We start from the raw sequence: 56,081 nt of genomic DNA on the forward strand, positions 1-56,081 counted from the left end.
CGGCCGCCACGAGGGGCGTGCGATGACTTTTTGCGTCCGTTCCGTGACCGCGTGGTTACCCGACGGGTAACCCTTGGCCTCAGGGCCACACCTCCGGGCGCGTAGGCCCCACGCCTGGAAAGCGCGTAGGCCCTGTGCCTGGAGCACGTCGGCCCTATGCCTAGAGCGCGTCGGCTCCGCGGTCGCGCAGCGCCTGGCCGTACTGCTGGAGGACCCACAACTCGTTCTGCACCGCGGTCAGTTGCTGAGGGTCACCGCCCGCGCCCAGCCGGGCGAGGCTGCCCTGGACGTCACGGATGCGGCGGTCGACGGCGCGCAGCCGGACCTGGACGAGCTGCACGCCCGCGTACACCTCGTCGACGGTCTTGCGCAGGATCGCCTCGACGGCCAGCTCGGTGACCATGCGGCGCACCGTGTCGTCGGGGGCCGCGTCGAGCACGCGCGCGAGGTAGGCCTGCGGCTCGGCGATGCCCGCCTCGGCGCCGCCCGCCTCCTCCACGCAGCGGCGCACGGCGGCGTAGGGCGGGGCGGTGAACTCGTCCACTCCGTACGCGTCGAAGGCCGGGGAGACCAACTCCGGGCGCTGCAAGGCCAGTTTGAGCAGCTCGCGCTCGGTGCGGTGGGCGGGGCTGCGCAGCATGAGCGCGGGGCCGCTGGGCGGCGGCGGGCCTTGCGCGTACGTCTGCTGGGGCCTGCCCTGCGGCTGCGCGGGGCCCCTGCCGCCGCGGTCGCGGGCCCAACGGGCCAGCTGCGCCACGCGCTTGACCACGAACTGGGTGTCGAGGATGCCGAGCATGCCCGCGAGCTGGACGGCCACCTCGTGCTGCGCGCCGCTGTTCTTGATGCGGGCCACGACGGGCGCCGCCTCGTCCAGGGCGGCGGCGCGCCCTGCGGGGGTCTCCAGGTCGTACCGCGAGACGATCTGGCGCAGCGCGAACTCGAAGAGCGGTGTGCGGGGCTGGACCAGGTCGGCGACCGCCTCGTCGCCCTTGGCCAGGCGCAGCTCGCAGGGGTCCATGCCCTCGGGGGCGATGGCGATGTACGTCTCGGCGGCGAATTTCTGGTCGTCCTCGAAGGCGCGCAGGGCGGCCTTCTGGCCCGCCGCGTCACCGTCGAAGGTGAAGATCACCCGCGCCGAGCCGTTGTCCATCAGGAGGCGGCGCAGGATCTTGATGTGGTCGCCGCCGAAGGCCGTGCCGCAGGTCGCGATGGCGGTGGTGACGCCGGCGAGGTGGCAGGCCATGACGTCGGTGTAGCCCTCGACGACGACCGCGCGGGAGGTCTTGGCGATCTCCTTCTTGGCCAGATCGACGCCGTACAGCACCTGGCCCTTCTTGTAGATCGGGGTCTCGGGGGTGTTCAGGTACTTCGGGCCGTTGTCGTCGTCGCGCAGCTTGCGGGCGCCGAAGCCTACGACCTCGCCGCCGATGTCGCGGATCGGCCACATCAGGCGGCCGCGGAAGCGGTCGATGGGCCCGCGGCGGCCCTCCTGGGAGAGGCCGGAGAGGGTCAGCTCCTTGTCGGTGAAACCCTTGCCTCGCAGATAGCGGGTGAGGTGGTCCCAGCCCGCGGGGCTGTAGCCCACGCCGAAGTGCGCGGCGGCGGCCTGGTCGAAGCCGCGCTCGGCGAGGAACTTGCGGCCGATCTCGGCCTCGGGGCTCTCCAGCTGGTCCACGTAGAACTGGGCGGCGGCCTGGTGGGCCTCGACCAGGCGGATGCGCTCGCCGCGCTGGTGGCTGGGGTTGTACCCGCCCTCTTCGTACCGAAGGGTGATGCCGGCCTTGGCGGCGAGGCGCTCGACCGTCTCCGAGAAGGTGAGGTGGTCGATCTTCATCACGAAGGCGATCGTGTCGCCGCCTTCCTGGCAGCCGAAGCAGTGGAAGAGACCCTTGCTCGGGCTGACCTGGAAGGACGGGGACTTCTCGTCGTGGAAGGGGCACAGGCCCTTGAGGTTTCCACCCCCGGCGCTGCGCAGCTGGAGGTAGTCGGAGACCACGGCGTCGATCGGGACCGCGTCCCGAACCGCCTTCACGTCCTCGTCATTGATCCTGCCTGCCACGTACGAATACTACGGCTCGCCTGTGACACTCCCGCCCGGACCACCGCCCGGACCACTGGCCGGGCTCTCACGCCAGCAGCGACTCCAGGGGGACGGACGGGTCCGCGAGGCGCTCGACGTCCGGCCGCGCGCCCGTGCGGATCAGCTCCTGCACGGTCTCCGTGACGTCCCACACATTCACGTTCATGCCCGCGAGGACGCGCCCCTCGCTCAGCCAGAACGCGATGAACTCCCGCTTGCCCACGTCACCGCGGGCCACCACCTGGTCGTACGAGCCCGGGGGCGCCCAGCCCGAGTACTCCAGGCCCACGTCGTACTGGTCGGAGAAGAAGTAGGGCACGCGGTCGTAGCGGACGTCGTGGCCGAGCATGGCGCGGGCCGCCGCCGGGCCGCCGTTCAGGGCGTTGGCCCAGTGTTCGACGCGCAGCCTGGTGTCGAAGAGCGGGTGGTGGAGGGCGGCCACGTCACCCGCGGCGAAGATGTCGGGGTCCGAGGTCCTCAGGGAGGTGTCGACGACGATGCCGCCGCCGTGCGCCCGCTCGACCAGGTCGAGGCCCGCCGCCTCGGCGAGCGCCGTGCGCGGGGCCGCGCCGATCGCGGCGAGCACGTCGTGCGCGGGGTGTTCCTCACCGTCGTCGGTGTGGACCGCGAGAACCATGCCGTCCTGGCCGATGATCTCCGTGAGGGACGCCCCGAAGTGGAACCGCACCCCGTGCTCGGCGTGCAGGTCGGCGAACATCTGACCGACCTCGGGGCCGAGGACGGCGTGCAGCGGCGTCGGCTCGCGCTCGACGACGGTGACCTCCGCGCCGTACTCCCTGGCGGCCGCGGCGATCTCCAGGCCGATCCAGCCCGCGCCCGCGATCACCAGGTGGCCGTTGTCCCTGCCGAGTGCCGTCAGGACCTGCCGGAGGCGGTCGGCGTGGGCGAGGCGGCGCAGGTGGTGCACGCCCGCGAGGCCGGTGCCCGGGACGTCGAGGCGGCGCGGTTCGGCGCCGGTGGCGAGCAGCAGCTTGTCGTAGTGGACGACCGCGCCGTCGCCGAGGCGCACGCTCTTGGCCTCGCGGTCGATGGCGACCACGGGCTGGCCGAGGTGCAGTTCCACGTCGGCCTGCGCGTACCACCCCGGTTCGTGGACGAAGACGCTGTCGCGCTCCTCCTTGCCCAGGAGGTAGCCCTTGGACAGGGGCGGGCGCTCGTAGGGGTGGTCACGCTCGTCACCCACGAGGATCACCCGGCCGGTGAAGCCCTCGGAACGGAGGGTCTCGGCCGCCTTGGCGCCGGCGAGACCTCCTCCCACAATGACGAACGTCTGATGCGCGTCGACCACTTGATGCCTCCTTGCCGGGGGACCGGGGGTGGCCCCCGGAAGAACACAGGCTTGCCGCCACAGGGAGCGTCCCGCACGGAGCGTGAGGGGGGAAGGGGGCGTGGCTCCATCCGGCCACTTTCCGTCACGCCCTGTGGTCACTCCATGGTCACGTACCGCTGTCTCCCTATCGTCTCGCTGTCAGTCGTGTGTGCAGCGCGCGGGCGGCCGCGTCCGTGAGGGACGCGATCTGGTCGATCACCACGCGCTGGGCCGCGCGGTCGTCGTCCGCCGTGTCGTACAGGGCGCGGAACTGCGGGTCGAGGCCGTCGGGGGCGCGCGTCATGAGCGCCTCGGCGAGTTCGGCGACCACGATGCGCTGGTCCGCGCGGAGCCGCTCCTGCGCGGGGCGCTGCATCACGTAGCGGTCGGCGACGGCCTTGAGCACCGCGCACTCGTGCCGTGCCTCGCGGGGCACGACGAGTTCGGCGGCGTACCGCGTGAGGGGCCCCTTGCCGTGCCGCACGCGCGTGGCGGTCTCCGCGGCGAGACAGAAGCGGCCGATGAGCTGGCTGGTGGCGTCCTTCAACCGGGCCTGGGTGACGGCCGATCCGTCGTATCCGTGCGGCCACCACTCCTGGTCGAGGAGGCGGTCGAGGGCTTGGGCCAGCTCTTCGGGGTCGGTGTCCTCGGGTACGTAGCGTCCGAGGGCCACGGCGTAGATGTCCTGCCGCTCGGGCTCGGCGTGCAGTGCGTTCGGATCGATGTGACCGGCGTGCAGGCCGTCCTCGAAGTCGTGGACCGAGTAGGCGACATCGTCCGACCAGTCCATGACCTGCGCCTCGAAGCAGGTGCGGTGCCCGGGGGCCTCCTTGCGGACCCAGTCGAACACCGGCCGGTCGTCCTCGTAGACCCCGAACTTGGAGGAGTGCGGGTCGGTGGGGTGGGCGCCGCGCTGCCAGGGGTACTTGGTGGCGGCGTCCAGGGCGGCGCGGGTGAGGTTGAGGCCGACGCTGACCAGGTCGCCGGTGGCCTCGGAGCGCACGAAGCGCTTGGGCTCGATGCGGGTGAGCAGGCGCAGCGACTGGGCGTTGCCCTCGAAGCCGCCGCAGTCCGCCGCCACTTCGTTCAACGCCTGCTCGCCGTTGTGCCCGAAGGGCGGGTGGCCGAGGTCGTGGGAGAGGCAGGCGGTCTCCACCAAATCGGGGTCGCAGCCGAGGGCCGCGCCCAGCTCGCGGCCCACCTGGGCGCACTCCAGGGAGTGCGTCAGCCGGGTGCGGGCGCTGGCGTCCCAGGCCTGGCTGCGCGTGCCGGGCGTGACGACCTGGGTCTTTCCGGCGAGGCGGCGCAGCGCAGCGGAGTGCAGCACGCGCGCGCGGTCGCGCTGGAAGGCCGTACGCCCCGGCCTCTTGTCGGGCTCGGCGGCCCATCGCTCGACGGCGGCTTCGTCGTAGCCCTCGTAGGCCTCGTATCGCGCGTGCGGTGCTGTGCCGTTCGGTGCTGTGCCTTCCATGCACCGACAGTAGACGCAAGCAGTGACAAAGAGGGTTCTGGCCCCTCGTCAGACCGCGGTCAAGCGGCGCTGTTCGGCCACCGGCGGGGCGGTGCGGGCCTGGTCGTAGCGGTGCAGGACGAGGCGGGCGAGCGCCGGGTGGGCGCCGAGCGGGGCCGCGGCGATCCAGGGCGCGGCGACGGCGCTCTGGGTGGCGAAGCGGCCCGGGGCCGTGAAGTACGCGGCGACGGCGACGCGGCTCCTGCCCTCGGCGGCCAGGGCTTCGAGCGCTTCGGGCACGGTGCGGGCGCAGGCCGGGGTGGGGGCGGCGTAGGCGGGGACGACGGGGACGCCGAGGCGGTCGGCGAGCAGGGCGGCTGCGGCCTCGGTGCCGACGGCCGACTCCGGGTCGCGGGAGCCGGCGGCGGCGAGGACGACCGCGTGCCGACGACGGGCGGCCGCGCCCAGGTGCCGCACGGGCCAGCCCGCCTGGACGAGCCGGGTGTGCAGGGCCTCGGCGAGCAGCGGGTGCGGGCCGAGCGGGGCGGCCACGCGGGTCTCCAGGTGGGGCGCGGCGGCGGCGGCCGCGGGGATGTCGCGCTTGACGTGCTGGCCGCGGCTCAGGAGCAGCGGGACGAGCACGGCGCCGCCGCCTCGCTGCGCGGCGAGGGCGTCGGTGAGCAGTGGCTGGTTCAGCTCGATGTGTCCGAGCCGGACGGCGAGTCCGGGCCGCTGCTCGCGGATCCGGTCGGCGAGTGCCGTGACGGTGGCGAGGGCACGGGGGTCGCGGCTGCCGTGGGGGACGAGGACGAGCGTGGGGCGCGTGTGGGGGGTGGGGCTGGAGTCGGGGCGGCGGTTGCCGTGGAGTGGTACGAGGCTGGGCCGGCTGACGAGCTGACTGGTGATGTGGTCCGGCGTCATGAACTGAGGATGGCCGGGGCAGGTTGCGGGGGCGTTGCGTGGCCGTGACGACTGTTTTCGGCGGGCTCACGGCGGTGGGCGGGGGTCGGTCAGGGCCGTGGTCCCGGGGCCGGGTGTAAGGGATGGGGTCAGGGGAGTTTCAGGGTCGCTTCCGGGTTGTGGGGCCTGCTCGGTGCCGGTGGGGTCACTTACGGTGGTGGCAGTGATCGGATCGGGGGAGATCCGGTGGGGCGCGGGGGTGGGACGCATGGACCGGATGGATGCGGGCCGGACGGATACGGGCCGGACGGATTTCACGGGGTGGGCGGGGCTGCGGGGCCTGGCGGCGGCGTGCCGGGAGCGCCTGGTGGCGTTTCGGGAGCGCCTGGCGCGGTCGCGCCGCCCGCGACGGCCGGCATGGCTGCGGCTTCCGCGTACGCGAAAGGGGCGGCGCAGGGCCGTCCAGGGCGCGATGACGCTCTGCGTGCTCGCACTGCTGCCCGCGACCTGGCTCTTCGTGACGACGGACGGCAAGACCGGTTCGCTCGCGGACGCTCCGCGCGCCCGGGTCGCGATGGTCTTCGGCGCCGGGCTGTGGGAGGGCGAGCCCTCGCCCTATCTCGCGCACCGGCTGGACGCGGCGGCCGAGCTGTACCGGGCGGGCCGGATAGAGGTCGTGCTCGTGACGGGGGACAACAGCCGCGAGGACTATGACGAACCGGACGCGATGCGCGCCTATCTGAAGAAACACGGGGTGCCGGACCGCCGGATCGTGAGCGACTACGCCGGGTTCGACACCTGGGACTCCTGCGTCCGCGCCAAGAAGATCTTCGGCGTGGACCGGGCGGTGCTGATCAGCCAGGGCTTCCACATACGCAGGGCGGTCGCGCTGTGCGACGCGGCGGGCGTCTCGTCGTACGGCGTCGGGGTGGACGCCGTTCACGACGCGACCTGGTACTACGGCGGCGCCCGGGAGGTGTTCGCGGCGGGCAAGGCGGCACTGGACGCGGTGTTCCGGCCCGACCCGCGGTTCCTCGGGGCGCGGGAGCGGGGCGTGGAGCAGGCGCTGGCGTCGCGACGGTAGGCCCTGGGTGGCCTGCGGGCGGCGGTACGCGGTCCTGGGTCCTTCGGCGCCCACGCCCGGACGGCGGCTTCCGTCCCGCACCTCACAGTGCGGCGCGGCCGTGGCTGAGATCGGCTTACCGCGTGCGTAACGCGAGCGCGTCGGGGCACGTAACAAGAACGGCGGACGCTGGGCGGCATGCACTCCACGGCGACACCCGCGACACCGGCGACCACCGCGACCCCCGCGGCCACGGCGGTGACGGCGACCCACTGCCCGTACTGCGCGTTGCAGTGCGGGATGGGGCTGACGGCGGGCACCGGTGGTGGTGTGGAGGTCGTGGAGCGCGCGTCGTTCCCCGTGAACAGGGGCGCCCTGTGCGGAAAGGGACGCACGGCGCCCGCTCTGCTCTCCTCCCGGGTCCGCCTGACCGAGCCCCTCGTCCGATCCCACGCCACGGGCAAGCTCGTGCCAGCCTCCTGGGAGGAGGCCCTCGACCGGATCGCCGGGGAGCTGTCCCGTGTGCGCGAGGAACATGGCGCGGACGCGTGCGGGGTGTTCGGCGGCGGCGGGCTGACCAACGAGAAGGCGTACGCGCTGGGCAAGTTCGCGCGGGTGGTGCTCGGTACGTCGCAGATCGACTACAACGGACGGTTCTGCATGTCGTCGGCGGCGGCCGCCGGGCAGCGGGCGTTCGGGCTCGACCGGGGGCTGCCGTTCCCGCTGGAGGACATCCCGCGCACCGGTTGCGTGATCCTCGTCGGGTCGAACCTCGCCGAGACGATGCCGCCCGCCCTGCGGTACCTCACGGAGCTGCGGGAGAACGGCGGCACGCTGATCGTCGTGGACCCGCGCCGTACACGCACCGCCGAGCAGGCCGACCTGCATCTGGCGCCGCGCCCCGGCACGGACCTCGCCCTGGCGCTCGGGCTGCTGCACCTGGTCGTGGCGGAGGGCCGGACGGACGAGGCGTTCATCGAGGAGCGGACCAGCGGATGGGAGGGGGCGCGGGCGGCGGCGATGGCGCACTGGCCCGAGCACGTCGAGCGGATCACCGGCGTGCCCGTGCCCCAACTGCGCGACGCGGTGCGCATGTTCTGCGACGCCGAGGCCTCGATGGTGCTCACCGCGCGTGGGCCCGAGCAGCAGTCCAAGGGCACGGACACCGTCGGGGCGTGGATCAATCTGTGTCTCGCCACGGGCCGGGCCGGGCGGCCGCTGTCCGGGTACGGCTGTCTGACCGGGCAGGGCAACGGCCAGGGCGGGCGTGAGCACGGGCAGAAGGCGGACCAGTTGCCCGGGTATCGCAAGCTGACGGACCCGGCGGCGCGGGCACATGTGGCGGAGGTCTGGGGCGTGGACCCCGATTCGCTGCCGGGGCCCGGCAGGTCGGCGTACGAACTGCTCGACGCGCTCGGCGGGGACGTCAAGACGCTGCTCCTGATGGGGTCCAACCCGGTCGTGTCGGCGCCGCGGGCCGCGCATGTGGAGGAGCGGCTGCGGTCGCTGGACTTCCTCGCGGTGGCGGACGTGGTGCTGTCGGAGACGGCCGAGCTGGCGGACGTGGTGCTGCCGGTGACGCAGTGGGCCGAGGAGACGGGGACGGTGACGAACCTGGAGGGGCGGGTGCTGCTGCGCCGCCGGGCGGTGTCCGCGCCCGGCGGGGTCCGAAGCGACCTGGACGTGCTGCACGGGCTCGCGGCGCGGCTCGGCCATGGGAAGGGTTTTCCCGTCGATCCGGAGCAGGTCTTCGAGGAGTTGCGGCGGGCGAGCGCGGGCGGGCCCGCGGACTACTCGGGCATCTCGTACGAGCGGCTGAGGGAGGGGGACGGCGAGGGGGTGTTCTGGCCGTGCCCCGACCCGGCGCCGGGCAGCGGGCAGGTTCCGGGCGGCGCCGGTGTGGTTCCGCATCCCGGGACGCCCCGGCTGTTTCTGGAGGGGTTCGCGACGGAGGACGGGCGGGCGCGGTTCGTGCCGGTGGTGCACCGGGCCGCCGCCGAGGAGACGGACGCGGAGTATCCCGTGCTGCTCACCACGGGGCGGGTCCTCGCGCAGTACCAGTCGGGGGCGCAGACGCGGCGGGTCGATGAGCTGAACTCCGCGGCGCCGGGGCCTTTCGTGGAGCTGCATCCGCGGCTGGCCGCGGGGCTCGGGATAGCCGACGGCGAGGCGGTCGCCGTGGTCTCACGGCGTGGCCGGGCGGTGGCCCCGGCGCGGGTCACGTCGTCGATCCGCTCGGACACGGTGTTCATGCCGTTCCACTGGCCGGGCGAGGGTCGCGCCAACTCCCTGACGCATCCGGCGCTGGATCCCGTGTCGCGGATGCCGGAGTTCAAGGTGTGCGCGGTGCGGCTGGAACGCGCGGAACGGAGTTAGGTGGGGATCAGCAGGTGCGTCCGTACCAGGCGTTACCAGCCGAGGCACCAGGCGTTACCGGCCGAGGCGGTGGCTCGTCCAGGCGCCGTCCTCGATCAGCGTCCCCGACGCGCGCAGGCGCGCGGCCATGCGGGGTGCCGCCAGGTAGACCCAGGCGCGCGTGGCCGTCCCGTCGGCGGCGCGAGTCACCTCGCGTGTCACCCGTTCGTAGAGGTTGCGGGGGTCGCCCGGCGCGTACTCCTCCAGGAGGTCGAGGGCGGTGAGCAGTCCGTCGTGGGCGGAGGGGGCCGCGGTCACCAGCTCGCCGCGTACCGGTCCGGCTTCCGGGGCCTCGACGGCGTAGGGGTAGCCGGGGCCCTCGTACAGGACGGTTCCCGGCAGCAGGGCCGGTTCCTCCGCCGTCACCCGGCCGCAGAGGTAGGCGGCGTGGTTCGGCTCACCCGGGCGCAGGGTGCCGTAGACGAAGAAGGGCAGTCGCGGCGCGTCCCGCTCGGTCACTCGGCGGTCTCCCGCTCCACCCACTCCAGGTAGGCCGCGCTCCCCCGCGCCACCGGGGTCGCGATGATCTCCGGGGTGTCGTAGTCGTGGGCGTCGGTGAGCCATGCCTCCAGGGCGGCGTAGCGCGCGGCGGTCGTTTTGAGCAGCACCTGCCACTCCTGTGCGGTCTCGATGTCGCCTTCCCAGCGGTATACGGAGGTGACGGGACCGGTGATCTGCGCGCAGGCCGCGAGCCTCGCCCCGACCGCCCCGCGCGCGAGGTCACGCGCCTTGTGTTCCGCGTCGGTCGTCGTCAGCACGGTCAGCACGGTCAGTACGGCCGCCGCCGTCGATTCATCGTCCATACACCGATTGTGCCCAGCCGTGGCCAGAGGCGAGTGCCCTGGACCAAGGTCCCGAACTGTCTGGTTTCACCGGTCGTAGTCGTAGTTGTTACATAACCTCCCGTTTTCTGTGATGGACGGTTCCTACGGTCGTCAGCGGTGGCCGGTCTCTGCCGAATCCCCAGCGCAGTCCCCTGGGCCGGCCACCACCAGACCACCGGCCGCCGCACCAGTCAGTCACTCACGCCATGAATCCGAAACTCCGCCGCCCGCTCCCGCTGGGCGCCGCTTCCCTCGTCGCCCTCGCGGTGTCCGTACTCGCCGGGTGCGCCGGTCCGGTCGGCCTCGGGCCCGGTGAGGCCGTCCCGCCCGTCTCCGCGCAGCCGCACCCGGAGGCGGTCTGGCCCGCCTGGTCGGGTACGTCGTCGAGGGCGCCCGGTGCCGACGCCGCCACGCGGCAGCCGCCTCCACGGGCGCTGAAGGGGCTGCCGAAGGTCGGTTCGGGAGGGCTCGCCTCGCTGAGCGTCCACGCGGTGCTGCGGGCCGATCCACGTACGAAGCCGCTGGCCGACCGGGGGCTGATCGACCGGCCGGGGCGGGCGGGGCTGCGGCCGCCCCGGTACATGGACCTGACCGGCGACAAGAAGCCCGAGATGCTGGTGGCCGCGGACACGGAGAGCGGGCGGAACGTGCTGGCCGTCTACACCGAGCGCGGCGGCAGGGTCTACCCGGCGCTGTTCACCTCCGGCAGGCGGATGAGCGTCGAGACGATCGGCTCCGACCTGCTGGTCCGCACTCCGTGTTCGGACGGCGGCGAGCAGGCCGTGCGCTTCCACTGGGACGGCGCGCGGATGTCCACCATCAGCGACGTCAAGAAGTACAACAAAGACCACAGGGACCACAAGGACTACAAGGAGTCGGGGGGCGCCCCGGAGCCCGCGGAACCGAACCCGCACCCCTCCGAGTCGGCACCGACGGGAGGGCCCTGATGCCGCGCCGGAAGGCCGCCGCGCTCAACGGCCTCGGGTTCCGGCGGAAGTTCGCCGCACTCACCGCCCTCGGGCTCCGCTGGAAGATCGCCGCGCTCCTCGCGGGCGGCTGTGCGGTGGTCGCCGTCGCCATCGGGCTGCTCATCCACCACGCCCGGCTCGACCAGGTCGCCGGTAACGCCCGGTCGAACGCCACCGCGCAGCTCGTCCGCGTACGCCAGTTGTACGAGCTGACGGGGGAGGTCGACAGGAGCGACATGGACGCGGCGCTCGACGCCCCGGACCTGCCCGAGCCGTTGCGGCGGGCCGCGCTGGCCGGGCAGCGGACCACCTACCTCGACATGGCGGCGGACGACCCGTGCGTCTGGGCGGCGAGGCCGGTCGGCGGCCGCAAGCCCCACGTCCTGTCCGTCCGCGCGTCGCTGCGCGAACAGGCCGGTGAGGTGGCCGAGTTCGACCGGCGGCTGATGATCTCGGGAGCCGTGGTCGTCGGCCTGGCCGCGCTCGGCGGCGCGGGGCTGTCCAGCAGGCTCAGCCGTGAACTGCGCACCGCCGCGGCCATCGCGCGCCGCATCAGCCGGGGCGACCTCGACGCCCGCATCGACCACCCCCGGCCGCCGGGCGCGCGCCACGGCAAGGACGAGGTGGCCGAACTGGCCGCCGCCGTCGACACGATGGCCGCGTCCCTCCAGCGGCGCCTGGAGGCCGAGCAGCGCTTCACCGCCGATGTCGCGCACGAGCTGCGCACCCCGCTGACCGGGCTGCACACGGCGGCCGAGCTGCTTCCTGCCTGCCGCCCCGCCGAGCTGGTGCGCGACCGCGTGCACGCGCTGCGCACCCTCACGGAGGACCTGCTGGAGGTGGCGCGCCTTGACGCGGAGGTGGAGCAGCCGGACCTGGACGTGCATCCGCTGGGGCGGCTCGTCGAGACGATCGCCGAGCGCGCGGGCGGCTCGGCGGCCGGCTTCACGGCGCGGGGGACGCACGCCGCGTACGACACGTTCGTACGCACGGACGCGCGTCGGCTGGAACGGATCCTGACGAATCTCGTCGCCAACGCCCGCAGGCACGGCGGCGATCCCGTCGAGGTGCGGGTCGAGGGCGCCGAGGTCACGGTCCGCGACCACGGACCGGGCTTCCCCGAACACCTCCTGAAGGACGGCCCGCGGCGCTTCCAGACCGGCGCGTGCGAACGCGGCCAGGGCACCGGCCTCGGCCTGACCATCGCGTTCGGCCAGGCCCAGGTGATCGGCGCGAGCGTGAACCTGGCCAACGCGGCGGACGGCGGCGCGGTGGCGGTGGTCGGCCTGCCGCGCGCCTGACGAGTTACGCAGGCACCGACATTACGGAGCCATCAACGTTACGTAGGCATCAACTTCCGTACGGGCGAACGGACTTCGCACCGCGCAGCGCCCAGCCCCACCACGCCAGCTGGTCGAGCATGCCCTTGGCGGCGGCGTCGGCGGCCGAGGGGTCGCGGTGGTTGCCCTCGACGTCGAAGAGGGCGCCCGCGTTGTGGAAGGAGACGGTGTCGCGGATGGTCACGGTGTGCAGCTCCGCGAAGACCGGGCGCAGGTGCTCGACGGCGCGCAGGCCGCCGGAGAGACCGCCGTACGAGACGAAGGCGACGGGCTTGGCCTCCCATTCGTCCTTGTGCCAGTCGATGAGGGCCTTCAGGGAGGCCGGGTAGGAGTGGTTGTACTCGGGGGTGAGGACGATGAACGCGTCGGCCGCGGCCAACTTGGGCGTGACCTTGGCGAGTTCGGCGGAGGCGGCGGCGGACGGGGAGAAGGAGAGGGAGGTCGGCAGCTCGGACTCGGCCAGGTCGACGACGTCGACGACGAAGTCGGAGCGCTCGCGGACATGGGCGAGCAGCCACTCGGCGACGATCGGCCCGAAGCGGCCCTCGCGGTTGCTGCCGACGATGACGGCGACGCGCAGCGGCGTGTCACCGCCGTCGAGGGCGGGGGCGGCGGAGGCGGACTGGGGAGAGGTGGTTTCAGTCATGGGGAAAGCCTCGTAGTTAAACCTTGGTTGAGGTCAAGCGCGAACTCTCACTAATCTGACGGCATGACCGCGCATCTCGCACCGGACGCCAAGGAAGCCACCGTCGGGGAACTCTCCGCGCGCAGCGGGGTCTCCCCCTCGGCCCTGCGCTTCTACGAGCGCGAGGGACTCATCACGTCCCGCCGCACCGCCGGCAATCAGCGCCGCTTCAGCCGCGACACCCTGCGCAGGGTCGCCTTCATCCGCACCTCGCAGCGGCTCGGCATCCCGCTTGCCACCATCCGCGAGGTGCTCGGCCTGCTTCCCGAGGACCGTACGCCGACCCGCGAGGACTGGGCGCGGATCTCCGAGTGCTGGCGGGCCGACCTCGACGCCCGGCTCCGCACGCTGCGGCGGCTGCGCGACAACCTCACCGACTGCATCGGCTGCGGCTGCCTCTCGCTCGCCACGTGCGCGCTGGCCAACCCGTCGGACGAGCTGGGCGAGCGCGGACCCGGGGCGCGCCGCCTGGTGGAGGAAAAGGACCCGTCCGCCGCGAAGAGCTGCCCGGAGACGCCGGCGGACGCAGGGGGAGCCGTCTCGTAGCGTGGCCGCATGACAACCACGGAGCTGGTGCAGCGAATCGAGATCGACGGACAGCCGGCCACCGCGGGAAGCCTGCTCTGGCCGGCCCTCGTCACCACGGGGCACTTCACCGCGATGCAGGTCAGGGGCGGCAAGGTGCGCGGCATCGACCACCATCTGGCCCGGCTCGACGCGGCCACGCGCGAGCTGTTCGGGCGGGAGCTGGACGGGGAGCGGGTGCGCGGCGCGGTCCGGCACATCCTGCGTGACGACATCGACGACGCGTCCGTACGCGTATATGTCCACGCGCCAGACGGGGAGCCGTCCCTCATGGTCACCGTGCGGGAGCCCGTCGAGCTGCCCGACGGCATGGTGGCGCGCGCGCAAGCGCTGATGTCCGTGCCGTACCAGCGGCCCTTCGCCCACATCAAGCATCTGGGCGGCTTCGGCCAGGCCCGCCACGGCGAGCTGGCGCGGTCCGCCGGCTTCGACGACGCGCTGCTCACCGGCCCCGGCGGGAAGATCAGCGAGGGCGCCGTCACGAACATCGCCTTCTTCGACGGCACGCGGGTCGTGTGGCCCGACGCGCCTCATCTGGCCGGGGTCACGATGCAGCTGATCGAGGCGCGGCTGCCGGCCGCCGGGCTGCCCACCTCGCACGCCCCCGTCACCCTCGCGGACCTGCCGTCGTACGCGGCGGCCTTCGTCACCAACGCGTGGGGGGTCAGCCCGGTGCGCCGCGTCGACGACGTGACGTACGACGTCGACGAGAAGCTGATGGCGACCGTGGCCGGGGTCTACGAGGCCGCGCCCTGGGACACGATCTGACCATGTGCTCCGGGACCTGATCCGAGCGCGCCGCGCGGCGGAGTCACCCATTCACAGCTGCCGCGCCCGCTCTTCGGAGTCTTCTCGCCGAAAAGCCGGTGACCTGCTGGAACGCTCACTCCACCGGAGCCGGAAGCCGCTCGTTCGGCGGCTTTCTGATGACTCATCAGGAGGCGTGCGCCGCCGAGTGCCACTTACCTCGGTACAGCGGGGTCCGACCGACGCAGCGGCACTTGGGGGTGCCGCGGGCCGTGTCCCGCGAAGGCCTCGGAGGAACAAGCACCATGCGCAACGCCCGCCTGCTGTCCGGTACCGCGCTCGCCGTAGCGGCGGCGGGCGTCCTGGCCGCCCCCGCCCCCGCCTCCGCCGCCCCCGCCTCCGCCGCGCCCGCCGGAGGCCTGGAGGTCCAGCCGTCGACCGTCACTCCCGGCTCCACCGTCACCGTGCGCACCACCGCCTGCGGCTCCGGAGGGACCGCGACCGGTGACGCGAGCGCGGTCGGGGCCGGGACGTTCACCCTGGCGCCGGGCGCGCGGCCCGAGGACGTGGCCGGGCGGTTCGAGGTGCCGCCCTCCGCGCAGCCCGGCACCTACGAGATCGTCGCGAAGTGCTCCGGTTCCGGCGGCGCGGCGGTGCGGAACAAGCAGGTCGCGGGCGATCTGGTGGTGACCATCACCTCCACGGCGGCCGCCGCGGAACAGCCGCGCCCGCATCCGCGGGGACATGTGAAGACGGGGGTCGGCGGCGCACTCGGCCCCGACCCCGTGCAGACCGCGGCGGGAGTGGCGGCCCTGGCCGTCGCCGCCGCGGGCGGTACCTGGCTCCTGCATCGCCGGGCGAGAGGCGACAGGATCTGACGGACACCCTCCGCTGTCCACCGGTACCGCCGCCCCCGCCCCCTCCCGGCCCGTGTCCCCTCGTGGGCCGGGAGGGGGACGAGGGACCCCCGGCCCGACCGACCCCGAGGGGGACGCCGTATGCGCGAGACAGGCTCCAAGAGGACCGGCAACGCCGTCATAGCGACCGTCACCGCCGTGGCGCTCTGCACCGGTGCCTGGCTGCTGAGCAGCGGCACCGCCTCGCATCCGCCTCCGCAGCCCTCCTCCGCGCAGGCCGCGCCGACCCGGCCCCAGGGCCCGCGCCCCGACCCCGGCACCGCACCGCTGCCGCCGTCGCCGCCCGACCGGGTGCGGATCCCGGCGATCGGGGTCGACGCGCCCCTGATGGGGCTCGGCCTGACCCGGCAGGGGAGCCTTGACGTGCCGCCGTCCGAGCGGAAGAACCTCGCGGGCTGGTACGAGGCCGGCACCACGCCCGGCGAGCGGGGCACCGCGATCGTGGCGGGCCACGTCGACAACAAGGAGGGCCCCGCCGTCTTCTACGAGCTGGGCGCGTTGCGCAAGGGCCGCACGATCGAGGTCGAGCGCAGGGACGGCAGCGTGGCCGTCTTCACGGTCGACGCGAACGAGGTGTACGACGCGAAGGACTTCCCCGACGAGAAGGTGTACGGCGCCGCTTCCCGCCCCGAGCTGCGGGTGATCACCTGCGGCGGGAAGTACTCGGAACGGACCGGCTACCAGGGCAATGTGGTGGTCTTCGCGCATCTGACGGCGGTGCGCTGAGCCGCGCCGCACTGAGCCGCGGCGCGCAAGAGGTCAGGCCACCCACTGCTCGTACGCCATCTTGGTCACGAGCCCGAAGACGGTGACCAGGAGCACGACCCGGACGAAACCGCTGCCCCTCTTCAGCGCCGTGCGCGCGCCGAACATCCCGCCGGTGAGATTGAAGGCGGCCATCAGTCCGGCCAGTTGCCACATGACCGCGCCCTGCCAGGCGAACATCGCGAGGGCGCCGGCGTTGGTGCAGCAGTTGACGATCTTGGCGGTGGCCGAGGCGGCGACCAGGTCGAGGTGGAGCACGGCGGTCAGGGCGAGCACGAGGAAGGTGCCCGTGCCGGGGCCGATGAGACCGTCGTAGAAGCCGATGCCGAGTCCCGCGAACCCGATCGCGGCGAGGATCCGCTTCGGCGAGGCGGGCTCGGCGGGGGGCGCGGTACCGAAGGCTGGCCGCAGGATCACGAAGGCGCCGACGGCGACGAGCACCACCATGATCACGGGCCTCAGTACGTCGGTGCTCATCCCCGCCGCGAAGAAGGCGCCGCCCATCGACCCCGCGAGCGCGGCGAGGCCGACCCGGACGGCGGTGGGCACGTCGACGGGGGTCTTCCGTACGTACGTCACCGCGGCGCCGGTCGTCCCGACGATCGCCACGGCCTTGTTGGTGCCGAGGGCGTGCGCGGCCGGGGTGCCGCCCGGCAGGCCGAGCAGCAGGGCGGGGAGCAGCAGCAGTCCGCCGCCGCCGACCACGGCGTCGATCCAGCCGGCCGCGAGGGCGGCGAGGCAGAGGACGACGACCGTGGTCAGGGGTATGTCAGGCATGATCGCGACCCTATGCCGCTCAGGATGCCGGTCAGCGGGCGGCCCGGGGCTCGGGGGCGGTGGCCGGTGCGCGGTCGGGGGCCGGGGGTGCGGCCGGTTCCACGGTGAGGGTCAGGGCGGTGGCGATGAGCGCGCTCGCTCCGGTGAGGCCCGCGGCGAGCGCGCGGCGGGCCCGGGGGGTGGGGCCCCGGGCGGGGGCGGGGGGTTTGCGGTGGCGTCCCATGGACCGGCGTACTCCTACAGGTCGGGGCTTTCGAAGGGCGTTCAGAAGGCGAAGTCCTCGGCGTGGACGCGCTCCTCGGGGACGCCCGCGCGGACCAGGGCGGCTCTCGCGGCGGCGGACATGCCGGGCGGGCCGCACAGATAGACGTCGTGCTCGGCGAGGCCGGGGACGAGGCTCCGCAGGGCCTGCGGGGCGAGGGGGTCGAAGGCGGCGCCGGACGCGCCGAGCAGGTAGTGCAGTCCGGCTCCCCTGCGGGCGGCGATCGCTTCCAGTTCCGTTCTCAGGACGAGGTGCTCCGCGCTGGTGGCGCGGTAGAGGAGGGTGAGGTCGCCGGGGCCGCCGGGCAGCGTCTCGAAGAGGGCCCGCATCGGAGTGATGCCGACGCCGCCCGCGAGGAGCAGCACCTTGCGCCGGGTGCGCCGGTGGGCGGTGAGCGCGCCGAACGGCCCGGTGGCGAGGACCCGCGTGCCGGGCCGCAGGCGCCGCATCCGACGCGTGTGGTCTCCGGCGGCCTTGACGGTGATGCGCATGGTGTCGTCGCGTACCGGAGCGGAGAGGGAGAAGGGCAGCGCGGTGCGCCAGAGCCTGCGCCGCAGGAACCGCCAGCGGAAGAACTGGCCGGGTTCGGCGCGCAGCTGATCGAGCCCGGTGCCCCGCATGACGACGGAGACGACGCCGGGCCCTTCGTCCCTGACCTCGATGACGCGCAGGCTGTGCCGCAGTGCCTGCCGTACGGGGACGACGAGGCGGTACCAGCACAGGAGCACGGCGACGGCCGCGTGCGCCATGGCCCACAGCCAGCCGGTGAGGGCGCTTGCGGCCACGTCGGGCCCGGCGAGCTGGTGCGCGAAGGCGAGGGCGGCGCCGAGGTAGGTGAGCAGATGGACGGCACGCCAGGTCTCGTGGGCGAGGCGGCGGCGCACCGCGCGGACGGAGGTGACGCCCGCGGCGACGAGCAGCGCGGTGCCCGCGGTGGCCGCTGCGAGGCCCGGGTAGCCGAGCAGGTCGAGGGCGGCGTGCGGGAGGCCGGTGCCGGTGTGCGCGGCGTATCCGCAGAGGGCGAGCAGGGCGTGGGCGCCGCAGAGGCTCAGCACGTACCGCCCGCCGAGGGAGTGCAGCCGCGCGAGCCGGTCGGCGCCGACCCCGTGCTCGACGGCCGGTACGCGGGCCATCAGGAACAGCATGACGAGCACCCCGTACCCGGCGAGCAGCCCCGTGAGGTGGGCCCCGCCGGCGAAGACGCCCGCGACTGTCGAGTCCGACCGGACCTGCGCCCCCCACATCCCGCCCACGGCGAGCGCCCCGGTGAGGATTCCGGAGCGGAGGGCGGGGGGTGAGACACGCGGGGGCGCGTACGCCCTCGGAGGCATCGGGGGCCGCGGAGGCATCGCGGGCCTCGGGGACAGCGCGGGGCGGGTGTCGGGCCGGGGGTCGGCCGCCTGTGTGGTCACGGCGGCACACTAGGCGCGGCGGGTGCGGGGAAATCCCTGGTCAGCGCCGTACCGCAGATCTTTAAGGCGGCCTTGAGGATCGGCTGAGCGGGGGTTAACCGAGGGCGGGGGCGAGGTCCCTACGACAACATTTCGACGCGGGGCAAACCGGCGGGTGGGTGGGAGAGCGATCCGCCGCGGAGCAGGCGGAAAACCCTCACAGCACCCCCCAGCGGAAGCTGAGCGCACCGTTCCCCCAGAGAAACAACCCGGCCCCGACAGGGAAACACCCGCCCCGCAGGCTGCGGAACATGACATCCACGGCAGTGGTGATCGGCGCGGGCCTGGCCGGCGTCCACGTAACACAGCGCCTGGCCGCAGAGGCCATCGACACCGTACTCATCGGCGAGGAGGAGCACGCCCCGTACAACCGCGTCCTCCTCGCGGAGGTCCTCGCGGGCCGCTACGGCGCGGACGTGATCACCCTGCCCGTGCCCGAAGCCACCACCCTGCGCACCCGCGCGGTCCGCGTCGACCGCGCGGAGCGCCTGGTGCACTGCGAGGACGGCACCGTCGTCCCGTACGGCACCCTGATCCTCGCGACCGGCTCCAACCCGGTCCTGCCGCCCCTGCGCGGCCTGTTCGCGCCGGGCGCCCGTGAGCTGCCCCGGGGCGTGCACGCCTTCCGGACGATGGACGACTGCCTGGCCCTGTCCGGGGCCGTGGCCCCCGGCACCCGCGTCGTCGTCATCGGCGGCGGCCTCCTCGGCGTCTCGGCGGCCCGCGCCCTGGCCCGGCGCGGCGCGCAGGTCGTCCTCACCCAGCAGGCCGAGCGGCTCATGGAGCGCCAGCTGGATCCCGCCTCCTCGGAGCTGGTGCGCCGCCACCTCACCGGCCTCGGCGTCGAGGTGCACACGGAGTGCCGGGTGCGCGGCGTCGGCGTCACGGACGGCACCGTACGCCACGTGGAGCTGGCCGACGGCTTCGATCTCGAGACCGAGCTGACCGTCCTGGCCTGCGGCGTCCGCCCCCGTACGGGTCTGGCGCTGGCCGCCGGACTCGACGTGCGCAAGGGGATCGTCGTGGACGACCGGCTGTGCACGTCCGATCCGCACATCAGGGCCGTCGGCGACTGCGCGGAGCACGCGGGCCGCGTCTACGGCCTGGCGACCCCGGCCCTCGAACAGGCCGACGCGCTCGCCGACGCCCTCATCGGCAGGAAAGGCGCCCCCTACACCGGCAGCCGCATGCTCACCCGCCTGACCCTGCCGGGCCCCGGCCCCCTGGACCTCGCCGCGTTCGGCGACCCCGAGCCGCACCCCGACGACGACGTCATCCAGCTCGCGGACGCCACCCGCGGCACCTACCGCAAGGTCGTCGTCCGCGGCGACCGCCTGGTCGGCGGTGTCCTGCTCGGCGACCTCGCCTCGGTGGGCGCGCTGGCCCGCGCCTGGGAGGCCGACGCCCCGCTGCCCGACGACGACAGCCCGCTGCTCCACCTGCTCACCCAACCCCAGGCTCTCGACTTCGTTCGAGCAGGGGAAACCCCCATCGGAGGCCGCTGAGATGCCGAAGCCGAACCCCGCACAGACCCCGGACCGCCGCCCCACGATCGTGCTCGTCGGCCACGGCATGGTCGGCCAGCGCTTCCTGGAGGCCGCCGTCGAGCGCGGGCTCGCGGCGAGCCACCGCATCGTGGTGCTCTGCGAGGAGCCGCGCCCCGCCTACGACCGGGTCCAGCTGACCTCGTACTTCTCGGGTCGCACGCCCGACGAACTCTCGCTCACCGACCGGGCGTTCCTCGACGAGCACGGCATCGAGCTGTACGTCGACGAGCCCGCCGAGAGCTTCGATCGCGAGGCGAGGACCGTCACGGCCCGCTCGGGGCGCGTCCTCACCTACGACACGCTCGTGCTCGCCACCGGCTCCTACCCCTTCGTGCCGCCCGTGCCGGGCAAGGACGCGACGGGCTGTTTCGTCTACCGCACCATCGAGGACCTCCTCGCCATCGAGGAGTACGCGAAGAAGCACGCCACGACGGGCGCGGTGGTCGGCGGCGGTCTGCTCGGCCTGGAGGCGGCGGGCGCGCTGCGCGGGCTCGGACTGGCCACGCACGTGGTGGAGTTCGCGCCCCGCCTGATGCCCGTACAGGTCGACGAGGGTGGCGGCGCGGCGCTCCTGCGCACCATCACCGGCATGGGCCTGACCGTCCACACGGGCACCGGCACGCAGGAGATCGTGACGGGCGAGGACGGCGCGGTGCGCGCCATGAAGCTGTCCGACGGCAGCGAACTCGCCACCGACCTCGTGGTGTTCTCCGCCGGTGTCCGCCCGCGCGACCAGCTCGCCCGCGAGCACGGCCTGGCGGTCGGCGAGCGCGGCGGCATCACCGTCGACGAGCGGTGCCGCACCAGCGACCCGGACGTGTACGCGATCGGCGAGTGCGCGCAGGCCGTGGACGGCCGCGTGTACGGCCTGGTCGCGCCCGGCTACGAGATGGCGCAGACGGCGGCCGCCGCCATCGCCGCCGAAGAGGCCAGCTTCACCGGCGCCGACCTGTCGACCAAGCTGAAGCTCCTCGGCGTCGACGTGGCGTCCTTCGGTGACGCGCACGGCGCGGCCGAGGGCTGCCTCGACGTCGTCTACTCCGACTCGCGCTCGGGCACGTACAAGAAGCTGGTGATGGGCGCGGGCGGCGAGCTGCTCGGCGGGATCCTCGTCGGCGACGCGGAGGCGTACGGCCTGCTGCGTCCGCTCACCGGCACCGTCCCGCCGCTGCCCGCCGAGCAGTTGGTGCTGCCCGAGGGCGCGGGCGCTCCCGTCGCGCTCGGCCCCGAGTCGCTGCCGGGCCACGCGGTGATCTGTAGCTGCCACAACGTCACCAAGGACGCCATCCAGGCCTGCGCCACGCTGCCCGAGGTGAAGAAGTGCACCAAGGCCGGTACGGGCTGCGGCAGTTGCGTGAAGGTGATCGGCCGACTGCTGCCGCAGTCCGGTGACACGGGGCTGTGCGGCTGCTTCGCCCAGACCCGCCAGGAGCTGTACGAGATCGTGCGCGTCCTGCGGATCACGTCGTTCCGCGCGCTCCTCGACGGGCACGGGCGCGAGGCGGCGCGCGGCGGCGAGGGCTGCGAGGTGTGCAAGCCGACGGTCGGCTCGATCATCGCCTCACTGGCCCCGACGATCGGCGCCGAGGGGTACGTGCTCGACGGCGAGCAGGCCGCGCTCCAGGACACCAACGACCACTTCCTCGCCAACCTCCAGAAGAACGGCTCCTATTCGGTGGTCCCCCGTATCCCCGGCGGCGAGATCACCCCCGAGAAGCTCATCGTCATCGGTGAGGTGGCGCGGGACTTCGGCCTCTACACGAAGATCACCGGTGGTCAGCGCATCGACCTCTTCGGGGCCCGCGTCGAACAACTTCCGATGATCTGGACGCGGCTGGTGGACGCCGGCTTCGAGTCGGGGCACGCGTACGGCAAGGCGCTGCGCACGGTGAAGTCCTGCGTCGGCCAGACCTGGTGCCGCTACGGCGTGCAGGACTCCGTGCGCATGGCCATCGACCTGGAGCTGCGCTACCGGGGCCTGCGCGCCCCGCACAAGCTGAAGTCGGCGGTGTCCGGCTGCGCCCGCGAGTGCGCCGAGGCCCAGTCGAAGGACTTCGGCGTGATCGCCACGGCGAGCGGCTGGAACCTGTACGTGGGCGGCAACGGCGGCGCCACCCCGCGCCACGCCGACCTGCTCGCGCAGGACCTGGGCGACGCCGAACTGGTCCGCCTCATCGACCGGTTCCTGATGTTCTACATCCGTACCGCCGACCGCCTTGAGCGCACGGCGGCCTGGCTGGAGCGGATCGACGGCGGCCTCGACCATGTGCGTGACGTGGTCGTCCACGACTCGCTGGGCATCTGCGCCGAACTGGAGGCGCTGATGGCCGACCACGTCACGCACTACCGCGACGAGTGGGCCGAGACCCTCGACGACCCCGAGCGCCTCGCCCGCTTCGTGTCCTTCGTGAACGCGCCGGGCGTGCCGGACCCGACGGTCGGCTTCGTCCCCGAGCGGGATCAGATCAAGCCGGACCTGCCCCTGCTCTCCATCAGCCCCCGGCCCCTGGAAGGAGCCTCCCGATGAGCACGTCCGCCCGCGTCCAGCTCCGCCTCGCGGAAGACTGGTTCGAGGTCTGCGAGCACACCCGGCTGACACCGGGCCGGGGCCTCGCGGCGCTGCTGCCCGACGGCAGCCAGGCCGCGCTCTTCCTCGACCGCGAGGGCCGCGCGTACGCGATCGACAACCGCGATCCGTTCACGGGCGCCGCGGTGCTCTCCCGGGGGCTGCTCGGCTCCCAGGGCGGACGGCCGTTCGTCGCCTCGCCGCTCCTCAAGCAGCGGTTCGACCTGGAGACGGGGCGGTGCCTGGACGACGACGAGGTCGCGGTCGCGGTCCACCCCGTGCGCATTGCCTGACGGTTCGCCGTACGCTCACCGTGCGCATTACTTGACCGCTCGTTCTGGAAAGCCGTAGAGTCCTCGACGTGGCCAGGACCAAGGAATTCGATCCGGACGCCGCGTTGCAGTCAGCTCTTGAGCTGTTCTGGCGGCGCGGCTACGAGGCGACGTCCATGGCGGACCTCGTCGAGGCGCTCGGCATCGGGCGCGCCAGCATCTACGCGACCTTCGGCAACAAGCACGACCTGTACCTGAAGGCCCTGGAGCGGTACGGCGAGCAGCAGCGGCCCCTCCTGCTCGCCGAGCTGGCGCAGCCCGGCCCGGCACTACCCGCCGTCCGCGCGGCGGTGCGGCGTTTCGGCGCCGAGGCCACCGCCGACCAGCGCCGCCTGACCGGGTGTTTCGTCACCAACACGGCGGCCGAGCTGGCCCCGCACGACGAGGCGGCCGCCCGGGGCGTCGAGCGCAGCTGGGACCACATCGAGACCCTTCTGCACTCCGCGCTCGTCCGCGCCCGGGCCCAGGGAGAGCTGCCCGAGGACCGCGATCCGCTGATGCTGGCCCGCATGCTGCTCGTCCTGCTCCAGGGCCTGCGCGTGGTCGGCAAGGCGTCCGCGGATCCGGCGCGGGTGCGGGACGCGGTGGAGCAGGCACTGACCCTCCTGGACTGAAGGACCTGCGCCTCGGCCACGCTCTCACATGCCTTCTCTGCTGAACTGCTGAACTTCTCATGCCCTCATACTGAACCGATCGGTCAAGAAAAGAGTTTCTGTCATGACGGTAGTCACCCGTGCCCGCTTCACCGGCCGTACCGCCCTCGTCACCGGCGGCGGATCCGGCCTCGGCCGCGCCATGGCCCTCGCGTTCGCCGCCGAGGGGGCGAACGTCGTCGTGGCCGGCCGCACCGAGGTCCCCCTGAAGGAGACCGTGGCCCTCATCGAGGAGGCGGGCGGCACGGCCCTCGCCGTCACCGCCGACGTCTCCCGCTCGGCCGACCTGGCCGAGCTGGTCGCGGCGGCCGTGGACCGCTTCGGCTCCCTGGACGTCGCCGTCAACAACGCGGGCGTCCTGCGCGCCGGCCAGCCGGTCGCCGATCTGCCCGAGGAGGACTGGCGCACGATGCTCGACATCAATGTCACCGGCGTCCTGCTGGCGCTCCAGGCGGAGGTCAGGCAGATGCGTACGCAGGCCGCGGGCGGCACGATAGTGAACATCGGCTCGACGCTGGGCGCCCACAGCAGCATCCCCGGCCTGGCCGCCTACGGCGCGACCAAGGCGGCCGTCTCCGCGCTGAGCCGCGCGGCCGCCGCCGAGCACATCCGTGACGAGGTCCGCATCAACACCGTCAGCCCGGGCTCCTCCGACACCTCGATGTCGTTCCGGCGCGGCGAGACCGAGGAGGACCGTGCGGCGCGGATGAAGGAGCAGACGCCGCTGGGCCGGGTGTCGACGACCGAGGAGATCGCCGCGGCCGTGCTGTATCTCGCCTCGGACGAGTCCGGTTCCGTGGTCGGCGCGGACCTGGTGGTCGACGGCGGCGCGGCGGCCTGAGAGCCCGCCTACCGCAGGTCCGACGCCTCGAACACCCCCCGCGCCGCCGCCCCGTCGACGCGCGCCGTGAGGCGGTGCAGCTCGGCGCAGCCGGTTCTGAGCAGCCCCGCCTCCCGCGCGTCGCGGGCCCCGCGGTCCAGCCGGTGCAGCAGCAGCGGGTTGTCGACGAGGACCTGCGGGTCCAGTTCGACGCGGTTGCCGAGCGAGTCGCACAGGACGAGGCGGTCGGCGACGCCCTCGTTGTGCCGTACGGCGGTCAGCAGACCGGTGCAGACGTGCCGACGGCGCACGAGGCCCCGCACGGCGAGCCAGCCGGGGCCCGCCGTCACCCGCGCGGGGTGCAGCACCACGTACAGGAGTACGGAGAGTCCCGCCCACAGGGCGAGGCGGGCGCGGCCGAGCGTGCCGTTGGCCAGGTCGAGGAGGATTACGAGCACGAGCAGCCCGAGCGAGCAGAGGACCGCCGCCCGCACGTCCGCCACCCAATTCCGGTCGATCACGGTCTCCGCCGCGCCCACGTAAACGCCCTCGCCCCGCGCCGTGCCGCGCCCGGCGGGCTCCCGTGTCGTCCCGTTGTGTCCCATGTGCGGCACGCTAGGTCGGCCGCGCGGCCTCCCGCCCCGGCGTTGACGCGCCGCATACACCCGAGCGGCCTCCCTTGACGGAACGCTGACACTCGGCCGCAACGCCCCTGTCGTAATCACCCCGCATGGTTGATCGTTGGGCCGATACGTACGAGAACGACACGTACGTCAACTCCGACCTCACGCAAGGGGACGACGGGCATGACCATCAGCCGCAGGACACTGCTCGCAACCGGCGCCGCGCTCGGACTGTTCACCGCGTGCGGGTCCATCACCGGCCGTGGCGGCGGGGGTTCGGGCGGGGACGGCCCGCGGCTCGCGCAGTGGTACCACCAGTACGGCGAAGCGGGCACCGAACAGGCCGTGAAGCGCTACGCCGCCGCGTACGAGAAGGCGGACGTCGCCGTGCAGTGGCGGCCCGGCAACTACGACGAGCAGACCGCCGCGGCGCTGCTCACCGACTCCGGGCCCGATGTCTTCGAGGTCAACGGCCCCAGCCTGGACCAGATCCAGGGCGGCCAGGTCGTCGACCTCACCGACCTCTTCGAGGGCGTACGGGACGACTTCAACCCGGCGGTCCTCGCCCCGAAGACGTACGACGGGAGGATCTGGGCGGTCCCCCAGGTCGTCGACATGCAGCTGCTCTATTACCGCAGGAGCCTGCTCGACGACGCCGGCGTGCGGCCGCCGAGGAGCCTGGACGAGTTGGTCGACGCGGCGAAGGCGCTGACCACGAAGGACGTGAAGGGCCTCTTCCTCGGCAACGACGGCGGGGCGGGCGCGCTCGGCATCACCCCGCTGTACGCGGCGGGCCTGTCCTGCGTCACGAAGGACGGCGAGGTCGGCTTCGACGACCCGGCCGCCGCCCGCGCCCTGGGCAAGCTGCGCCAGCTGTACGCCGACAAGTCGCTGCTGCTGGGCGCGCCCGCCGACTGGTCGGACCCGTCGGCGTTCACGCAGGAGCTGACCGCCATGCAGTGGTGCGGCCTGTGGGCGCTGCCCGCGGTCAAGAAGGAGCTGGGTGACGACTTCGGTGTCCTCGCGCTGCCCGCCGACGGTCCGGGCGGCAGGCCCGCACTGCCCGTGGGGGCGTATGGCGCCGCGGTGAGCGCCCGCAGCGACCACAAGAAGGAGGCGAAGGACTTCCTGAAGTGGCTGTGGATCGACAAGGAGGAGTACCAGGAGGACTTCGCGCTCTCCTACGGCTTCCACATCCCGGCCAGGCTCTCCCTCGCCAAGAAGGCCGACAAGCTGAAGGAGGGCCCGGCCGCGGACGCCGTGCGCTTCTCCACCGAGTACGGCTACGCCGAGCCGCTGCTGTGGACGCCCGCGAGCCGCACCGCGTACCAGGACGCGCTGAGCCGGATCATCAAGTCGGGCGCGAACGCGGAGAGCGAACTGAAGACGGTGGTGCGCGAGGTCCGGGCCGAGCTGGCCCGGGTGAAGAAGAAGTCATGAGGGGTGCGTCGCGGGCGCGGCAGCCGCTCGGCACCCAGAACCGCACGCTCTGGTTCTGGGTCTTCGTCGGCCCCTTCGCGCTCGGCCTGGTCCTCTTCACGTACGTACCGCTCGCCTGGAGCGTCTACCTCAGCTTCTTCGACGCCCACAACACCGTCTCGCCGACGGAGTTCGTCGGCCTTGACAACTACACGTCGATGCTGCGGAACGACGCGTTCACCGACAGTCTCGTCACCTTCGCGGTCTTCTCGGCGTTCATCGTGCCGACGACGTTCGTGCTGTCGCTCGCGCTCGCGCTGATGGTGAACAGGACGCGCCGCGCTCAGGCGTTCTTCCGGTCGGTCTTCTTCCTCCCCGCGGCGTGCAGTTACGTCGTGGCGGCGCTGATCTGGAAGCTGTCGATCTTCAACGGGGTGCGGTTCGGGCTCGCCAACACCGTCCTCGGCTGGTTCGGCGCCGAGCAGGTCGCCTGGCTCTCGACCACCCAGCCGCCCTGGTACTGGCTGGTCATCGTCACCGTGCGGCTCTGGCTGCAAGCGGGCTTCTACATGATCCTGTTCCTTGCGGGCCTCCAGCGGATCTCGCCCACCCTCTACGAGGCGGCGGCGGTGGACGGGGCGCGGCCCGGCTGGCAGGTGCTGCGCCACATCACGCTCCCGCAGCTGCGCGCGACCTCGGTCGCCGTGACGCTGCTGCTCGTCATCAACGCGTTCCAGGCCTTCGACGAGTTCTACAACCTGCTCTCGGACTCCCGCGGCTACCCGCCCTACGCCCGTCCGCCGCTCGTCTACCTCTACTACACGGCGCTCGGCCAGGGGCAGAACCTCGGGCTCGGCAGCGCGGGCGCGGTGCTCCTCGCGCTGATCATCGCGGTGGTCACGGTCGGCCAGGCACGCTGGTTCGGCCTGGGCCGGAAGGAGGACTGAGCACGATGGACGACGCCCTGGTCCGGGTGGGCCGCGCGCTGCGGGCGGTCCTGCTGATCGCCCTCGCGCTGCTCTTCCTGATCCCCTTCTACCTCCTCGTACGCAACGGCCTCGCGTCCGAGGACGACATCACCTCCCCCGACTGGACGTTCTTCCCGTCCACCCTGCACTGGTCGAACCTCTCGGAGCTGTTCGCCGATCCGGCGGTGCCGATGGCGCGCGCCCTGCTCAACTCGACGCTGATCGCGGTCGCGACGACCCTCGGCACCCTCCTCCTCGCCTCGCTCGCCGGGTACGGCCTGGCACGCATCCCCTACCGCCACGCCGACCGGGTCTTCTACGCGATCCTCGGCACGATGATGGTCCCGGCCGCCGTCACCTTCGTCCCGAGCTTCGTCCTCGTCTCGTCCCTCGGCTGGGTCTCGACGCTGCGCGGCCTGATCGTCCCGACGCTCTTCTCGGCCTTCGCGTGCTTCGTCTTCCGGCAGTACTTCCTGGGTTTCCCGAGGGAGCTGGAGGACGCGGCACGCGTGGACGGCCTCGGCTACTGGCGTACGTACTGGCGTGTGGTCGTCCCGAACTCCCGCCCCGTCTTCGCGGCCGTCGGCACGATCGTGTTCATCGGCGCGTGGAACTCCTTCCTGTGGCCCCTGGTGATCGGCCAGGACCGCGACGCGTGGACGGTCCAGGTGGCGCTGGCCACGTTCACGACATCGCAGGTCATCCGCCTGCACGAACTGTTCGTCGCGGCGGCCGTCTCGATCGTGCCGCTGCTGGTGGTGTTCCTGTTCCTCCAGCGGTGGATCGTGGCGGGGGTGGAGAGGTCGGGGATCGACGACTGAGGGGCCTTCGCTCCCCGAGGGGACTTACGCCGCGTCAGGCCGGTTCCGTCATGTCCTCCATGAGTTCGGGGAGCTTGCGCAGCCTGGAGACGGTCTGGTTGAGGAGGCGCACCGTCGCGTCGGCCTGCTGCCGCCCGATGGGTCGGCCGACGGAGGTGGCACGGGCCTGCTCCCTCAGCTTCTCCAGGAGGTCGCCGGCTTCGGCGGACGTCTGGTGCAGCCGGCGGATGCGCTCCTCGACGCGGGACACCAGGGCGTCGACGGTGGGTTCCTCGGCCGGGTCCGGGTCCGGCTCCGTGGCCTCCGCCGGTCCCTGGGCCCCCACCGGCTCCTCGGCCCCCGCCCGTCCCGCGTCTCCCACCGGCTCCTCGGAGTCGGCCGGTTGCCCGGCTTCGACCGGAGGCTCATGGAGCGACGACGGCCAGCGGCCGGGCGTGGGAAGCGTGGCCGGTGCCGAGGGGGCCGGGGCGGGGCCCGACGGCGCCGCTGTCTTGCGGCGCCGCGTGCCGTTCTCCTTCGGGAACTCCCTGTCGAACCAGAAGGCGGACATCTCCCGGCCCGGCATCGCCTTTCCCGAGACGCTGACCTGCCACGGCATCCGGTCACCGTCGTCCATCGCGGCGACCAGCTCCTTCAGCACCCCCACCGCCATCATGCGGCTCTTCTCGTACCGCAGGGCCTGGAGCGAGTTCGTCACACCGCGCCGGGAGCGGCGCATCCGCTCCCCCGCGTCGCCGATCACCTCCTGGCCGTCGAGCGAGCCCCGGTCGGCCTCGATGATGCCGAAGGAGGCCAGCCAGTGGGCGGCCCGGTAGGAGACCAGTTCCTCGAAGGCGGCGTCGTCGGTGTCCGCGGTCGCGAGCAGGTCCGGGAGCCTGCGCCCGGAGAGGACGATGCCCTCCCGGGCCTTGGTGCCGAAGATCTGCCCGATGCGCGGGTTCCAGGGCTTCGGGTAGCTCTCGGAGGTGAGGGCCGACCAGGTCGTGGCGCGCTGATGGATCTCCGTCTTGCTGAGCTGGGACGGCGGGTTCTCGCTGAGCGCGCGCCGCAGCAGGTGCCGCCTGGTCGCGTCCGCGGGGAACAGTTCCTGGAGCAGCTTCATGGACCGCAGGTCGCGCAGCTCGGAGACCGCCATGTCCGGTGTGGCGTCCGGGAGTTCCCGGATGGGGGCGAGACCGGACAGCACCTCCGCCGTCTTCTCGCCCATCACTCCCTGGGCCACGTACATGCCCAGCACGCTGCGCCCGAGCGCACGCGAACGGTTGATGGGGTCGAACTCCAGCGGCGGATGCACGTGGTCGCGCCGGTTGTTCATCTGCACGATGCGGTAGAGCCGCTGCGGGGTCGGTGTGCCGATCACCAGATGGGCGTCCACCACGGCGATGGCCGCCGCGCGACGGGCCCGTGAACCGCTCGTGGGGTCGAGGTCGTCCGCTGCCTCCCCGTACTCCTTGTTGAGCAGAGCGGAGAACTCCGTGAGCCAGATATGGGGGTCGCAGATGACGTCGTCGCCGTCCCTGCCCAGCTTCTCCGCGGGGACACCGGCGAGCACCTCACCGGAACTCAACCGGAAAATCGACTGACGCTTTTGCGTTCGATTATTTCCGCGGACGGCCATCCAGCCCCAATAGGCGGAAGGATGACGCGGATTGCCGTCGGAATCCTTTTCCGGTTCCTCTTCCAGGCGCACCTGTTGGGGGACGTACATTCCGGGGTCCTGCTGACCGTTGAGGACGAGATCCTCCTCCAGGTCGTAGGGGCGGACCCGGTCCACGCGCATGAGGGCGTTCGCCGCGTCCTCCGCGTTCATCATCAGCGCGTGCCTGTTGGGGACCACGCTCTCCAGGGCGGCGAGATAGGTCTCGCTGCCGTCGCCGACGACTCCCTTCCACGGCCGCACCGGGGCCAGCGTCCGTTCCGTGGACTGCCCGACCGTCGGGTCGGCCATGGAGCGCCAGATCGAACTGATCCGTTCGTTGTGTCCCCACTGCACGCCCCCGACGCCGTGCATGCGGACCAGGGCGACGACCATGTCACCGGCGTCGGTGCGCACGCGGCGCACCGCGCTCCCCTTGAGCCTGCGTACGCCATTGGCGTCCGCCTCGCTCAGTGTCTCCTCGGGGTCGACGATGAACGGGGCCACGTTCTCCAGCGCCCCGCGGGGCAGGTTGACCCCGTCGGTCGCCAGCACGGCCTCGATCCAGGCCTCTTGCCGGTCCCGTGACACCGGCGCCGGAAATGGCCCCTCGGCGGTGAGCTGCCCCATACCGCGTCTCCCCTGCTGATTCTTTTCGGCCTCCGTCGATTCGGAGACCGGTGAGGGCAACACGCTCGCAGGATCAACTCGCCATTCATAGCACGGTGTTATTAGCAAACCCCTTCGAGCGGTCCGGGGAGACGGCGAGCGCGCCAGGAGGACGGCGAGCGGGCCAGTGGGACGCGCCTTAGGAAAACAAAGGGGGGTCAGGGGCGGGGAATTCCCGAACAGATTTACGCTATTGACTATGTGCCCTTGACTAGGCAAAGGCCTCGCGGTAATCGCTCACGCCCCGCCCACCGCCGTCAGCAACGCCAACGGAGCCGCCGCCGAGCGCGACTCCAGGACGCACGCGTGCGGATACGGCACCGGCACCGGGTACGCCCCCTTGTCGTAGCCCGCGAGGACCTCCGGGAGACGGCCGTCCGCTGTGGTGGCGGCGGAGACGAGGGCGCGGGCGACCGCGCGGGCCTCGTCGTGCAGGCCGTAGCGCGCGAGCCCCAGCGCGATCAGCGCGTTGTCGTGCGGCCACACCGAGCCCCGGTGGTACGACAGCGGGTGGAACGCGGGCTGCCCGGCCGCGACCGTCCGCACGCCCCAGCCCGAGAAGAAGTCGGGCTCCAGGAGGCGGCGGCCCACCGTCTCGCCGTACTCCTTGTCGAGCAGCCCGGACCACAGCAGATGCCCCGCGTCCGAGGCGAGCGCGTCGACCTGGCGGCCCTCGCCGTCCAGGGCGAGCGCGGGGAAGCCCTGCCCCGGCATCCAGAAGTCCCGCTGGAAGCGCTCCCGCAGATCGCCCGCCGCCTGCGCGAGCAGATCCGCGTACACCGTGTCGTCCCAGACGGTCCGCGCCAGCCAGGCGGTGCGGCACAGGGCGTCGTACGCGTAGCCCTGCGCGCCCGCCGCCATGACCGGCCCGCTCGCCCGGGTGCCGTCGGCGGAGCAGATCGCGCCGGGCGAGTCCTTCCAGTTCTGGTTGGCGAGGCCGCCCTCGTCCGCGCGGTAGACGAGGTAGCCGCGCGAGGTGAGCCCGCCGTGGTCGAGCATCCAGCCGACGGCGGCGCGCGCGGCGGGCTCCAGGCGGCGGGCGAGCGCGCGGTCCCCGGTGTGTTCCGTGTACGCGCCGAGCAGCACGAGGAACAGTGGCGTCGCGTCGACCGAGCCGTAGTAGCGCCCGAACGGCACCTGCCCGAAGTGCGCGAGTTCGCCCTGCCGCACCTCGTGCACGATCTTCCCTGGCTGGGCGACGGCGCCCGCGACGGCCTCGGCGGCCTGCGTCGCGGCCAGCGCGGGCAGCGTCGCGGCGGCCAGGCGCGGCACATACGGGAGCGCGAAGAGCGAGGTCAGCAGGGCGTCGCGGCCCAGCAGCGTGAGGAACCACGGCACGCCCGCGCCGGGCACGCTCAGCTCCTCGCCGTCCGGTCCCGGCGCCGGGACCTGGAGCACGGCGAGATCCGCGAGACCGCGCGCGCACGCGTCGGCGAGAGCGGGCCACCGGGTGGGCAGGGCGACGCCGGACACGAAGTCCGCCTGGGAGGCGGCCTGTTGGCGTACTGCCTCGGCGGGCGAGCCCGGTACGCGGGGCCCGGCCGCCTCGTGCGGATACGCGGCGGCACTCAGTGCCACCTCGGTCGAGCCGTGCGGTTCGAGCTCCAGCGTCCATACGAGGCGACGCGCACCGCCGCCGGTCTCCTCGACGGCGTCGGGGCCCGGGTCGGCCGTCACCGCCGTCCGCGCCCGCCATTCGCCGCGCCGGTAGCGGAACTCGACCCCCGTGAGACCGGCACCGCGGCGTCCCGCGCCTCCCACATCTCCCCCGCCTCCGCCGCCTCCCTCGCCTCCCTCGCCTCCCTCGCTGATCGGCCGCCGGGACCTGACCGCGCCCTGTTTGGCGTACGTCCGGTGGTCGGCGCGCAGTTCGAACTGGTCGGTGAAGTCGGCGTCCACGGTCAGCGCGATGTGCACCCGCGTCGGCACCGGCCGGTTGCTCACCACCCGCAGGGCCTCCACGAACGCCCCGTCGGACACGGCCTGTTCGCGCAGGACCGTGTACGCGGGCGGCTCCTGGCGGCCGCCGCGCGGCACGAGTACGCAGCGCGCCGCGCCGGCGCCGGCCTCCGAGGTGTCCACCGGGGCGAGGACCTCGGGCACGGCCCCGTCGACGGTCAGCTGCCAGCGGCTCAGGTGCCGTGCGTCGCGTACGAACAGGCCGTCCGGGCCCGCGCCGCCCCCGCGCACCCCGCCGACCCCGCTGATGTCGCCGCCCGCGCCGACGGCCGCGAACGTCCGCCCACGCACCAGCAGCCGATGCCGGTCGCTCATGTCCGCACCTCTTCCTTCCGCAGCAGATCAAGGGTGAGCGCGGCCGTCCAGCCGAAGCGGCGTGCGCCGCGGCCCGCGCCGGTGTACGGATCCACGTACTCGGCGAAGTCCGACGCGTCCGCCGCATCGAGCATGGCCGCGCGCAGCCGGTCCGCCAGGGGCAGCTCGCCGTGCAGCCGAAGGCCCTTCGCCACCAGCCAGTTGGTGTTGAACCACGCGGGTCCGCGCCAGTAGCGGCGCGGGTCGAAGGCGGGTCCGGTCAGGTCGTAGCTGGGCACGAGCCGCGTCGCGCCGCCGAGCCCGAAGTGCGGGCCTCGCGCGGTGCGCACCAGCGCCGCGGTGACGGCGGGCGGCAGGGCGGGCAGCACGAGCGGGATCAGGCCGGTGACGCCGCGCTCGGCGATGAGCCGGTCCGAGCGCAGGTCGCGGCAGAGGAAGAGCGCGCGGGCCGGGTCCCACAGGCGGGCCACCAGGGTGTCCGTGAGGGCGCGGGCCCGTTCGCGGCGCTCGCTCGACCTGCACTCCGTGCCGTCCAACTCGGCCTCGATCAGGGCGAGTGCGTACTCGGAGGTGATCAGCAGGGCGTTGAAGGCGGGGTCCTCGACGGAGAACGCGCCGGGGTCGCGTCTCGTGCCGTCGCGCCCCGCGTCCTCGTACCCCTGGTCACGGTACTGGGCGGCGAGCCGCACATACCGTCCGTAGTCCGTGTCGGTCGGCCGGTCCCCGGGCGCCCCGTGGTCGAGGTCCGCGCGGCGGAAGGCGCCCGGGTCGGCGGGCTCGACGCGGCTCAACGGGCCGTCCCAGCAGGGGCTGTTGTCCATGCCCTGCTCCCACGGGTGCAGCACGGCGGCGAGTCCCGCGCCGCCCGCGTCCCTGGCGGTCATGAGGTAGCGGTGCCAGGCGGCGAGGCGGGGACGGAGCCGGGCGAGGAAGGAGCGGGCGCGGGAGAGGCCGGGGTCGGCGCGGTGCACGAGCCAGGCGGCGAGCGCGTGGACGGGCGGCTGCACGATGCCGGAGGTCTGCACGCCGCCCGGTGCCCCCGCCCGGCGGCCCGCCGTGGCGGAGCGCCAGAAGTCGGGGCCGGGGAAGTAGGCGCCGGGCGGCACGGCGTCGTTGAACACGATGTGCGGGACGCGGCCGTCACCCCACTGGGCGGCCAGCAGTGTCTCCAGCTCCAACTGGGCACGCAGCGGGGAGAGATGGCGCAGCCCGATCGCGATGAACGCGGAGTCCCAGGACCACTGGTGCGGGTACAGCGCCAGGGACGGCACGGTCGAGGTGCCGGTCCAGTTGGCCCACAGCACCTCGGCCGCGCGCTCCCGCAGCGGGTCCGCGGTGCGGTGAGCGGGTGGCTGAGTGGTGGTGCTGCGGTCCACACGGATCTCCCGAAGGCCGTCGACGTCCCGTCAGTTCGGTTGCGCTCACCCTAGGGTTACGCGTACTTCACACGCAAAACCCAATATGTAACGCTGAGTTGACGAGCACAAGGGGTGCGGCCGGGCGCCCCCGGGGAGGCCCCCGGACCGGACCGCCCGTACGGTGAGCGCCAGCGGAGACATGTTCGAACGGGAGACCCGCATGCCCACGAGAGGCCCCGCCGACGGGGAGGTACCCACGGCCGCGCGCCCGCGCGCCCACCCCGGCCACCAGCCCGGCGCCGGTGAGCTGCTGGAGCTGGTGCGCAGTGGACGGGCCACCACCCGTGGCGCCCTCCAGGAAGTCACCGGCCTTTCGCGGGCCACCGTGGGGCAGCGGCTCGGGCGGCTGTTCCGGGCCGGGTGGGTGCGGGAGGGGGACGGCGGGCCGGTGGAGTCGCCGCTCGGGGGGCGGCCCGCGATCCGGCTGGAGTTCGACGAGACGCACGCCGTCGTGCTCGCCGCCGCCCTGGAGACCCGGCACGCCCGCGCCGCGCTGCTCACCCTCGGCGGCGAGATCCTCGCCGAGCGGTCGGGCCCCCTCGCCGTCGAGGACGGGCCCGACGCCGTCCTCGACGCGCTGGGCGCCCACTTCGGCGAGCTGCTGCGCGAGACCGGGCGGCCCGCCTCGACGGTCTGCGGCATCGGGCTCGCGGTGCCGGGCCCGGTGGACACCGGGACGGGCCGCGTGGTCCAGCCGCCGATCATGCCGGGCTGGGACGGCTACGACATACGGGGCCGCCTGCGCGGGGCGTTCGCCCTACACACGGATGCGACGGGAACGCGGCCCGCCCCCATCGATGCGGCAGACCTCTCCGCTGGTGCGGCAGACCTCTCCGCCCTCCCCGTCCTCGTCGACAACGACGCCAACCTCATGGCGTACGGCGAACAGCACACGCACTACCCGCACTGCTCCGCCTTCGCCCTGGTCAAGGTCTCCACCGGGATCGGCGCGGGCGTCGTCGTGGACGGCTCGGTCTACCGGGGCATCGACGGCGGCGCGGGCGACATCGGCCACATCCGGGTGCCCGAGGGAGCGGACGCACTGTGCAGGTGCGGCTCCTACGGCTGTCTCGCCGCCGTCGCCAGCGGCCGTGCCGTGGCCCGCAGGCTGACGGAGGCGGGCGTCCCCGCGGCCTCCGGCTCGGATGTGCGGGCGCTCCTGGAGGCCGGGAACCCGACGGCCCTCGGGTTCGCGCGCGACGCGGGGCGGCACGTGGGCGAGGTCCTGGCGACCGTCGTCACCCTCCTGAACCCGGGCGTTCTGATGATCGCGGGAGATCTGGCCGGAACCGCCTTCCTGACCGGCGTACGCGAACTGCTCTACCAGCGGGCCCTGCCCCGCTCCACCGCCCATCTGGACGTGGTCACCTCGCGCCTCGGCGACCGCGCGGCGCTGATCGGCGCGGGAACCCTGGTGGTGGAGCACCTGTACGCCCCGGAGCGTGCGGAGGAGCGGCTCGCCGCGCTCGGCGCGTGACGCGACCCGGCAGACCCGGGGCGATGTCTCCCGCAGTGAACGGCGCCGTCCGGATGCTGACATCCGGGCCCTTCAAACGGCGTGATTCTCGCCACCCCTGATAGGCCTTGCGCTCAGATGAGCACTCTCTGGGCGACTGCACTTCTCCAAGGGGTGGCACTCAGTGCCAATGCTCGATCATTCATGAAGTGAACTCACATCTGAGATCTCTCCGCTCGTTTGAGCGTTTCTCGGGGTCTACGGGAGTTGAGAGTTCAATACTTGAACACACGCCACTCCCCCTCACTACCGCTGAGTCACTTTCGATCTAGCGGCGGACGGGTGGTTACGGCCGCATGACGCGCAAGTGGACGTACCCAGGTGCCTTCGATCTGGGTATGTTCCTCGCCGTCAGGGCAGCCACCGAGTCCTCGAGGAGTCGAGACCCGTGTCGGAAAACAAAGATCTCCACGTAGCTCACACGAGTGAGACGACCGAGGCGACCGAGGGGGTGAAGTTCGTTTACGACTTCACCGAGGGCAACAAGGACCTCAAGGACCTTCTCGGCGGCAAGGGCGCGAACCTCGCCGAGATGACCAACCTCGGGCTGCCCGTCCCTCCGGGCTTCACCATCACCACCGAGGCGTGCAAGACGTACCTCGACAGCGGTGAGGAGCCCACCGAGCTGCGCGACGAGGTCAGCGCACACCTCGACGCCCTCGAACAGAAGATGGGCAAGAAGCTCGGCCAGGCCGACGACCCGCTGCTCGTCTCCGTCCGCTCGGGCGCCAAGTTCTCCATGCCCGGCATGATGGACACGGTCCTGAACATCGGGCTCTCCGACAAGTCGGTGACCGGCCTCGCCAAGCAGTCCGGCGACGACCGCTTCGCGTGGGACTCCTACCGCCGGCTCATCCAGATGTTCGGCAAGACCGTCCTCGGCGTCGACGGCGACCTCTTCGAGGAGGCGCTGGAGAAGGCCAAGGAGGCCAAGAAGGTCACGGTCGACACCGACCTGGAGGCCGCCGACCTCAAGAAGCTGGTCACCAAGTTCAAGAAGATCGTCAAGACGGAGGCCGGGCGGGACTTCCCGCAGGACCCGCGCGAGCAGATGGACCTCGCGATCCGCTCGGTCTTCGAGTCGTGGAACACCGACCGCGCCAAGCTCTACCGCCGCCAGGAGCGCATCCCCGGCGACCTCGGCACGGCCGTCAACATCTGCTCGATGGTCTTCGGCAACCTCGGCCCGGACTCCGGCACGGGCGTCGCGTTCACCCGCGACCCGGCCAGCGGCCACCAGGGCGTGTACGGCGACTACCTCCAGAACGCGCAGGGCGAGGACGTCGTGGCGGGCATCCGCAACACCGTCCCGCTCGCCGATCTGGAGCAGATCGACAAGAAGTCGTACGACCAGCTCATGCAGATCATGGAGACCCTTGAGACGCACTACAAGGATCTCTGCGACATCGAGTTCACCATCGAGCGCGGCCAGCTGTGGATGCTCCAGACCCGCGTCGGCAAGCGCACCGCCGGTGCCGCGTTCCGCATCGCGACGCAGCTCGTGGACCAGGGCCTGATCGACGAGGCCGAGGCGCTCCAGCGCGTCAACGGCGCGCAGCTCGCGCAGCTGATGTTCCCCCGCTTCGACGAGAGCGCCAAGGTCGAGCAGCTCGGCCGGGGCATCGCCGCGTCGCCGGGCGCTGCCGTGGGCAAGGCGGTCTTCGACTCGTACACCGCGATCAAGTGGTCGCGTTCGGGCGAGAAGGTCATCCTGATCCGCCGCGAGACCAACCCCGACGACCTCGACGGCATGATCGCCGCCGAGGGCATCCTGACCTCGCGCGGCGGCAAGACCTCGCACGCCGCCGTCGTGGCGCGCGGCATGGGCAAGACCTGTGTCTGCGGCGCCGAGGACCTGGAGGTCGACACCAAGCGGCGCCGGATGACGGTCGGCTCCACGGTCGTCGAGGAGGGTGACGTCGTCTCCATCGACGGCTCGACGGGCAAGGTGTACCTGGGCGAGGTGCCCGTGGTCCCCTCGCCGGTCGTCGAGTACTTCGAGGGCCGCATGCACGCGGGTGCCGACGACGCCGACGAGCTGGTCGCCGCCGTGCACCGGATCATGGCGTACGCGGACCGGGTACGCCGCCTGCGCGTACGCGCCAACGCGGACAACGCCGAGGACGCGCTGCGGGCCCGCCGCTTCGGCGCGCAGGGCATCGGCCTGTGCCGCACCGAGCACATGTTCCTCGGTGAGCGGCGCGAGATGGTCGAGCGGCTGATCCTCGCCGACGCGGACGACGAGCGCGAGGACGCCCTGAAGCAGCTGCTCCCGCTCCAGAAGCGGGACTTCGTGGAGCTGTTCGAGGCGATGGACGGCCTCCCGGTCACCGTCCGCCTCCTGGACCCGCCGCTGCACGAGTTCCTCCCGGACATCACGGAGCTGTCCGTGCGGGTCGCGCTGGCCGAGTCCCGCAAGGACGCCAACGAGAACGACCTGCGCCTGCTCCAGGCCGTGCACCGCCTGCACGAGCAGAACCCGATGCTGGGCCTGCGCGGTGTGCGCCTCGGTCTCGTCATCCCCGGCCTGTTCACCATGCAGGTCCGCGCGATCGCCGAGGCGGCGGCCGAGCGGAAGAACGCCAAGGGCGACCCGCGCGCGGAGATCATGATTCCGCTCGTCGGCACGGTCCAGGAGCTGGAGATCGTCCGTGAGGAGGCCGAGCAGGTCATCGCGGAGGTCATCGAGTCCACCGGCGTCGACCTGAAGCTGGCCCTGGGCACGATGATCGAGCTGCCGCGCGCCGCGCTGACGGCCGACCAGATCGCGGAGGCGGCCGAGTTCTTCTCCTTCGGTACGAACGACCTCACGCAGACCGTCTGGGGCTTCTCCCGCGACGACGTGGAGGCGAGCTTCTTCACCGCGTACCTGGAGAAGGGCATCTTCGGGGTCTCGCCGTTCGAGACGATCGACAAGGACGGCGTCGGCAAGCTGGTGAAGGACGCGGTCAAGGCCGGCCGCGCCACGCGCCCCGACCTGAAGCTCGGCGTCTGCGGCGAGCACGGCGGCGACCCGGAGTCCGTGCACTTCTTCCACGAGGTGGGCCTGGACTACGTCTCCTGCTCCCCGTTCCGCATCCCGGTGGCCCGCCTGGAGGCCGGCCGCGCGGCCTCGCACTCGGTGGGCAGCGACCACCGGTAGAGCCCCGGGACCGCCGCCGTGTCCCCGACCCTCAGTACCGATGCGGCGGCGGTCCCGGTCCACGATGAAGGGGCGGCACCCTGTGCGGGGGTGCCGCCCCTTCGGGCATGGTCAGCGGGGACGGATTCCGGCTCTGTTCCCCGCGACATTCCGGGTCTTCCTGGTGTGGGCCGACTCGGCGAGCAGGGCCAGTACCTCCGGCGACGTCACCCTTTCGGCGAGGAGGCGCTGCATCCAGTTCGTGGCCTCCGCCAACTCGGCCGGTGTCGGCACGTGGCCGTTCTCGATGGACAGGTAGAGCAGCCAGTCGTGGACGCGGCGGCGGATGAACTCGCGGTTGCCCTCCGCCTTGAGCCGGTCGGTCTCCGGCAGCAGTCCGGCCGACCACTGCCGGAACTCGGCGGGACCGGTCGCCTTCATCGCGATCCTGTCCACGAGGGCGACCACCGCCGTCTTGGACGCCGGCTCGTTGGGCTCGCGCAGGATCGCGGCTACGATCGCGCGGTCCCGGTCCTGGTCGCGGCTCCGGGAGTCAGCTATCACCGAGACGACGCGTTGGTACGCGGACGATCGGACGTGCTCGTCCGCGACGGCGTCGTCGACGTCCACGTCGCGGATGCCGGCCTCCGCCAGCAACCCGGCCACATCGGAACGCAAGGTCATCGCTCCACCCCTCCCCGCAGGGTGCCGTGCGGCCCCGCGTTACACGATCTCCGGCATCGTCGCCAGCGCGTGACTGGAGGATTCCACCATGTCGCGGACCATGTCGTCCGGGTGCCTGGGGGCGTGCGGGGCCAGGGGATCGAGGCTGTAGCCGTCCGGGGCCAGGGTGGTGAGGGTCGTGGCTATGGCCTGGCGCAGGTCCGGGAAGGAGGAGGGGGCGGAGGACAGGGCTCGCGCGAGTTCGTCCGGGGGCGCGCCCGTCGCCTTCAGGATCGCGCGCGCCGAGGCCGACTCCACCTCGGCGAGCGCCGCCAGCCTGCGCTCAAGTGCGGGGTTCGGGAGGGCCTTTCGGGCCTTGGCCGCCTCGCGCAGGTAGCGGTGCAGGAGCAGGTGGAGCGTGGCGCCCGGCGGCGGTGGCGTGGGATCGAGCGCCTGGAGGATCGACGTCAGCCAGTCGGTCAGGCCCCGCCCCGCCAGGCCCAGTTCGGGCCAGGTGGTCGAGTGGAGCTGCTCCCCGAGGTAGTGGGCGCGCTCGAACGCCTTGCGGCCCGGCGTCATGGGGTGGGGGGCGTCGACCGGCCCATACGTGCTCTCCAGCGCGGGAGCACGGCGTTCCGCCAGGGTGCAGAAGAGCGACAGATGGACGTACACGTGGAAGGCCGCGATGGACCGGTGCGGGTCCCATCGATTGGTTCCGGCCAGGCCCGGTGAATTCCAGAGCGACGTCACCTTCCGCACCTCGTCGGGAAGTCCGTGGTCGCTTTCGACGTCGCGTACGAGCAAGGAGTGCGCGTGCCGGAAGTCGTAGAGCTTCTGGTGCAGGGATTCATGCAGCAGGTGCTCCGCGACCCACCATGGGTTGGTGAGCAGTTTCTGGTTCAGGAAGACGATTCCGGCCATGCGGAACTGCGATGTGGATGATTTCCTCGCCCAGGCACCGACGCCCGGGGAAATACCGATCACATGGGTGTGGTGCAGGGCACTGCGGGACGTCTCGGGAAGGATTTCCCGGAGAAGTCCCGCAGCTTTCCGCAGTATCGCGACATCGGATGGCGCGGGTGCGCAGATCTGGTCGGTGAACTCCCTTGCGACAAGCACCCGGAGAGCCTGTGCGAACGCGTCGTCGCGGCGCTCCGGATGCCAGAACCACGCCGGTCCCGCCTCCGGGTCGAGGCGCTGCGCCTCGGTGGCGCCCGCCTCCGACGGCCCGTCGGCGGACCCGGATTCGAGGTGGCGCGTGGTCGCGTCGAGGACCTCCTCGCACAGCGCGAGGGGAAGCACGACCTCCGCACCCGCGGTGACGCGGGCCAGCGACTGCTGGATGGCACAGCGGACCACGGGATCGCCCAGCGCACGGTACTCGCGGTGCCGGTCGGCGCCGGCGAGCGCGTCGAGGAGGCGCCGGGCGGCGGGCAGCCGGTCACCGACCTTCTTCAGACGGTGCAGGTGGGCGCCGCGCATCTGCTCGTGCACGTAGGAGCTGTCGCCGAACGGCCGACCCTGCGACAGAACGGCATCGAACGCAGACATCTCAGTCGTCCCTGTCATGTCTTCCGTCACGTCTGTCATATCTGTCATGTCTGTCATGAGAATCGGCCTCTGCCCTGAATCGGTGCGCGGGAGAGTCAGACTTCCGCGGCGTGGTCGTGGTCGTGGTCGTCCGGCAACTGCGGCTGGACGACGGCGCGCAGCGCGTCGTGCTGCGCCTGCATCTCCTGGGCTTCGGCCTCGGAGATCTCACGGGTGAAGACGAGGGTCACCGCGGTGAGGGCCTGCGGGGATTCCGGTTCCTGGGAGGATTGCGACTCGCTCATTACGACTCCGTTCAGACGGAAAGGAAGTGCGGTGGACTTCTCGGTGCGCAATCTACGAGCGGATTTCGGGGAGGTCAACGAGAACAGGAGGCACGAAATCTGGTCGCCCACCGGAACAAGCCACTCGTATTAATGGCCAAAGCTCGTGATTCCTGCGGCAGGAGAGACTGGTGGGCGACGTGGGACGCTATGGGGCGGCGTGGCGGCAACGATTAACGGCACGATTACGAAAGGCGATACGGGCGGTCGATGGGCTACCGTCCTCATGTCTGCGAGGAATCAGCGCCAGAAATAAGGAGAAAGGGAGCGTCATGACCCCATTCGATTTACCGCAGAGCGAGGACGAACAGGCGCGCGACGGCCGGGACGGACAGGCTCGTAAAACCGCGCGCCCGAGCCGAACCGCGCGCCCGAGCCGGGTCACCCTGACCTTCGACCACCCCCTGACCTCGGCGGAGGTGGACCGGCTCCAGCGGAGCACCGACGCGCAGGCCGCCGTGCGGGTGCCGCCCGGCGTCGCCCAGGCCCATGACCGCGAACGGAAGCTGGCGTTCGACAAGTCGTCGGACCCCGAGGTCGGCGCGCTCCTCGCCGTACTCGCGGCGGCGGTGCCCGCGGGCGGGCGGATCCTGGAGACGGGCACCGGGGCGGGCATGGGCCTCGCCTGGATCGCACACGGGCTCGGGGACCGCGAGGACGTGGAGGTGCTCAGCGTGGAACTGGACGCCGAGCGCGCCGCGTCGGTGCGCGCCGCGGGGCTGCCGCCCGGGACGTCCGTCCTGGTGGGCGACGCCCTTGAACTCATCGGCTCCCAGGGGACGTTCGACCTCGTCTTCGCCGACACCCCGAGCGCCAAGACGACGGGCCTCGCCGACATCGTCGGCGCGCTGCGGCCCGGCGGCGCGCTCCTGATCGACGACATCGCCGACGCCACCCACCCCGAGAGCTACACCCGGATCACGACCCTGCGCGAGCGGCTCTTCGGCGACCCCCGCCTGGTCGTCGCCGAACTCACCTGCTCGACGGGGATGTTCCTGGCCACGCGACGCCGAACGCAGGACTGACGCCGAACGCAGGACTGACGCAGGACGCAGGACTGACGCAGGACGCAGGACTGACGCCGAACGGCGGGCCTCAGCCCCCCGACGTGTCCAGCTCCGCGTCCTCGCTCACGCCCGCGCAGTCGTAGGGGTCCTTCAGCCAGCCGTCCGGCAGCACCACGCGGTTGTTGCCCGAGGTGCGGCCGCGGGGGCCGTCCGCGCCGGCGGGCCACTCCTGGTCGAGGTCCAGCTCGCCGAGGCCGTCCTCCAGTTCGGCCAGGGAGGAGGTGACCGCGAGGCGCTTGCGCATCTCCGAGCCGACCGCGAAGCCCTTCAGGTACCAGGCCACGTGCTTGCGGAAGTCGATGACTCCGCGCGACTCGTCGCCGATCCACTCGCCGAGCAGCGTCGCGTGGCGGAGCATGACCCGGGAGACCTCGCGCAGGCCGGGGGCCTTGGGCGCGCCCGTGCCCTCGAAGGCGGCGACCAGGTCGGCGAAGAGCCAGGGGCGGCCGAGGCAGCCGCGGCCGACGACGACGCCGTCGCAGCCCGTCTCGTTCATCATGCGGACCGCGTCGGCGGCCGACCAGATGTCGCCGTTGCCGAGCACCGGGATCTCGGGGACGTGCTCCTTGAGGCGGGCGATGGCGTCCCAGTCGGCCGTGCCGCCGTAGTGCTGGGCGGCCGTCCTGCCGTGCAGCGCGATGGCCGTGACGCCCTCCTCGACCGCGATGCGGCCCGCGTCGAGGAAGGTGATGTGGTCGTCGTCGATGCCCTTGCGCATCTTCATGGTCACGGGGAGGTCGCCCGCGCCGCTGACGGCTTCCTTCAGGATCGCGCGCAGCAGGTGGCGCTTGTACGGGAGCGCGGAGCCGCCGCCCTTGCGCGTGACCTTGGGGACGGGGCAGCCGAAGTTCAGGTCGATGTGGTCGGCCAGGTCCTCCTCCGCGATCATGCGGACGGCCTTGCCGACGGTCGCCGGGTCGACGCCGTACAGCTGGATCGAGCGCGGCTTCTCCGTCGCGTCGAAGTGGATCAGCTGCATCGTCTTCTCGTTGCGCTCCACCAGGGCGCGCGTGGTGATCATCTCGCTCACGAAGAGACCCTTGCCGCCGGAGAACTCCCGGCACAGCGTCCTGAACGGCGCGTTCGTGATGCCCGCCATGGGGGCGAGCACGACGGGCGGCTGTACGGTGTGCGGGCCGATCGTAAGGGGCTGGGACGGCATCGGTGATCTCCGGGGCGGACGACGGGACCCTCTATTGTCCCTCACTCGCCCGACTCCCCCTGCCCCTCACTCTCCCGGCTCCCCCGACAGCTCCGCCAGCCGCTCCAGGCGGGCCTCCGTCTCGTCGTCGGCGGGCACGTACGCGATGAGCCGGTGCGCCTGCGTCAGCGGGGCCATCCACAGCATGCGGTGCTCAAGGCGCAGCAGGCCCACCCGCGGGTGCTGGTACCGCTTGACGTGCGGGACCATCGTCGCCACCTCGTGCCGCTCCCACAGCTCGCGGAACTCCGCGGATACCCCGAGCAGCCGGTCCCGCAGCTCCTTCCAGGCGGGCTCGGCGCCGTGCTCGGCCATGGCCCCGCGGAACTTGGCGGTCAGGTCGCGCAGCATCTCGTCCCGGTCCAGGAACGTCTCGCGCCAGCGCCGGCTGGTGGCGAGGAGCCACAGGCAGTTGCGGTCGCGCGGCTCCATCGCGTCGAAGTCGCCGAAGACGTGCGTCCAGGAGCGGTTGTGGGCGAGGACGTCGTAGCGGCCGTTCTGCACGGTGGCAGGGTAGGGGGCGACGCGGTGCATCAGCCTGCGGACCGGCGCGGAGAGCGCGGAGCACTCGGCCTCGGGCCGCGGGTCGACGGCACCGGCGAGGGCGAAGAGGTGGGCGCGTTCGCTCGGGTCCATGAGCAGCGCCCGCGCGATCGCGTCGAGGACCTGCGCGGACACCTTGATGGGGCGGGCCTGCTCCAGCCACGTGTACCAGGTGACGCCCACCGCGGAGAGCTGCGCGACCTCCTCGCGGCGCAGCCCCGGCGTGCGGCGACGGGTGCCGCGCGGCAGCCCCGCCTGCTCGGGCGTGACGCGCTCGCGGCGGCTGCGCAGGAAGGCGGCGAGTTCTCGTCTGCGGATGTCCGCACCGGCGTCCGGCGCCGCGGCCGTGATGGTCATGGATCAAGGCTGCCGGATGCCGCAGCCTGTTTCCAGGTGCGCCTGGTACCAGGATAAAGAGACTCTGGTACCCCCCTGGGGCCGGGAAGATCGTCGTTGACGTGACTCTTACGACCCCCGACGAAAAGCCCCCCGCGGCCGGACCGACCACCCCCTCCGCCCCCTCCAACCCCTCCGCTTTTTCCAGTTACTCCGCCCCCTCCAGCCCCTCCCCCCTCACCCCCCTCGGCCTGCTCACCATCCTCCTCGGCGCCTCCCTCTCCAGCATCGACTTCTTCATCGTCAACGTCGCCCTGCCCAGCATCGAGCGCGACCTGCACGCCTCGCCCGCCACGCTGGAGATGGTCGTCGCCGGTTACGCGGTCGCGTACGCCGTGCTGCTCGTCCTCGGCGGGCGGCTCGGTGACACGTACGGGCGCAGGAAGCTCTTCCTGTGGGGCGTCGCCGCCTTCGGCCTGACCTCGCTCGCCTGCGGGCTCGCGCCCGGCGCGTGGTGGCTGGTCGGGGCCCGGATGGCGCAGGGCGCGGCCTCCGCGCTGATGCTGCCGCAGGTCCTCGCCACCATCCACGCCACGACGCGGGGCGAGCGGCGCGCGCGGGCCGTCGCGCTGTACGGCTCGGTGAGCGGGCTCGGCGTCGTCCTCGGGCAGGTGCTCGGCGGTGTCCTGGTCGCCGCCGACCTCGGGGGCACCGGCTGGCGCATGGCGTTCCTGGTGAACGTGCCGGTCGCGGTGGCCGCACTGCTCTGCGCCGTGCGCTCGGTTCCGGACAGCCGGGCGGAGCAGCCCCGGCGCGGCGACCTCGGCGGCACACTCCTGCTCGGCTCCGCGCTGACCGCTCTGCTGCTCCCCCTCTCCGAGGGGCGGGCCACGGGCTGGCCGCTCTGGTCGATCCTGCTGCTCGCCGCCGCGCCGCTGCTCGGCTGGGCGTTCGCGGCCGTCGAGCGGCGGGCGGAGGACACCGGGGGCAGCCCGCTGCTGCCGCCGTCGCTGCTGCGCGAGCCCGGCGTGCGCCTCGGCCTCGCCCTCGGCCTGCCGGTCTTCATCGGGTTCAGCGGCTGGATGTTCGTCAGCGCCGTCACCCTCCAGCAGGGGCTCGGTTACGGCGCGCTCAAGGCGGGCCTGACGCTGGTCCCCATGGGACTGACGCAGGTCGCCGCGTCGATGCTCGCCCCGCGCGTCGCCGCGCGGCTCGGCGGCCGGGCGATGACGGTGGCCGCGCTGGTGCACGGCTCGGGCCTGGTGGTGCTCGCGCTGACGGTCCTGTGGGTGCCGTGGTCCTCGCTCACCCCGCTCGCCCTCGCGCCGGGCCTCGCCCTGTGCGGCCTCGGCCAGGGTGTCGAACTCGCCCTCTACTACCGGATCGTCCTCGCCGCCGTCCCAGCCGCGCGGGCGGGGGCGGGCAGTGGTCTCGCGGCGACCGTTCAGCAGTCGTGCCTCGCGGTGGGCGTGGCGACGGTCGGCTCGCTCTTCCTGTCCCTGATCCCGGCGCTCGGCATGAGGAGGGCCTTCACGGCCGTGCTCGGCGTGCAGCTGGCGGGCCTGCTCGGCCTGGCGCTGCTCGGCCTGCGGCTGCCGCGCCGCCTCTCATGAGCCCACGAGCCGCACACGGGCTGCCGCGCACGGGAGTACCCGGGCCGCCGCACACGGGTACCCGGGCCGCCGCACGCGGGAGCCCCCGGGCCACCCACCCCTCCGAGAGCTACCGTCACATACATGCCCTATGAACTTACCCACCGCCGAAAGCTGCTGATCCTCGCGATCTGCTGCATGAGCCTGCTGATCGTCAGCCTCGACAACACCGTCCTGAACGTCGCGCTCCCCACCATGCGCGAGGAGTTCGACGCGAGCGTCTCGGGCATGCAGTGGACGATCGACGCGTACACGCTCGTACTCGCCTCGCTCCTCATGCTCGCGGGCTCGACCGCCGACCGGATCGGCCGCCGCAGGGTCTTCCAGGCGGGCCTGATCGTGTTCACCGTCGGCTCGGTGCTCTGCTCGCTGGCCCCCGACCTCGAATCACTGGTGGCGTTCCGCATGGTCCAGGCGATGGGCGGCTCGATGCTCAACCCCGTCGCGATGTCGATCATCACCAACACCTTCACCGAGCCGCGCGAGCGGGCCCGCGCCATCGGCGTCTGGGGCGGTGTCGTCGGTATCTCCATGGCGGCGGGCCCGCTGGTCGGCGGGCTGCTCGTGGACTCGGTCGGCTGGCGCTCGATCTTCTGGGTCAATCTGCCGGTCGGCCTCGCCGCGCTCGTCCTGACCATGCGGTACGTCCCCGAGTCCCGCGCCCCTCGCCCCCGTCGCCCCGACCCGGTCGGGCAGCTCCTGGTGATCGCGCTGCTCGGCGCACTGACGTACGCGATCATCGAGGCGCCCACCGCGGGCTGGACGTCACCGCTGATCCTCGCCTTCGCGGGCGCGGCGCTGCTGGCCCTGCTCGGTCTGCTGGCCTACGAGCCGCGCCGCGCGGAGCCCCTCATCGACCTGCGCTTCTTCCGCTCGGCGCCGTTCAGCGGGGCGACGGTGATCGCGGTCTGCGCGTTCGCGTCGCTCGGCGGTTTCCTCTTCCTGTCGACGCTGTTCCTCCAGGACGTACGTGGCCTCGACGCGCTGCACGCCGGCCTGTGGATGCTGCCGATGGCGGCCATGACGCTGGTCTGCGCGCCGCTGTCGGGCCGCTTGGTCGGCAGCCGCGGGCCGCGCCTCTCGCTGCTGATCGCGGGGGTGGCGATGACGGCATCGGGCGTGCTCTTCGCCGCGTTCGAGGCGGAGAACACGAATGGGACCCGTTTCCTCGGATACGCCCTGTTCGGCCTGGGCTTCGGTTTCGTCAACGCGCCGATCACCAACACCGCCGTCGCCGGAATGCCGCGCGCCCAGGCGGGCGTCGCCGCGGCCGTCGCCTCCACCAGCCGCCAGATCGGCCAGACGCTGGGCGTCGCGGTGATCGGCGCGGTCCTGGCGTCGGGCGTGGCCTCGTCGTCGTACGCCACCGACTTCACGAAGGCGAGCCGGCCCGCCTGGTGGATCATCGCGGGCTGCGGATGCGCGGTGCTGCTGCTCGGGGTGCTGACGAGCGGGCGGTGGGCGCGGGGGACCGCGGAGCGGACGGCGGAACGGCTGGAGGCGACGGAAACGACGCCGGGCGCCACCGACCCGCACCGCATGACATGACAGACGACAGCGACACATGACATGACAGATGACAGATATTGAAATCTGTCATCTGTCATGTCATGGTGGACGCATGCGTACTCTCACCCTCGGAACCACCGGCCCCCGCACCTCCGCCCTCGGCCTCGGCTGCATGGGCATGTCCGCGCTCTACGGAGAGGCGGACCGCACGGAGTCGATCGCGACCATCCACGCCGCCCTCGAAGCGGGCGTCACGCTCCTGGACACCGGCGACTTCTACGCCATGGGACACAACGAACTGCTGATCGGCGAGGCCCTGCGCACCGCCCCCGCCGCCCGCCGCGAGCAGGCCCTCACCAGCGTCAAGTTCGGCGCCCTGCGCGACCCGGACGGCGGCTGGTCGGGGTATGACGGACGCCCGGCGGCCGTCAAGAACTTCGCCGCGTACTCGCTCCAGCGCCTCGGCGTCGACCACATCGACGTCTACCGCATCGCCCGCATCGACCCCGACGTCCCGGTCGAGGAGACGGTCGGCGCCATCGCGGAGCTGGTCGAGAAGGGGTACGTCCGGCACATCGGCCTCTCCGAGGTCGGCGCCGGGACGATCCGCCGGGCGGCGGCCACGGCCCCCGTCTCCGACCTCCAGATCGAGTACTCCCTCATCTCGCGCGGCATCGAGGCACAGATCCTGCCGACGGCCGCCGAGCTGGGCATCGGCGTCACGGCGTACGGGGTGCTCTCCCGCGGCCTGATCTCCGGGCACTTCACCCGCGACCGGAAGCTGGCCGCGAACGACTTCCGTGCGATGAGCCCCCGCTTCCAGGGCGAGAACCTCGACCGCAACCTCGACCTGGTCGAGGCCCTGCGGAAGATCGCCGACGAGAAGGGCGTCAGCGTCGCGCAGACCGCCATCGCCTGGGTGCTCGCGCAGGGCCCCCGGCACGGCGCTGCCGTCGTGCCGCTGGTCGGCGCGCGCCGCCGGGACCGTCTTGAGGAGGCGCTGGGCGCCCTCGACGTGACGCTCGACGCGGCCGACCTCGCCGCGATCGAGGCGGCCGTCCCCGCCGACGCGGCAGCCGGCGCGCGCTATCCGCAGGCACAGATGGCACACCTCGACAGCGAGCACTGATCCGGCCCCGGTACGGTCTAGCCATGGCGGCAACCACGGCTCCCCTGACCCCCGAACGCATCCTCGAAGCGACCGAGGAGATGCTGCGCAGGCACGGTGCGGCCAGGGCCACGGTCGTCGACGTGGCCCGCGCCCTCGGGGTGAGCCACGGCACGGTGTACCGCCACTTCCGTACGAAGGCGGAGCTGCGCGGCGCGGTGACGCGGCGCTGGCTGGACCGTACCTCCGAGACGCTCTCCGGAATCGTCACCGGCGCCGAGCCTCCCGGGGCGAAGCTCCGCCACTGGCTCGCGGGCCTCTTCGAGGCCAAGCAGCACAAGGCGGGCGACGATCCCGAACTCTTCGCCACGTACTCGGTGCTGGTCGCCGAGAACAGCGACGTGGTGGACGACCACATCGCCGACCTCACGGGCCAGCTCACGGCGATCATCCAAGAGGGCGTGGACAAGGGGGACTTCGCCTCCCCCGACCCCGCGGTCTCGGCCCGCGCGGTCTTCGACGCGACGAGCCGCTTCCACGACCCCGCCTACGCCCCGCAGTGGTCCCGTCCGGGCATCGAGGACGCGTTCGCGGCGGTCCTGGACCTGACCTTGCGCGGCCTGCGGGCCTAGTCTCCGCCCGCGGTCCCCGTTCTCCATTCCGGTTCTGCATTCCGGGCTGATTCTCGTCCCTGACACGACAGGCTTCGGTTTTTGAACCGGCGGCCAGAGCGAGGTTCTTCTCCGGGTCCCCGACCCGCCGGACACGCCCTAGGAGCCCGGCCCCGACGGATCCACCGTCGCCTGGTGCTCCCGCGCCAAGTGCTCCTCGGCCTTGAGCCACGGCAGGAACTGCGCCTTCCTGCGCCACCCGCAGGTTCCGCAGCTCAACTGCCGCTGCACGCCCGCCTTCCGGACCTCGATGACGTGCTCGCGCCCATGCTGGTCCCACCGTCTGACCCTGCTCGTGGTCGTTGGAAGCATGCGCTCAGTGTGCACAGAAGCCCCCGGTTCCATAACCCGGAACCGGGGGCTTCTCGCAGTCTTGCTCAGGTGGAGCGTCAGCAGCCCACGAGGCGCGTCGCGAGGTAGCCCTCGATCTGGTCGAGGGACACGCGCTCCTGCTTCATCGAGTCACGCTCGCGCACCGTCACCGCGTTGTCGTCGAGGGTGTCGAAGTCGACCGTCACGCAGTACGGCGTGCCGATCTCGTCCTGGCGGCGGTAGCGGCGGCCGATGGCGCCCGCGTCGTCGAACTCGATGTTCCAGTTCTGGCGCAGGGCGGTGGCCAGGCCCTTGGCCTTCGGCGACAGCTCCGGGTTGCGGGACAGCGGGAGCACCGCGACCTTCACCGGGGCGATGCGGTGGTCGAAGCGCATGACCGTCCGCTTCTCCAGCTTGCCCTTGGCGTTCGGGGCCTCGTCCTCGATGTAGGAGTCGAGGAGGAAGGCGAGCATGGTGCGGCCGACGCCCGCCGCGGGCTCGATGACGTACGGAGTCCAGCGCTCGCCGGCCTCCTGGTCGAAGTAGGAGAGGTCCTGGCCGGACGCCTTGGAGTGCGCCGACAGGTCGTAGTCGGTGCGGTTGGCGACGCCTTCCAGCTCGCCCCACTCGCTGCCGCCGAACTGGAAGCGGTACTCGATGTCAGCGGTGCGCTTGGAGTAGTGGGAGAGCTTCTCCTTCGGGTGCTCGTACCACCGCATGTTCTCCTCGCGCAGGCCGAGGCCGGTGTACCAGTTCCAGCGCTGCTCCATCCAGTATTCCTGCCACTGCTCGTCCTCGCCCGGCTTGACGAAGAACTCCATCTCCATCTGCTCGAACTCGCGGGTGCGGAAGATGAAGTTGCCGGGCGTGATCTCGTTGCGGAAGGACTTGCCCATCTGCGCGATGCCGAACGGCGGCTTGCGGCGCGAGGTCTGCTGGACCTGGGCGAAGTTGGTGAAGATGCCCTGCGCGGTCTCGGGGCGCAGATAGGCGACGGAGCCGCTGTCCTGCGTCGGGCCGAGGTGCGTGGCGAGCATGCCCGAGAACTGCTTGGGCTCGGTGAACTGGCCCTTGGTACCGCAGTTGGGGCAGTTGATGTCCGCGAGGCCGTTGGCCGGCGGGCGGTTGTGCTTGGCCTCGTAGGCCTCTTCCAGGTGGTCGGCGCGGTGGCGCTTGTGACAGGAGAGGCATTCGGTGAGCGGGTCGGAGAAGGTCGCGACATGGCCGGAGGCCTGCCAGACCTCGCTCGCCAGGATCACCGACGAGTCGATGCCGACGACGTCCTCGCGCGAGGTGACCATGTAGCGCCACCACTGGCGCTTGAGGTTCTCCTTCAGCTCGACGCCCAGCGGTCCGTAGTCCCAGGCGGCGCGCTGGCCGCCGTAGATCTCACTGCACGGGAAAACGAAGCCACGGCGCTTGCTCAGGCTGACGATGGTGTCGATCTTGTCGGCGGCCACGGTGCTCTCTTCATAAGACGGTGGGCGAGGCGAATGCCTCAGGTTACCGGCGGCCTGACCCCCCTAATCAAATCGGTTCCGTCGAGGGGCCTGTGCGGGGCCTCGCGCGGGGCTCCGCACAGAGGTCCGACAGAGGTCCTACAGGGGTCTTGTTGACAATCGTTTCCACATTTGTTGAAAATGAGTGTCATGAACGTACGACGACGCCTCATACCCACCGCCGCCCTCGCCTCCGCGACGGTCCTCGGTCTCACGGCCCTGACCGCCTGCTCCTCCACCGCGGACGACAAGGACGGCAAGCTCGACGTGGTGGCGTCGTTCTACCCCATGCAGTACCTCGCGGAGCAGATCGGCGGCGGCCACGTCTCCGTCACGAACCTCACCGATGCCGGCCAGGAGCCGCACGACCTGGAGGTCTCGGCCAAGCAGCGCGGGGATCTTGAGGAGTCCGACGTCGCCCTGTACCTCAAGGGCCTCCAGCCGGCCGTCGACAGCGCGATCGACCAGTCGGGCATCAAGACCAAGGTCGACGCCGCTTCCCTCACCAGCATGGAGAAGCACGGCACCGAGGTCGGCGGCCACGCGGACGAGCACGAGGAGGAGGGTCACGAGGGCCACGGCCACGGCCACGACCACGAGGGCTCCGACCCCCACATCTGGCTCGACCCGGTGAAGTACGCCGAGGTCGCCAAGGGCGTCGGCAAGGCGCTGGAGAAGGCCGACCCGGACCACGCAGCGACGTACAAGAAGAACACCGCGAAGCTCGTGAAGAACCTCGATGGCCTGAACAAGCGCTTCGAAGACGGCCTGAAGAACACCAAGGCGGACTCCCGGGTCTTCATCACCACCCACGCCGCCTTCGGCTACCTCGCCGAGCGCTACGGCCTCACCGAGGAGGCCATCAGCGGCCTGGACCCCGAGGGCGAGCCGAGCGCCAAGCGCGTCAAGGACCTCCAGAAGATGGCGAAGGAGGACGGGGTCACCACCGTCTTCTACGAGACGCTCGTCAGCGACCGGACGGCCAAGACCCTGGCGAAGGACGCGAACCTCAAGACCGATGTACTCGACCCGATCGAGGGCATCACCGGGAAGTCCAAGGGCGACGACTACATCCAGGTCATGGACTCCAACCTCAAGGCCCTCCAGAAGGCCCTGGGCGCCAAGTGACCCCACCCCCTGTGGCTACGGAGGCACGAGCCATGAGCAAGTCAGCCGACACCGGCAAAGGTGGCCCCGGCAAAGGCGAAGCCGTCATATCCCTGCGCAAGGTGACGGCCGAGCTGGGCTCGCGCCCCGTGCTGCGCGGCATCGACCTCACCGTCACACGCGGCGAGGTCGTCGCCCTGCTCGGCGCCAACGGCTCGGGCAAGTCCACCGCGGTCCGCACGATCATCGGCCAGGTCCCCGTCACCGGCGGCGACGTGGAGATCTTCGGCACCGCCCGCCGCCGCTTCCGCGACTGGGCCCGCGTCGGTTACGTCCCGCAGCGCACCACCGCCGCGGGCGGCGTCCCCGCCACGATCAACGAGGTCGTCACCTCCGGCCGCCTCTCCCGCGCCCGCTTCGGCGTCCTCCGCAGAAGCGACCGCGAGGCCGTGGCCCGCGCCATCGACCTGGTGGGCCTGACCGACCGCGCCAAGGACTCCGTGAACGCCCTCTCGGGCGGCCAGCACCAGCGGGTCCTGATCGCCCGCGCGCTGGCCTCCGAGCCGGAGCTGCTGATCATGGACGAGCCGATGGCGGGCGTCGACCTGGCCAGCCAGGAGGTCCTCGCGGCCACCCTGCGCCAGCAGGTCGCGCAGGGCACCTCCGTGCTGCTCGTCCTCCATGAACTGGGGCCCCTGGAGCCGCTGATCGACCGTGCCGTGGTCCTGCGCGACGGCTGCGTCCTGCACGACGGGCCGCCCCCGCAGGCGGTCGGCCAGCACGCCCTGCCGGGCCACGACCACGTCCACCCGCACGACGCCGACGCCGAGCCGGTCCGCACCGGCCTGCTGACCTGAGGGCGAGCAAGAACCATGGAAATCCTCGAATACGCCTTCATGCAGCGGGCCCTGCTCGCCGCCGTCCTGGTCGGCATCACCGCGCCCGCCGTCGGCATCTACCTCGTCCAGCGCCGCCAGGCCCTGATGGGCGACGGCATCGGCCATGTGGCGATGACCGGCGTGGGCCTCGGCTTCCTGCTCTCGGCCTCGCCCGTGTGGATGGCGACGGCGGTCGCGATCGTCGGCGCCGTCGTGATGGAGCTGATCCGCTGGTACGGCAAGACGCGCGGCGACATCGCCCTCGCGATGCTGTTCTACGGCGGTATGGCGGGCGGCGTCATGTGCATCAACCTCGCCCCCGGCGGGTCGAACGCGAACCTCCAGTCGTACCTCTTCGGCTCGCTCTCGACGGTCTCCGAGGAGGACGTCACGGCGATCTGCCTGCTCGCTGCCTTTGTGGTCCTCGTCACGGTCGGCCTGCGCCGCCAGCTCTTCGCGGTCAGCCAGGACGAGGAGTTCGCGCGCGTCACCGGACTTCCGGTGCGCGCCCTGAACCTCCTCACCGCCGTCACCGCGGCGGTCACGGTCACCGTCGCCATGCGGGTCGTGGGCCTGCTCCTGGTCTCCGCGCTGATGGTGGTGCCGGTGGCGGCCGCACAGCAGCTCACCCGCAGCTTCGCGGCGACCTTCGCGATCTCGGTGGCGATCGGCATCGCGGTGACGATCGGCGGCACGGCGACCTCGTACTACCAGGACGTCCCGCCCGGCGCGACCATCGTGCTGCTCACCATCGGCGTCTTCATCGCTCTGACGGTCCTCGCGACGCCACTGGCCAGGCGCAGGGCGCGGGCCAAGGCCGCGGCGGAGGCGGCGGGCGACCCGGCGGAGTGCTCGGTTCCGGCCCAGCCGGTGGCCAGGACCTGACCCGCGTCCCGGCCGACCTGGCACAATGGCCCGGCAGGCCCAGACCAGAGCGCAGACGCGAGGAGACAACCGTGGGAGCCCCGGTTCGAGGCAGGTCCACCCGCCAGCGCGCGGCAGTGGCCGCGGCACTCGACGATGTGGACGAGTTCCGCAGTGCGCAGGAGCTGCACGACATGCTCAAGCACAAGGGCGACTCGGTCGGTCTGACCACGGTCTACCGCACGCTCCAGTCGCTGGCCGACGCCGGCGAGGTGGACGCGCTGCGCACCAGCGAGGGCGAGACGGTCTACCGCCGCTGCTCGACGGGAGAGCACCACCACCACCTGGTCTGCCGCGTCTGCGGCAAGGCCGTCGAGGTGGAGGGCCCCGCGGTGGAGAAGTGGGCCGACACGATCGCCGCCGAGCACGGCTTCGTGAACGTGGCGCACACGGTCGAGATCTTCGGGACGTGCGCGGAGTGCGCGAGCAAGTAGGGCACGTAGAGCGGTACGTACGTGGATGAGGGGCCCGCGCTGTGACAGCGCGGGCCCCTCGTCCGTACGCGCGCCTAGCTGTCGGCGATCTGCTGCTCGTTGGGGATCGCCCCGCCGAAGCGGCGGTCGCGTGAGGCGTATTCGAGACAGGCGCGCCACAGGTCGCGGCGGTCGAAGTCCGGCCACAGGACGTCCTGGAAGACCATCTCCGCGTACGCGCTCTGCCACAGCAGGTAGTTGGAGGTGCGCTGCTCGCCGCTGGGCCGCAGGAACAGGTCGACGTCCGGCATGTCCGGGTAGTACAGGTACTTCGCGAAGGTCTTCTCGCTGACCTTGGCGGGGTCGAGCCGGCCCGCCCGCACGTCTTCCGCGAGGGCCTGGGCGGCGTCCGCGATCTCGGCGCGGCCGCCGTAGTTCATGCAGAAGTACAGGGTGAGCTTGTCGTTGTCCTTGGTCTGCTCCTGGGAGATCTCCAGCTCCTTGGCGACCGACTTCCACAGCTTGGGCATGCGGCCCACCCAGCGCACGCGGATGCCGAGATCGTCGAGCTGGTCGCGGGTCTTGCGGATGAAGTCGCGGTTGAAGTTCATCAGGAACTTCACCTCGTCCGGGGAGCGCTTCCAGTTCTCGGTGGAGAAGGCGTAGAGCGAGATCGCGCCGACGCCCATCTCGATGCCGCCCTGGAGGACGTCGAGGACGCGCTCGGCGCCCACCTTGTGCCCCTCGGTACGCGGCAGCCCGCGCTCCTTGGCCCACCGTCCGTTGCCGTCCATGACGATGGCGACGTGCTTCGGCACCAGCTCACCGGGGATCTTCGGCGGCCGTACGCCCGTGGGGTGCGGCTCCGGGGTCTTGTACTCGCGGCGGGACCGGCCGAGGATTCCGCGTCGTGCCATGGGGCTCTCTCTCCTACGTGACTTGAGGGTGGTGCCTGCTCAGCTTTTCTCTACGTACCGCAGGGAACGCAACCCGCGCTCCAAGTGCCAGTGCAGATAGGCCGAAACCAGCCCGCTGCCCTCGCGCGCGTGCCGCGCCTCGCACGCGTCCGCGGTCTCCCAGTCGCCGGTGAGCAGCGCGCCGAGCAGGGTGAGGGTCTCCGCGGACGGCACGACGCTGCCGGGCACCCGGCAGTCGACGCAGACCGATCCGCCCGCCGCGACCGAGAAGAAGCGGTTGGGGCCCGGCATGCCGCACTTCGCGCAGTCGTTGAAGCTGGGCGCGTAGCCGTTCACGGCGAGGGAGCGCAGCAGGAAGGCGTCGAGGACGAGGTGGGGCGCGTGCTCCCCGCGGGCGAGGACGCGCAGCCCGCCCACCAGCAGCAGATACTGCTGCACGGCGGGCTCGCCCTCGTTGTCGGTGAA

50 protein-coding genes (1 of these 50 cut by a window edge) are annotated in these 56,081 nt (G+C 72.1%); 27 read left to right on the plus strand and 23 right to left on the minus strand.

From position 1 onward, the window contains the following. Positions 1–160 precede the first annotated feature (160 nt). The 4 genes from dnaG to CP975_RS11020 form a co-directional block, all read right to left on the minus strand. Positions 161–2,059 carry a DNA primase gene (gene dnaG, locus CP975_RS11005; protein WP_055527618.1) on the minus strand — a complete coding sequence of 633 codons (1,899 nt, stop codon included), beginning with the start codon at positions 2,057–2,059 and terminating at the stop codon, positions 161–163. Positions 2,060–2,126: 67 nt separating this feature from the next. Next, complete coding sequence (locus tag CP975_RS11010) at positions 2,127–3,389, minus strand: NAD(P)/FAD-dependent oxidoreductase (RefSeq protein ID WP_055527619.1); 1,263 nt, start codon at positions 3,387–3,389, stop codon at positions 2,127–2,129. A gap of 166 nt (positions 3,390–3,555) precedes the next feature. Then, positions 3,556–4,881 (minus strand): deoxyguanosinetriphosphate triphosphohydrolase, encoded by a 1,326-nt coding sequence (locus CP975_RS11015; protein WP_055527621.1) that lies wholly within the window; start codon positions 4,879–4,881, stop codon positions 3,556–3,558. Positions 4,882–4,929: 48 nt separating this feature from the next. Further along, a complete protein-coding gene (locus CP975_RS11020; RefSeq protein WP_150476822.1) occupies positions 4,930–5,781 on the minus strand; it encodes a sirohydrochlorin chelatase in 852 nt (283 codons plus the stop codon). A gap of 247 nt (positions 5,782–6,028) precedes the next feature. Here CP975_RS11020 and CP975_RS11025 point away from each other — a divergent pair, with 247 nt between their 5' ends. Then, a complete protein-coding gene (locus CP975_RS11025; RefSeq protein ID WP_246201466.1) occupies positions 6,029–6,844 on the plus strand; it encodes a SanA/YdcF family protein in 816 nt (271 codons plus the stop codon). Between the two features lie 177 nt (positions 6,845–7,021). Next, positions 7,022–9,199, plus strand: a complete 2,178-nt coding sequence (locus tag CP975_RS11030; protein WP_055536430.1) for a molybdopterin oxidoreductase family protein — start codon at positions 7,022–7,024, stop codon at positions 9,197–9,199. A gap of 54 nt (positions 9,200–9,253) precedes the next feature. On the opposite strand, the gene CP975_RS11035 is transcribed toward CP975_RS11030, so the two are convergent. Beyond that, positions 9,254–9,697 carry a gamma-glutamylcyclotransferase family protein gene (locus CP975_RS11035; protein ID WP_055536429.1) on the minus strand — a complete coding sequence of 148 codons (444 nt, stop codon included), beginning with the start codon at positions 9,695–9,697 and terminating at the stop codon, positions 9,254–9,256. Further along, the gene (gene cutA, locus CP975_RS11040) at positions 9,694–10,041 is read right to left on the minus strand and encodes a divalent-cation tolerance protein CutA (RefSeq protein ID WP_055536428.1); all 348 of its coding nucleotides are present in this window, start codon (positions 10,039–10,041) and stop codon (positions 9,694–9,696) included. Before cutA ends, CP975_RS11035 begins: the two co-directional genes overlap by 4 nt. A 227-nt stretch (positions 10,042–10,268) precedes the next feature. Here cutA and CP975_RS11045 point away from each other — a divergent pair, with 227 nt between their 5' ends. After that, positions 10,269–11,009: a hypothetical protein gene (locus CP975_RS11045; protein ID WP_055536427.1), complete on the plus strand. Its 741-nt coding sequence runs from the start codon at positions 10,269–10,271 to the stop codon at positions 11,007–11,009. Continuing rightward, entirely contained in the window at positions 11,009–12,331 is a 1,323-nt protein-coding gene (locus CP975_RS11050; RefSeq protein ID WP_150476824.1) for a sensor histidine kinase, read from the plus strand. The genes CP975_RS11045 and CP975_RS11050 overlap by 1 nt, the downstream gene beginning before the upstream one ends. Positions 12,332–12,380: 49 nt before the next feature. Here CP975_RS11050 and CP975_RS11055 read toward each other — a convergent pair whose 3' ends face one another. Beyond that, the gene (locus tag CP975_RS11055; protein WP_055536426.1) at positions 12,381–13,016 is read right to left on the minus strand and encodes an NADPH-dependent FMN reductase; all 636 of its coding nucleotides are present in this window, start codon (positions 13,014–13,016) and stop codon (positions 12,381–12,383) included. Positions 13,017–13,079: 63 nt separating this feature from the next. Between CP975_RS11055 and soxR the strand changes: the two genes are divergently transcribed. From soxR to CP975_RS11075, 4 genes are all read left to right on the plus strand, one after another. Then, positions 13,080–13,601, plus strand: coding sequence for a redox-sensitive transcriptional activator SoxR (soxR, locus tag CP975_RS11060; protein WP_055536425.1), 522 nt, complete (start codon positions 13,080–13,082; stop codon positions 13,599–13,601). Positions 13,602–13,610: 9 nt separating this feature from the next. Continuing rightward, positions 13,611–14,408 carry an aminotransferase class IV family protein gene (locus CP975_RS11065; RefSeq protein WP_055536424.1) on the plus strand — a complete coding sequence of 266 codons (798 nt, stop codon included), beginning with the start codon at positions 13,611–13,613 and terminating at the stop codon, positions 14,406–14,408. A 284-nt stretch (positions 14,409–14,692) separates the two neighbouring features. Continuing rightward, positions 14,693–15,265, plus strand: a complete 573-nt coding sequence (locus CP975_RS35005) for a hypothetical protein (RefSeq protein WP_167532681.1) — start codon at positions 14,693–14,695, stop codon at positions 15,263–15,265. 120 nt (positions 15,266–15,385) lie between these two features. After that, positions 15,386–16,030: a class F sortase gene (locus tag CP975_RS11075; protein WP_055536484.1), complete on the plus strand. Its 645-nt coding sequence runs from the start codon at positions 15,386–15,388 to the stop codon at positions 16,028–16,030. A gap of 33 nt (positions 16,031–16,063) precedes the next feature. Here CP975_RS11075 and CP975_RS11080 read toward each other — a convergent pair whose 3' ends face one another. From CP975_RS11080 to CP975_RS11090, 3 genes are read right to left on the minus strand one after another with little or no spacing between them, the layout of a single operon-like run. Continuing rightward, positions 16,064–16,846, minus strand: coding sequence for a sulfite exporter TauE/SafE family protein (locus CP975_RS11080; RefSeq protein ID WP_150476825.1), 783 nt, complete (start codon positions 16,844–16,846; stop codon positions 16,064–16,066). Positions 16,847–16,877: 31 nt separating this feature from the next. Then, positions 16,878–17,069, minus strand: coding sequence for a hypothetical protein (locus CP975_RS11085; protein ID WP_150476826.1), 192 nt, complete (start codon positions 17,067–17,069; stop codon positions 16,878–16,880). Positions 17,070–17,110: 41 nt separating this feature from the next. Continuing rightward, positions 17,111–18,439, minus strand: a complete 1,329-nt coding sequence (locus tag CP975_RS11090; protein WP_070321332.1) for a ferredoxin reductase family protein — start codon at positions 18,437–18,439, stop codon at positions 17,111–17,113. A 371-nt stretch (positions 18,440–18,810) separates the two neighbouring features. Here CP975_RS11090 and CP975_RS11095 point away from each other — a divergent pair, with 371 nt between their 5' ends. The 5 genes from CP975_RS11095 to CP975_RS11115 all read left to right on the plus strand — a co-directional run bounded on the left by CP975_RS11095 (position 18,811) and on the right by CP975_RS11115 (position 24,498). After that, the gene (locus tag CP975_RS11095; RefSeq protein ID WP_150476827.1) at positions 18,811–20,064 is read left to right on the plus strand and encodes an NAD(P)/FAD-dependent oxidoreductase; all 1,254 of its coding nucleotides are present in this window, start codon (positions 18,811–18,813) and stop codon (positions 20,062–20,064) included. A 1-nt stretch (position 20,065) separates the two neighbouring features. After that, positions 20,066–22,633: a nitrite reductase large subunit NirB gene (gene nirB / locus CP975_RS11100; protein WP_055533845.1), complete on the plus strand. Its 2,568-nt coding sequence runs from the start codon at positions 20,066–20,068 to the stop codon at positions 22,631–22,633. Continuing rightward, the gene (nirD, locus tag CP975_RS11105; RefSeq protein ID WP_055533844.1) at positions 22,630–22,965 is read left to right on the plus strand and encodes a nitrite reductase small subunit NirD; all 336 of its coding nucleotides are present in this window, start codon (positions 22,630–22,632) and stop codon (positions 22,963–22,965) included. The genes nirB and nirD overlap by 4 nt, the downstream gene beginning before the upstream one ends. A 68-nt stretch (positions 22,966–23,033) precedes the next feature. Then, positions 23,034–23,618 (plus strand): TetR/AcrR family transcriptional regulator, encoded by a 585-nt coding sequence (locus CP975_RS11110; RefSeq protein WP_030783681.1) that lies wholly within the window; start codon positions 23,034–23,036, stop codon positions 23,616–23,618. Positions 23,619–23,721: 103 nt separating this feature from the next. Then, the gene (locus tag CP975_RS11115; protein WP_055533843.1) at positions 23,722–24,498 is read left to right on the plus strand and encodes an SDR family NAD(P)-dependent oxidoreductase; all 777 of its coding nucleotides are present in this window, start codon (positions 23,722–23,724) and stop codon (positions 24,496–24,498) included. Positions 24,499–24,506: 8 nt separating this feature from the next. On the opposite strand, the gene CP975_RS11120 is transcribed toward CP975_RS11115, so the two are convergent. Then, on the minus strand, positions 24,507–25,082 hold the full coding sequence (locus CP975_RS11120; RefSeq protein WP_070321265.1) for a hypothetical protein: 576 nt from the start codon (positions 25,080–25,082) through the stop codon (positions 24,507–24,509). 201 nt (positions 25,083–25,283) lie between these two features. Between CP975_RS11120 and CP975_RS11125 the strand changes: the two genes are divergently transcribed. From CP975_RS11125 to CP975_RS11135, 3 genes are read left to right on the plus strand one after another with little or no spacing between them, the layout of a single operon-like run. Beyond that, entirely contained in the window at positions 25,284–26,540 is a 1,257-nt protein-coding gene (locus CP975_RS11125; RefSeq protein WP_199783125.1) for an ABC transporter substrate-binding protein, read from the plus strand. Further along, positions 26,537–27,466 (plus strand): carbohydrate ABC transporter permease, encoded by a 930-nt coding sequence (locus tag CP975_RS11130; RefSeq protein WP_055533841.1) that lies wholly within the window; start codon positions 26,537–26,539, stop codon positions 27,464–27,466. Before CP975_RS11125 ends, CP975_RS11130 begins: the two co-directional genes overlap by 4 nt. A gap of 5 nt (positions 27,467–27,471) precedes the next feature. After that, positions 27,472–28,308: a carbohydrate ABC transporter permease gene (locus CP975_RS11135; RefSeq protein ID WP_055533840.1), complete on the plus strand. Its 837-nt coding sequence runs from the start codon at positions 27,472–27,474 to the stop codon at positions 28,306–28,308. Positions 28,309–28,342: 34 nt separating this feature from the next. Here the strand turns inward: CP975_RS11135 and CP975_RS11140 are convergent, their stop codons facing one another. The 3 genes from CP975_RS11140 to CP975_RS11150 form a co-directional block, all read right to left on the minus strand. Further along, a complete protein-coding gene (locus tag CP975_RS11140; RefSeq protein ID WP_055533838.1) occupies positions 28,343–30,574 on the minus strand; it encodes a hypothetical protein in 2,232 nt (743 codons plus the stop codon). A gap of 276 nt (positions 30,575–30,850) precedes the next feature. Next, positions 30,851–32,887, minus strand: a complete 2,037-nt coding sequence (locus CP975_RS11145) for an amylo-alpha-1,6-glucosidase (protein WP_055533837.1) — start codon at positions 32,885–32,887, stop codon at positions 30,851–30,853. Further along, the gene (locus CP975_RS11150) at positions 32,884–34,263 is read right to left on the minus strand and encodes an MGH1-like glycoside hydrolase domain-containing protein (RefSeq protein WP_246201470.1); all 1,380 of its coding nucleotides are present in this window, start codon (positions 34,261–34,263) and stop codon (positions 32,884–32,886) included. The genes CP975_RS11145 and CP975_RS11150 overlap by 4 nt, the downstream gene beginning before the upstream one ends. Before the next feature lie 202 nt (positions 34,264–34,465). On the opposite strand from CP975_RS11150, the gene CP975_RS11155 reads away from it, so the two are divergent. Both CP975_RS11155 and ppdK read left to right on the plus strand, forming a co-directional pair. Next, positions 34,466–35,782 (plus strand): ROK family protein, encoded by a 1,317-nt coding sequence (locus tag CP975_RS11155; protein WP_150476828.1) that lies wholly within the window; start codon positions 34,466–34,468, stop codon positions 35,780–35,782. A gap of 490 nt (positions 35,783–36,272) precedes the next feature. After that, complete coding sequence (ppdK, locus tag CP975_RS11160; protein WP_150476829.1) at positions 36,273–38,963, plus strand: pyruvate, phosphate dikinase; 2,691 nt, start codon at positions 36,273–36,275, stop codon at positions 38,961–38,963. 111 nt (positions 38,964–39,074) lie between these two features. Here the strand turns inward: ppdK and CP975_RS11165 are convergent, their stop codons facing one another. The 3 genes from CP975_RS11165 to CP975_RS11175 form a co-directional block, all read right to left on the minus strand. Next, positions 39,075–39,626, minus strand: coding sequence for a hypothetical protein (locus CP975_RS11165; protein WP_055535618.1), 552 nt, complete (start codon positions 39,624–39,626; stop codon positions 39,075–39,077). 39 nt (positions 39,627–39,665) lie between these two features. Continuing rightward, complete coding sequence (locus CP975_RS11170; RefSeq protein ID WP_055535616.1) at positions 39,666–41,156, minus strand: hypothetical protein; 1,491 nt, start codon at positions 41,154–41,156, stop codon at positions 39,666–39,668. Positions 41,157–41,251: 95 nt separating this feature from the next. Next, entirely contained in the window at positions 41,252–41,440 is a 189-nt protein-coding gene (locus tag CP975_RS11175) for a hypothetical protein (RefSeq protein ID WP_055535614.1), read from the minus strand. 311 nt (positions 41,441–41,751) lie between these two features. Here CP975_RS11175 and CP975_RS11180 point away from each other — a divergent pair, with 311 nt between their 5' ends. After that, entirely contained in the window at positions 41,752–42,504 is a 753-nt protein-coding gene (locus CP975_RS11180; RefSeq protein ID WP_055535606.1) for an O-methyltransferase, read from the plus strand. A 70-nt stretch (positions 42,505–42,574) separates the two neighbouring features. Here CP975_RS11180 and dusB read toward each other — a convergent pair whose 3' ends face one another. Next, on the minus strand, positions 42,575–43,708 hold the full coding sequence (gene dusB, locus CP975_RS11185) for a tRNA dihydrouridine synthase DusB (RefSeq protein ID WP_055535604.1): 1,134 nt from the start codon (positions 43,706–43,708) through the stop codon (positions 42,575–42,577). Between the two features lie 66 nt (positions 43,709–43,774). After that, positions 43,775–44,647 carry a helix-turn-helix transcriptional regulator gene (locus CP975_RS11190; protein ID WP_150476830.1) on the minus strand — a complete coding sequence of 291 codons (873 nt, stop codon included), beginning with the start codon at positions 44,645–44,647 and terminating at the stop codon, positions 43,775–43,777. Between the two features lie 101 nt (positions 44,648–44,748). Here CP975_RS11190 and CP975_RS11195 point away from each other — a divergent pair, with 101 nt between their 5' ends. From CP975_RS11195 to CP975_RS11210, 4 genes are all read left to right on the plus strand, one after another. After that, on the plus strand, positions 44,749–46,239 hold the full coding sequence (locus CP975_RS11195; RefSeq protein ID WP_208835556.1) for an MFS transporter: 1,491 nt from the start codon (positions 44,749–44,751) through the stop codon (positions 46,237–46,239). 123 nt (positions 46,240–46,362) lie between these two features. After that, complete coding sequence (locus CP975_RS11200; protein WP_055527892.1) at positions 46,363–47,826, plus strand: MFS transporter; 1,464 nt, start codon at positions 46,363–46,365, stop codon at positions 47,824–47,826. A 73-nt stretch (positions 47,827–47,899) separates the two neighbouring features. After that, a complete protein-coding gene (locus CP975_RS11205) occupies positions 47,900–48,916 on the plus strand; it encodes an aldo/keto reductase (RefSeq protein WP_055527890.1) in 1,017 nt (338 codons plus the stop codon). Positions 48,917–48,939: 23 nt separating this feature from the next. Beyond that, entirely contained in the window at positions 48,940–49,527 is a 588-nt protein-coding gene (locus CP975_RS11210) for a TetR/AcrR family transcriptional regulator (RefSeq protein WP_055527888.1), read from the plus strand. Between the two features lie 138 nt (positions 49,528–49,665). On the opposite strand, the gene CP975_RS11215 is transcribed toward CP975_RS11210, so the two are convergent. Next, positions 49,666–49,878 carry a hypothetical protein gene (locus tag CP975_RS11215; RefSeq protein WP_055527905.1) on the minus strand — a complete coding sequence of 71 codons (213 nt, stop codon included), beginning with the start codon at positions 49,876–49,878 and terminating at the stop codon, positions 49,666–49,668. Positions 49,879–49,955: 77 nt separating this feature from the next. Next, positions 49,956–51,338 (minus strand): glycine--tRNA ligase, encoded by a 1,383-nt coding sequence (locus tag CP975_RS11220; RefSeq protein ID WP_055527886.1) that lies wholly within the window; start codon positions 51,336–51,338, stop codon positions 49,956–49,958. 189 nt (positions 51,339–51,527) lie between these two features. Between CP975_RS11220 and CP975_RS11225 the strand changes: the two genes are divergently transcribed. The 4 genes from CP975_RS11225 (at position 51,528) to CP975_RS11240 (ending at position 54,720) form a co-directional block, all read left to right on the plus strand. Further along, the gene (locus tag CP975_RS11225; RefSeq protein WP_055527884.1) at positions 51,528–52,505 is read left to right on the plus strand and encodes a metal ABC transporter substrate-binding protein; all 978 of its coding nucleotides are present in this window, start codon (positions 51,528–51,530) and stop codon (positions 52,503–52,505) included. A gap of 32 nt (positions 52,506–52,537) precedes the next feature. Further along, complete coding sequence (locus CP975_RS11230) at positions 52,538–53,341, plus strand: metal ABC transporter ATP-binding protein (protein WP_055527882.1); 804 nt, start codon at positions 52,538–52,540, stop codon at positions 53,339–53,341. Between the two features lie 15 nt (positions 53,342–53,356). Further along, a complete protein-coding gene (locus CP975_RS11235; protein WP_055527880.1) occupies positions 53,357–54,247 on the plus strand; it encodes a metal ABC transporter permease in 891 nt (296 codons plus the stop codon). 71 nt (positions 54,248–54,318) lie between these two features. Further along, entirely contained in the window at positions 54,319–54,720 is a 402-nt protein-coding gene (locus CP975_RS11240) for a Fur family transcriptional regulator (RefSeq protein WP_030783615.1), read from the plus strand. A gap of 74 nt (positions 54,721–54,794) precedes the next feature. On the opposite strand, the gene CP975_RS11245 is transcribed toward CP975_RS11240, so the two are convergent. Both CP975_RS11245 and recO read right to left on the minus strand, forming a co-directional pair. Beyond that, positions 54,795–55,616: an isoprenyl transferase gene (locus CP975_RS11245; protein WP_055527878.1), complete on the minus strand. Its 822-nt coding sequence runs from the start codon at positions 55,614–55,616 to the stop codon at positions 54,795–54,797. Between the two features lie 39 nt (positions 55,617–55,655). Continuing rightward, a protein-coding gene (recO, locus tag CP975_RS11250) for a DNA repair protein RecO (RefSeq protein ID WP_055527876.1) crosses the window boundary here: on the minus strand, positions 55,656–56,081 show its 3' portion. It continues 324 nt past the right edge of the window; only the last 426 of its 750 coding nucleotides appear in the window; its start codon lies off the right edge, out of view; the stop codon is at positions 55,656–55,658.

Source organism: Streptomyces alboniger (genome assembly GCF_008704395.1).
Taxonomy (GTDB): Bacteria; Actinomycetota; Actinomycetes; order Streptomycetales; family Streptomycetaceae; genus Streptomyces; species Streptomyces alboniger.

Excerpts from the sequence above, each read along its gene's own strand:
- CP975_RS11015 (WP_055527621.1), bottom strand. The coding sequence starts at position 4,881 with ATGGAAGGCACAGCACCGAACGGCACAGCACCGCACGCGCGATACGAG.
- CP975_RS11020 (WP_150476822.1), bottom strand. The coding sequence starts at position 5,781 with ATGACGCCGGACCACATCACCAGTCAGCTCGTCAGCCGGCCCAGCCTC.
- CP975_RS11025 (WP_246201466.1), top strand. The coding sequence starts at position 6,029 with ATGGACCGGATGGATGCGGGCCGGACGGATACGGGCCGGACGGATTTC.
- CP975_RS11030 (WP_055536430.1), top strand. The coding sequence starts at position 7,022 with ATGCACTCCACGGCGACACCCGCGACACCGGCGACCACCGCGACCCCC.
- cutA (WP_055536428.1), bottom strand. The coding sequence starts at position 10,041 with ATGGACGATGAATCGACGGCGGCGGCCGTACTGACCGTGCTGACCGTG.
- CP975_RS11045 (WP_055536427.1), top strand. The coding sequence starts at position 10,269 with ATGAATCCGAAACTCCGCCGCCCGCTCCCGCTGGGCGCCGCTTCCCTC.
- CP975_RS11050 (WP_150476824.1), top strand. The coding sequence starts at position 11,009 with ATGCCGCGCCGGAAGGCCGCCGCGCTCAACGGCCTCGGGTTCCGGCGG.
- CP975_RS11055 (WP_055536426.1), bottom strand. The coding sequence starts at position 13,016 with ATGACTGAAACCACCTCTCCCCAGTCCGCCTCCGCCGCCCCCGCCCTC.
- soxR (WP_055536425.1), top strand. The coding sequence starts at position 13,080 with ATGACCGCGCATCTCGCACCGGACGCCAAGGAAGCCACCGTCGGGGAA.
- CP975_RS11065 (WP_055536424.1), top strand. The coding sequence starts at position 13,611 with ATGACAACCACGGAGCTGGTGCAGCGAATCGAGATCGACGGACAGCCG.
- CP975_RS35005 (WP_167532681.1), top strand. The coding sequence starts at position 14,693 with ATGCGCAACGCCCGCCTGCTGTCCGGTACCGCGCTCGCCGTAGCGGCG.
- CP975_RS11075 (WP_055536484.1), top strand. The coding sequence starts at position 15,386 with ATGCGCGAGACAGGCTCCAAGAGGACCGGCAACGCCGTCATAGCGACC.
- CP975_RS11080 (WP_150476825.1), bottom strand. The coding sequence starts at position 16,846 with ATGCCTGACATACCCCTGACCACGGTCGTCGTCCTCTGCCTCGCCGCC.
- CP975_RS11085 (WP_150476826.1), bottom strand. The coding sequence starts at position 17,069 with ATGGGACGCCACCGCAAACCCCCCGCCCCCGCCCGGGGCCCCACCCCC.
- CP975_RS11090 (WP_070321332.1), bottom strand. The coding sequence starts at position 18,439 with ATGCCTCCGAGGGCGTACGCGCCCCCGCGTGTCTCACCCCCCGCCCTC.
- CP975_RS11095 (WP_150476827.1), top strand. The coding sequence starts at position 18,811 with ATGACATCCACGGCAGTGGTGATCGGCGCGGGCCTGGCCGGCGTCCAC.
- nirB (WP_055533845.1), top strand. The coding sequence starts at position 20,066 with ATGCCGAAGCCGAACCCCGCACAGACCCCGGACCGCCGCCCCACGATC.
- nirD (WP_055533844.1), top strand. The coding sequence starts at position 22,630 with ATGAGCACGTCCGCCCGCGTCCAGCTCCGCCTCGCGGAAGACTGGTTC.
- CP975_RS11115 (WP_055533843.1), top strand. The coding sequence starts at position 23,722 with ATGACGGTAGTCACCCGTGCCCGCTTCACCGGCCGTACCGCCCTCGTC.
- CP975_RS11120 (WP_070321265.1), bottom strand. The coding sequence starts at position 25,082 with ATGGGACACAACGGGACGACACGGGAGCCCGCCGGGCGCGGCACGGCG.
- CP975_RS11125 (WP_199783125.1), top strand. The coding sequence starts at position 25,284 with ATGACCATCAGCCGCAGGACACTGCTCGCAACCGGCGCCGCGCTCGGA.
- CP975_RS11130 (WP_055533841.1), top strand. The coding sequence starts at position 26,537 with ATGAGGGGTGCGTCGCGGGCGCGGCAGCCGCTCGGCACCCAGAACCGC.
- CP975_RS11135 (WP_055533840.1), top strand. The coding sequence starts at position 27,472 with ATGGACGACGCCCTGGTCCGGGTGGGCCGCGCGCTGCGGGCGGTCCTG.
- CP975_RS11140 (WP_055533838.1), bottom strand. The coding sequence starts at position 30,574 with ATGGGGCAGCTCACCGCCGAGGGGCCATTTCCGGCGCCGGTGTCACGG.
- CP975_RS11145 (WP_055533837.1), bottom strand. The coding sequence starts at position 32,887 with ATGAGCGACCGGCATCGGCTGCTGGTGCGTGGGCGGACGTTCGCGGCC.
- CP975_RS11155 (WP_150476828.1), top strand. The coding sequence starts at position 34,466 with ATGCCCACGAGAGGCCCCGCCGACGGGGAGGTACCCACGGCCGCGCGC.
- CP975_RS11165 (WP_055535618.1), bottom strand. The coding sequence starts at position 39,626 with ATGACCTTGCGTTCCGATGTGGCCGGGTTGCTGGCGGAGGCCGGCATC.
- CP975_RS11170 (WP_055535616.1), bottom strand. The coding sequence starts at position 41,156 with ATGTCTGCGTTCGATGCCGTTCTGTCGCAGGGTCGGCCGTTCGGCGAC.
- CP975_RS11175 (WP_055535614.1), bottom strand. The coding sequence starts at position 41,440 with ATGAGCGAGTCGCAATCCTCCCAGGAACCGGAATCCCCGCAGGCCCTC.
- CP975_RS11180 (WP_055535606.1), top strand. The coding sequence starts at position 41,752 with ATGACCCCATTCGATTTACCGCAGAGCGAGGACGAACAGGCGCGCGAC.
- dusB (WP_055535604.1), bottom strand. The coding sequence starts at position 43,708 with ATGCCGTCCCAGCCCCTTACGATCGGCCCGCACACCGTACAGCCGCCC.
- CP975_RS11190 (WP_150476830.1), bottom strand. The coding sequence starts at position 44,647 with ATGACCATCACGGCCGCGGCGCCGGACGCCGGTGCGGACATCCGCAGA.
- CP975_RS11200 (WP_055527892.1), top strand. The coding sequence starts at position 46,363 with ATGCCCTATGAACTTACCCACCGCCGAAAGCTGCTGATCCTCGCGATC.
- CP975_RS11205 (WP_055527890.1), top strand. The coding sequence starts at position 47,900 with ATGCGTACTCTCACCCTCGGAACCACCGGCCCCCGCACCTCCGCCCTC.
- CP975_RS11210 (WP_055527888.1), top strand. The coding sequence starts at position 48,940 with ATGGCGGCAACCACGGCTCCCCTGACCCCCGAACGCATCCTCGAAGCG.
- CP975_RS11215 (WP_055527905.1), bottom strand. The coding sequence starts at position 49,878 with ATGCTTCCAACGACCACGAGCAGGGTCAGACGGTGGGACCAGCATGGG.
- CP975_RS11225 (WP_055527884.1), top strand. The coding sequence starts at position 51,528 with ATGAACGTACGACGACGCCTCATACCCACCGCCGCCCTCGCCTCCGCG.
- CP975_RS11230 (WP_055527882.1), top strand. The coding sequence starts at position 52,538 with ATGAGCAAGTCAGCCGACACCGGCAAAGGTGGCCCCGGCAAAGGCGAA.
- CP975_RS11235 (WP_055527880.1), top strand. The coding sequence starts at position 53,357 with ATGGAAATCCTCGAATACGCCTTCATGCAGCGGGCCCTGCTCGCCGCC.
- CP975_RS11245 (WP_055527878.1), bottom strand. The coding sequence starts at position 55,616 with ATGGCACGACGCGGAATCCTCGGCCGGTCCCGCCGCGAGTACAAGACC.